This is a genomic window from Paenibacillus dauci (genome assembly GCF_000971985.1).
Classification (GTDB): domain Bacteria; phylum Bacillota; class Bacilli; order Paenibacillales; family Paenibacillaceae; genus Saccharibacillus; species Saccharibacillus dauci.
The window spans coordinates 519,045-576,715 of sequence record NZ_LAQQ01000002.1 but is presented as its reverse complement, the minus strand read 5'-3'; the positions used below and the strand labels follow the sequence as shown (position 1 = coordinate 576,715).

At 47.9% G+C, this 57,671-nt stretch carries 51 protein-coding genes (1 of these 51 only partly in view); 24 read left to right on the top strand and 27 right to left on the bottom strand.

Going from position 1 to position 57,671, the window contains the following annotated elements; all coding sequences use genetic code 11:
• From WH46_RS16860 to WH46_RS16825, 8 genes are all read right to left on the bottom strand, one after another.
• Positions 1-718, bottom strand: partial view of a cysteine protease StiP family protein gene (locus WH46_RS16860; protein ID WP_046227606.1) — the 5' portion only. It extends 431 nt beyond the left edge of the window; the window shows 718 of its 1,149 coding nt (coding positions 1-718); its start codon is at positions 716-718; the stop codon falls past the left edge of the window.
• Positions 715-2,133, bottom strand: coding sequence for a phosphoribosyltransferase family protein (locus tag WH46_RS16855; protein ID WP_046227605.1), 1,419 nt, complete (start codon positions 2,131-2,133; stop codon positions 715-717). The genes WH46_RS16860 and WH46_RS16855 overlap by 4 nt, the downstream gene beginning before the upstream one ends.
• A complete protein-coding gene (locus WH46_RS16850; protein ID WP_046227604.1) occupies positions 2,075-3,283 on the bottom strand; it encodes an HpcH/HpaI aldolase/citrate lyase family protein in 1,209 nt (402 codons plus the stop codon). The genes WH46_RS16855 and WH46_RS16850 overlap by 59 nt, the downstream gene beginning before the upstream one ends.
• 159 nt (positions 3,284-3,442) lie before the next feature.
• Positions 3,443-4,714, bottom strand: a complete 1,272-nt coding sequence (locus WH46_RS16845; protein WP_046227603.1) for a TerD family protein — start codon at positions 4,712-4,714, stop codon at positions 3,443-3,445.
• 114 nt (positions 4,715-4,828) lie between these two features.
• Positions 4,829-5,407 carry a TerD family protein gene (locus WH46_RS16840; protein ID WP_046227602.1) on the bottom strand — a complete coding sequence of 193 codons (579 nt, stop codon included), beginning with the start codon at positions 5,405-5,407 and terminating at the stop codon, positions 4,829-4,831.
• Between the two features lie 55 nt (positions 5,408-5,462).
• On the bottom strand, positions 5,463-6,041 hold the full coding sequence (locus tag WH46_RS16835; protein WP_046227601.1) for a TerD family protein: 579 nt from the start codon (positions 6,039-6,041) through the stop codon (positions 5,463-5,465).
• Between the two features lie 87 nt (positions 6,042-6,128).
• The gene (locus WH46_RS16830; RefSeq protein WP_017811072.1) at positions 6,129-6,728 is read right to left on the bottom strand and encodes a TerD family protein; all 600 of its coding nucleotides are present in this window, start codon (positions 6,726-6,728) and stop codon (positions 6,129-6,131) included.
• A gap of 252 nt (positions 6,729-6,980) precedes the next feature.
• Positions 6,981-7,868, bottom strand: a complete 888-nt coding sequence (locus WH46_RS16825; RefSeq protein WP_082208436.1) for a LysR family transcriptional regulator — start codon at positions 7,866-7,868, stop codon at positions 6,981-6,983.
• A gap of 210 nt (positions 7,869-8,078) precedes the next feature.
• Here WH46_RS16825 and WH46_RS16820 point away from each other — a divergent pair, with 210 nt between their 5' ends.
• The 3 genes from WH46_RS16820 (at position 8,079) to WH46_RS16810 (ending at position 10,536) form a co-directional block, all read left to right on the top strand.
• Entirely contained in the window at positions 8,079-8,672 is a 594-nt protein-coding gene (locus WH46_RS16820) for a non-oxidative hydroxyarylic acid decarboxylases subunit B (protein ID WP_026135961.1), read from the top strand.
• Positions 8,673-8,772: 100 nt separating this feature from the next.
• On the top strand, positions 8,773-10,209 hold the full coding sequence (locus tag WH46_RS16815; RefSeq protein ID WP_046227600.1) for a non-oxidative hydroxyarylic acid decarboxylases subunit C: 1,437 nt from the start codon (positions 8,773-8,775) through the stop codon (positions 10,207-10,209).
• A gap of 99 nt (positions 10,210-10,308) precedes the next feature.
• A complete protein-coding gene (locus WH46_RS16810) occupies positions 10,309-10,536 on the top strand; it encodes a non-oxidative hydroxyarylic acid decarboxylases subunit D (RefSeq protein WP_046227599.1) in 228 nt (75 codons plus the stop codon).
• Between the two features lie 164 nt (positions 10,537-10,700).
• On the opposite strand, the gene WH46_RS16805 is transcribed toward WH46_RS16810, so the two are convergent.
• The gene (locus tag WH46_RS16805; RefSeq protein WP_017811077.1) at positions 10,701-10,925 is read right to left on the bottom strand and encodes a hypothetical protein; all 225 of its coding nucleotides are present in this window, start codon (positions 10,923-10,925) and stop codon (positions 10,701-10,703) included.
• A 1,599-nt stretch (positions 10,926-12,524) separates the two neighbouring features.
• Between WH46_RS16805 and WH46_RS16800 the strand changes: the two genes are divergently transcribed.
• From WH46_RS16800 to WH46_RS16780, 5 genes are all read left to right on the top strand, one after another.
• On the top strand, positions 12,525-13,874 hold the full coding sequence (locus tag WH46_RS16800; RefSeq protein WP_046227598.1) for a hypothetical protein: 1,350 nt from the start codon (positions 12,525-12,527) through the stop codon (positions 13,872-13,874).
• A 64-nt stretch (positions 13,875-13,938) separates the two neighbouring features.
• Entirely contained in the window at positions 13,939-15,297 is a 1,359-nt protein-coding gene (locus WH46_RS16795; RefSeq protein ID WP_052714272.1) for a hypothetical protein, read from the top strand.
• Between the two features lie 157 nt (positions 15,298-15,454).
• Complete coding sequence (locus WH46_RS16790; protein WP_052714271.1) at positions 15,455-16,813, top strand: hypothetical protein; 1,359 nt, start codon at positions 15,455-15,457, stop codon at positions 16,811-16,813.
• A 62-nt stretch (positions 16,814-16,875) separates the two neighbouring features.
• Positions 16,876-18,228 carry a hypothetical protein gene (locus WH46_RS16785; RefSeq protein WP_052714270.1) on the top strand — a complete coding sequence of 451 codons (1,353 nt, stop codon included), beginning with the start codon at positions 16,876-16,878 and terminating at the stop codon, positions 18,226-18,228.
• 193 nt (positions 18,229-18,421) lie between these two features.
• Positions 18,422-19,831 carry a helix-turn-helix transcriptional regulator gene (locus WH46_RS16780; RefSeq protein WP_046227597.1) on the top strand — a complete coding sequence of 470 codons (1,410 nt, stop codon included), beginning with the start codon at positions 18,422-18,424 and terminating at the stop codon, positions 19,829-19,831.
• A gap of 124 nt (positions 19,832-19,955) precedes the next feature.
• Here WH46_RS16780 and abc-f read toward each other — a convergent pair whose 3' ends face one another.
• From abc-f to WH46_RS16770, 3 genes are all read right to left on the bottom strand, one after another.
• A complete protein-coding gene (abc-f, locus tag WH46_RS16775; RefSeq protein WP_046227596.1) occupies positions 19,956-21,578 on the bottom strand; it encodes a ribosomal protection-like ABC-F family protein in 1,623 nt (540 codons plus the stop codon).
• Between the two features lie 541 nt (positions 21,579-22,119).
• Complete coding sequence (locus WH46_RS24110) at positions 22,120-22,284, bottom strand: hypothetical protein (RefSeq protein ID WP_017811085.1); 165 nt, start codon at positions 22,282-22,284, stop codon at positions 22,120-22,122.
• Positions 22,285-22,367: 83 nt separating this feature from the next.
• Complete coding sequence (locus tag WH46_RS16770) at positions 22,368-22,955, bottom strand: VanZ family protein (protein ID WP_017811086.1); 588 nt, start codon at positions 22,953-22,955, stop codon at positions 22,368-22,370.
• A gap of 181 nt (positions 22,956-23,136) precedes the next feature.
• Here WH46_RS16770 and WH46_RS16765 point away from each other — a divergent pair, with 181 nt between their 5' ends.
• Both WH46_RS16765 and WH46_RS16760 read left to right on the top strand, forming a co-directional pair.
• Positions 23,137-23,598, top strand: a complete 462-nt coding sequence (locus tag WH46_RS16765; RefSeq protein ID WP_017811087.1) for a hypothetical protein — start codon at positions 23,137-23,139, stop codon at positions 23,596-23,598.
• 99 nt (positions 23,599-23,697) lie between these two features.
• The gene (locus WH46_RS16760; protein WP_017811088.1) at positions 23,698-25,266 is read left to right on the top strand and encodes an FAD-dependent oxidoreductase; all 1,569 of its coding nucleotides are present in this window, start codon (positions 23,698-23,700) and stop codon (positions 25,264-25,266) included.
• A gap of 132 nt (positions 25,267-25,398) precedes the next feature.
• Here WH46_RS16760 and WH46_RS16755 read toward each other — a convergent pair whose 3' ends face one another.
• Entirely contained in the window at positions 25,399-25,734 is a 336-nt protein-coding gene (locus WH46_RS16755) for a YrhK family protein (RefSeq protein ID WP_017811089.1), read from the bottom strand.
• A 197-nt stretch (positions 25,735-25,931) separates the two neighbouring features.
• Here WH46_RS16755 and WH46_RS16750 point away from each other — a divergent pair, with 197 nt between their 5' ends.
• The 3 genes from WH46_RS16750 to WH46_RS16740 all read left to right on the top strand — a co-directional run bounded on the left by WH46_RS16750 (position 25,932) and on the right by WH46_RS16740 (position 30,486).
• Positions 25,932-28,211, top strand: a complete 2,280-nt coding sequence (locus tag WH46_RS16750) for a hypothetical protein (protein ID WP_046227595.1) — start codon at positions 25,932-25,934, stop codon at positions 28,209-28,211.
• A 224-nt stretch (positions 28,212-28,435) separates the two neighbouring features.
• On the top strand, positions 28,436-29,728 hold the full coding sequence (locus WH46_RS16745; protein WP_017811091.1) for a homocysteine synthase: 1,293 nt from the start codon (positions 28,436-28,438) through the stop codon (positions 29,726-29,728).
• Positions 29,729-30,057: 329 nt separating this feature from the next.
• Complete coding sequence (locus WH46_RS16740; protein ID WP_152425764.1) at positions 30,058-30,486, top strand: hypothetical protein; 429 nt, start codon at positions 30,058-30,060, stop codon at positions 30,484-30,486.
• 10 nt (positions 30,487-30,496) lie between these two features.
• On the opposite strand, the gene WH46_RS16735 is transcribed toward WH46_RS16740, so the two are convergent.
• Both WH46_RS16735 and WH46_RS16730 read right to left on the bottom strand, forming a co-directional pair.
• On the bottom strand, positions 30,497-30,958 hold the full coding sequence (locus WH46_RS16735; RefSeq protein WP_017811093.1) for an NUDIX hydrolase: 462 nt from the start codon (positions 30,956-30,958) through the stop codon (positions 30,497-30,499).
• Between the two features lie 270 nt (positions 30,959-31,228).
• On the bottom strand, positions 31,229-31,714 hold the full coding sequence (locus WH46_RS16730; protein ID WP_017811094.1) for a hypothetical protein: 486 nt from the start codon (positions 31,712-31,714) through the stop codon (positions 31,229-31,231).
• Between the two features lie 192 nt (positions 31,715-31,906).
• On the opposite strand from WH46_RS16730, the gene WH46_RS16725 reads away from it, so the two are divergent.
• On the top strand, positions 31,907-32,626 hold the full coding sequence (locus WH46_RS16725) for a 3-ketoacyl-ACP reductase (protein WP_017811095.1): 720 nt from the start codon (positions 31,907-31,909) through the stop codon (positions 32,624-32,626).
• A 293-nt stretch (positions 32,627-32,919) separates the two neighbouring features.
• Positions 32,920-33,504 carry an LOG family protein gene (locus tag WH46_RS16720; protein WP_017811096.1) on the top strand — a complete coding sequence of 195 codons (585 nt, stop codon included), beginning with the start codon at positions 32,920-32,922 and terminating at the stop codon, positions 33,502-33,504.
• A gap of 227 nt (positions 33,505-33,731) precedes the next feature.
• On the opposite strand, the gene WH46_RS16715 is transcribed toward WH46_RS16720, so the two are convergent.
• The 4 genes from WH46_RS16715 to WH46_RS16700 form a co-directional block, all read right to left on the bottom strand.
• Positions 33,732-35,438 (bottom strand): methyl-accepting chemotaxis protein, encoded by a 1,707-nt coding sequence (locus tag WH46_RS16715; protein ID WP_017811098.1) that lies wholly within the window; start codon positions 35,436-35,438, stop codon positions 33,732-33,734.
• A gap of 428 nt (positions 35,439-35,866) precedes the next feature.
• Positions 35,867-36,271: a hypothetical protein gene (locus tag WH46_RS16710; RefSeq protein WP_017811099.1), complete on the bottom strand. Its 405-nt coding sequence runs from the start codon at positions 36,269-36,271 to the stop codon at positions 35,867-35,869.
• 21 nt (positions 36,272-36,292) lie between these two features.
• Positions 36,293-37,834, bottom strand: a complete 1,542-nt coding sequence (locus WH46_RS16705) for a PucR family transcriptional regulator (protein ID WP_017811100.1) — start codon at positions 37,832-37,834, stop codon at positions 36,293-36,295.
• 46 nt (positions 37,835-37,880) lie between these two features.
• The gene (locus WH46_RS16700; RefSeq protein ID WP_017811101.1) at positions 37,881-38,828 is read right to left on the bottom strand and encodes an aminopeptidase; all 948 of its coding nucleotides are present in this window, start codon (positions 38,826-38,828) and stop codon (positions 37,881-37,883) included.
• A gap of 216 nt (positions 38,829-39,044) precedes the next feature.
• On the opposite strand from WH46_RS16700, the gene WH46_RS16695 reads away from it, so the two are divergent.
• From WH46_RS16695 to WH46_RS16685, 3 genes are all read left to right on the top strand, one after another.
• Complete coding sequence (locus tag WH46_RS16695) at positions 39,045-39,578, top strand: cysteine hydrolase family protein (RefSeq protein WP_017811102.1); 534 nt, start codon at positions 39,045-39,047, stop codon at positions 39,576-39,578.
• 123 nt (positions 39,579-39,701) lie between these two features.
• Positions 39,702-40,547, top strand: a complete 846-nt coding sequence (locus WH46_RS16690; RefSeq protein WP_017811103.1) for a basic amino acid ABC transporter substrate-binding protein — start codon at positions 39,702-39,704, stop codon at positions 40,545-40,547.
• Positions 40,548-40,550: 3 nt separating this feature from the next.
• Complete coding sequence (locus WH46_RS16685) at positions 40,551-41,204, top strand: amino acid ABC transporter permease (RefSeq protein WP_017811104.1); 654 nt, start codon at positions 40,551-40,553, stop codon at positions 41,202-41,204.
• Between the two features lie 194 nt (positions 41,205-41,398).
• On the opposite strand, the gene WH46_RS16680 is transcribed toward WH46_RS16685, so the two are convergent.
• The 4 genes from WH46_RS16680 to WH46_RS16665 all read right to left on the bottom strand — a co-directional run bounded on the left by WH46_RS16680 (position 41,399) and on the right by WH46_RS16665 (position 45,695).
• The gene (locus WH46_RS16680) at positions 41,399-42,739 is read right to left on the bottom strand and encodes a TrkH family potassium uptake protein (RefSeq protein WP_026135966.1); all 1,341 of its coding nucleotides are present in this window, start codon (positions 42,737-42,739) and stop codon (positions 41,399-41,401) included.
• A gap of 55 nt (positions 42,740-42,794) precedes the next feature.
• A complete protein-coding gene (locus WH46_RS16675) occupies positions 42,795-43,931 on the bottom strand; it encodes a nitric oxide synthase oxygenase (protein ID WP_046227594.1) in 1,137 nt (378 codons plus the stop codon).
• 373 nt (positions 43,932-44,304) lie between these two features.
• A complete protein-coding gene (locus tag WH46_RS16670; protein ID WP_046227593.1) occupies positions 44,305-44,787 on the bottom strand; it encodes a Dps family protein in 483 nt (160 codons plus the stop codon).
• A gap of 140 nt (positions 44,788-44,927) precedes the next feature.
• A complete protein-coding gene (locus tag WH46_RS16665) occupies positions 44,928-45,695 on the bottom strand; it encodes an AIM24 family protein (RefSeq protein WP_017811108.1) in 768 nt (255 codons plus the stop codon).
• Between the two features lie 467 nt (positions 45,696-46,162).
• Between WH46_RS16665 and bacA the strand changes: the two genes are divergently transcribed.
• From bacA to WH46_RS16645, 3 genes are all read left to right on the top strand, one after another.
• On the top strand, positions 46,163-46,999 hold the full coding sequence (gene bacA / locus WH46_RS16655; RefSeq protein ID WP_017811110.1) for an undecaprenyl-diphosphate phosphatase: 837 nt from the start codon (positions 46,163-46,165) through the stop codon (positions 46,997-46,999).
• 208 nt (positions 47,000-47,207) lie between these two features.
• The gene (locus WH46_RS16650; RefSeq protein WP_156172295.1) at positions 47,208-47,579 is read left to right on the top strand and encodes a hypothetical protein; all 372 of its coding nucleotides are present in this window, start codon (positions 47,208-47,210) and stop codon (positions 47,577-47,579) included.
• Positions 47,580-47,675: 96 nt separating this feature from the next.
• The gene (locus WH46_RS16645; RefSeq protein WP_046227591.1) at positions 47,676-49,016 is read left to right on the top strand and encodes a hemolysin family protein; all 1,341 of its coding nucleotides are present in this window, start codon (positions 47,676-47,678) and stop codon (positions 49,014-49,016) included.
• Positions 49,017-49,243: 227 nt separating this feature from the next.
• Here WH46_RS16645 and WH46_RS16640 read toward each other — a convergent pair whose 3' ends face one another.
• Both WH46_RS16640 and WH46_RS16635 read right to left on the bottom strand, forming a co-directional pair.
• Positions 49,244-50,308, bottom strand: a complete 1,065-nt coding sequence (locus WH46_RS16640; protein ID WP_046227590.1) for an anthranilate phosphoribosyltransferase — start codon at positions 50,306-50,308, stop codon at positions 49,244-49,246.
• A gap of 20 nt (positions 50,309-50,328) precedes the next feature.
• Positions 50,329-50,928: an ANTAR domain-containing response regulator gene (locus tag WH46_RS16635; RefSeq protein ID WP_046227589.1), complete on the bottom strand. Its 600-nt coding sequence runs from the start codon at positions 50,926-50,928 to the stop codon at positions 50,329-50,331.
• Positions 50,929-51,359: 431 nt separating this feature from the next.
• Between WH46_RS16635 and nirB the strand changes: the two genes are divergently transcribed.
• The 3 genes from nirB (at position 51,360) to cobA (ending at position 55,061) form a co-directional block, all read left to right on the top strand.
• Positions 51,360-53,828 (top strand): nitrite reductase large subunit NirB, encoded by a 2,469-nt coding sequence (nirB, locus tag WH46_RS16630; RefSeq protein WP_046227588.1) that lies wholly within the window; start codon positions 51,360-51,362, stop codon positions 53,826-53,828.
• A 31-nt stretch (positions 53,829-53,859) separates the two neighbouring features.
• Positions 53,860-54,189, top strand: coding sequence for a nitrite reductase small subunit NirD (gene nirD / locus WH46_RS16625; RefSeq protein ID WP_017811116.1), 330 nt, complete (start codon positions 53,860-53,862; stop codon positions 54,187-54,189).
• A 65-nt stretch (positions 54,190-54,254) separates the two neighbouring features.
• On the top strand, positions 54,255-55,061 hold the full coding sequence (gene cobA, locus WH46_RS16620) for a uroporphyrinogen-III C-methyltransferase (RefSeq protein WP_046227587.1): 807 nt from the start codon (positions 54,255-54,257) through the stop codon (positions 55,059-55,061).
• 216 nt (positions 55,062-55,277) lie between these two features.
• Here cobA and WH46_RS16615 read toward each other — a convergent pair whose 3' ends face one another.
• Both WH46_RS16615 and WH46_RS16610 read right to left on the bottom strand, forming a co-directional pair.
• The gene (locus WH46_RS16615; RefSeq protein ID WP_046227586.1) at positions 55,278-56,231 is read right to left on the bottom strand and encodes a nucleoside hydrolase; all 954 of its coding nucleotides are present in this window, start codon (positions 56,229-56,231) and stop codon (positions 55,278-55,280) included.
• Between the two features lie 216 nt (positions 56,232-56,447).
• Positions 56,448-57,350: a diacylglycerol/lipid kinase family protein gene (locus tag WH46_RS16610; RefSeq protein WP_046227585.1), complete on the bottom strand. Its 903-nt coding sequence runs from the start codon at positions 57,348-57,350 to the stop codon at positions 56,448-56,450.
• Positions 57,351-57,671 lie beyond the last annotated feature (321 nt).

Below are 57,671 nucleotides of genomic sequence, written 5' to 3'. Positions count from 1 at the left end.
CCCGCAGTACAGTACGGCTCATCAGCCCCGATACCGTTGAATTCAGACAGGCACTTGGAATCAGAAAGTCTTCCCGGGTACCGTACGTATCCGAAGAACCTGCCGGATCGGCCAGTACTGCCAGATCATCGTGCAGATTAGTCTCGTATCGCTCGTTGAACTCGCGGCAGGACTGGATCAATACATTCCGAATAGCCCCTTTGCCAGTCCAGCCATCAATAAACTGAATCTGCTGCTCTACGCCATGCTTTTGCAAAATATATTTAAGGGCATTACTATCAATCCCTTTGCCCCGGATAATCGAAATGCTGTAATGCGGCAAATCCAGCTTGTATTTGTGCAGCAAATAGCGCTTGATCAGTACCCCAACCGGTGTACCGGCTCTGGCTAGAGACACCAGCACCGTCTGAGAGCCGCGCTTGCGCAGAATAAGTTCACTGACGACACCTGCAGCCAGCGCGACCTTTTCGGCGGAATCAGCCAGCGTACGCTGGAACAGATCGACATACTCGGCAGTCGGCTGGTATTCCTGCGGCAGCATTTCGGAATAATGGGTACCCGTCTGAATCGCTTCTTCCCGCTCTTCCGTTCCTCGCTCCAGCTCCACATCGCTCAGATCTTTCAGCAGAAAGACGGCATCGGCAGGAGCGTAGCTTCCGAGCGGCTTCGGATCAGCCAGCCTCGGCTGCTGCCAGGCCTGATGCATCTCGGTTGTCATAAGGATGTTCCTCCCTTTTCCGGACCACAGATCACGATATGAATCTGTCCAAACAACCCGCCCTGCAGACTGCGAATTAATGAATCCAGGTCTCCTGCCGGCACCTGACGCTCCAGAAATACAAATACTTCATCATAGGCACCCGGTACGAGATTGTATACATAATTAGTCACACTGCTGTCTTCCGGCGAATCAAAGGAATGCCCCGTACGAATCGGATAATTCGGTACATTGGACCGGTATACCGGGCTGCGCGTAGTGGAATGGTAAAAGACACCCTCGCCCAGCTCTGCACTGATCCTCATGGGGATATACATAAATTCTTCCGTTCCGAGACAGAGCGTACGTGTACCCTGCCGCTGTTCACGCAACAATGTTGCCGCCTGGTGGATACTGTGTGTGTTTCGAAGATTATCCTGCTCGTCTACACCGAATCGGCCGGTTCCTATAATAAATGGAGCGGTATGTAAGGTTCCCGATCCATCGACCGAATGACGATCTTCCAGCAGTTCGAACAAATGTCCCAGTTCGATCCGGTTCACCGGCGTCTCGGCTGTCAGACCAGAAGGAACGGCTGCGGGATGAGAGAGATCCGGCTTGCCTTCCACCTCAATCTGACCTTTTACCAGCGAGATCGGCGTGATGGTAATTCCCAGCTCCAGCTCCAGTTCCGCATATCGACGTACATTCTCCTCACTCCGCCAATCCAGCAGCGAAGCCACATAATAGACATGCCGTGGATGCTGTTCATGAATCGCGCGAATAATATTCAGCGCCGTTTTGCCTGTCGTAATCTCGTCATCTACGAGTACAATCGGATGCTCTCCGGCAATCATCCGCGCTTCTCTTGCATAGCAGCGGTGAGAGACAGCATGGGAGTGTTCCTCTTCAAACTGGATAAATGGTTCCTGTCCGACAATCTGGTGCCGGGTTGTATGTACATAGGTAGCTCCCCGGTTAAATGCTTCATACATGCTGTGTCCGAGTGCTGTTGCTGTCTCGGCAAATCCGATAAAAGCCAGTGGCACAGGGGTAGTCAGCTTTAGCTTCATCAGCTGTTGATAGGCTTGATCTACGTTCTCGCCCGAGGACAGTGCTACGATGATCTCCGGCAGCAGCTGCTCTACGGCAGGATCGGTCTCGGTCTGCATTTCGCGATACAGCAGCAGCGATAATGCTGCACCGCTCAGCAGCGACTGATATGGACGAACTGCCAGATGCTTGCCCAGCACTTTACTGACAAACAGAAAAGAGCGCTTGGGATTCACACGAGCAGCCATTTCAAACAGCTGCTCCATGGGAAGTCCGAACGGATTATGGTCCACTTGTACATGTACCGTCAATCCATCCAGAATGTTATACGTATACGTGCCGTTCTTGCTCTGAGAGTAAAGAGATGAAATGTTGTTGTTCATGCAGCACCCCGTATATTTGTGATCGGGCCATAATGCGACGGGCCCAGTTAAGATGTGGTTTGATCTCGTTCATTTTGTTGGCATATCCGCTTTTGAAGACGCCGAGCTCGCCCGTATTGTTGGCGATAATCCCCTGCGCATCTTCATACTCTTCCTGACGGACTGTATACAGCGACTGGACCAGGCCGATATGGGACGGATGGATAATGGTTTTGCCGATCATGCCGTTTTCCTTGTCCATGATGACTTCGCGGATCAGCCCGTCCACATGACGATTGATATATTCATTACGCAGCTTGCGGCCATCGGCTCCCAGCGCTTCCTCGAATGGAGACTGACGAATCTGCGGCTTCAATACACGTTCCCCGCTGGAAAAGTATTCCCAGACCGGACCCGAGATCACATACGGTGATTCCATCCGGCCAAATAGATTAATGATATCCGAGATACAATCCCGGATCGTCGTAATATCATAGATTGTCATATCCGAGCTGCGTCGCAATCCGAACAGACTGGAGAAGTCTGTCGCTCCGATACGAACATTCAGCACATAATCCTGATAGGCATCCAATACCCGCTTAATCGAGAGCAGTTCATCCAGACGGCTCTCCCGGTAAATGACCGCAGCAGTCTCCAGGATCGGCAGACCGTATAGTATGGGAGCACCTTCACGCCGGGCATGATTATACTTCGCAATCATGTCCAGATACTGTTCCCCGATAGCGGCACTGAACTTGGGCAGCATGATGCCGGTGATTTGCTCTATTCCATCCGCCATATAATGGATAATCCGCTGCAGCTGCTCCACACTTCTCACCCGTATAAATAGCAGTGGGATACGTAAACGGACAGAAGGATCCTTATCCATCACTTCCTGCAAATAGTGCACCTGCTCCACTAGCGAGTGTTCAGCGGCTTCCACCTGTTGATCTCCAATAGCATCCTCCAGATCGAATACCCAGGAGGTCAGACCACGGTGCCGCTGCGTCAGAATATCGCGGGCAATCGTCGGCCGGGTAGCTGGACAGTACAGCGCTGGGCCGATCGCATAAGCCAGCAGCTCCCGCTCGGAAGAATTATCATAGTGAACCGGGACGGAGTAGAACAATTCCTCTTCTTCCGCTTGTGATAAATAATTAAAGTAACGCATAACACCCCTCCTGAATAGGCCATGCCCCGGCTGCCTGATGTTGTCACCCGGCTAACCTTACAGATAAAATAAGCCCCTCCTGTATCGATCAGCAGGAGGGACGACAATGGTGCTCTAGAGCCGCACACAATAACAGAGGTGAATCACATGCTTTTCGGTTTACTTTCTTCCGGCGGTCCAGCGCATTCCCCAGCGGAACGCTTCATCCATCTGACGATGACCGGCAAAGTACTGCACGATTCGCTCAATGCTAAATGTCTCATTGCCTACATTTTGAATCATGGCAATCGCACACATTGGCTTGCCGTTATCATGTTCATCCAGACGCACGATAATATCCGGGCCATCCTTTTGATAAATGGTGACGACGCCATCCGCTTCTGTCCAGCGCGAAATGCCTTCATAGATAAAGGAAAAGACCAGAATACGCTGAATCTGTGCAATTTTGTTGCCATTGATCCGCATATTCTCACCGCCTGCGCGCGCGCCTGTACGGTCATCTGCGTCAAGCGCCACATACGGCTCGTAGTCCATATGTCCAAAGCTGTTACCCAGCGCTTGCACGACGCCCTTTGTACCATCCTTAAGCTCGTACAAACAGCCCAGATCCAGATCCGTGCCGCCGCTCCCCCGATTAAAGAAGCCTTTCTTTTGTACACGGTTCCAATTCAGATTGATCAGCAGCTCGCCCAGGGTACCGGCAGCCTTTTTCTGTAGGTTGATCACATCGCCTTTTTTCTTGAGCTCGATTTTGCGCAGATTCAGTGGTGCTGACTGCGGAGCTGGAGCAGGTGGTGCGGCTGGCGGTGGGACTTGTCGAACAGGGGCCTGCTGTACGGGCGATGGCGGTATCGGTGGTGGTGAAGGTGCAGCTGTAGGCGTATCTTCCACTTCTACGCCGTAACTGCGGCATAGCTCCTTAAGTCCGCCAAAATAACCTGCGCCGACCGCTGAGAATTTCCATTCGGATTGGTATCTATAGAACTCCCCAATAACAATAGCCGTCTCATTGGAGAAATGATTATCGAGATTATAGCGGAAAATCTCCGCCCCGGTATGCCCGTCTACAGCACGCAGGTACATCCCGCTTGCCTGACTGAACGTATACTTGCCGGTATCACTGTTATAAATGGTCAGGGTGACTGCAATTTTATGAACGCTCTGCGGCAGCGCGCTCATCGTAACCTGAAACTGACGCTGATCCTGACCGGCAGGGTTCTCCTGGTATGTAATAAATGAATTGCGGGGATTACCATAAAAGATCAGATCATCGTCACTGCTTACCCGTCCATCCTGCTGCAGCAGAAATGCAGAAGTATCCAGCTCCAGTGCTGCCGGCGCCTGCCAGCCCAACACAATATTCAGCTGACTTAATCCCGGATGTAGTTTGGTAACATCTGTTTTTTGCCCTTTGACTATGGATACACTCATCCTTGGACCTCTTCTCTGGAATCTGTCATGGAACTACCATAATATCGGCAGATTGTAAAATGGAATACAGGGCTGGTATGCACCCTGTATTCCATTACATCATTCTATTCAGTCTTAAACGTCCAATCCATAATTGCGGCACAACGCAGCCAGGCCGCCTGTAAATCCACTACCAATCGCCTGAAATTTCCAGTCACTGCCGTGCCGGTAAAATTCGCAAAATACAACAGCAGTCTCCGTCGAGAAATCTTCGCCCAGATCAAAGCGCAGCAGTTCCCTGCTGTCTGCTTCGTTGGCAACCCGAACGAACGCGGAGCTGACCTGACCAAAATTCTGGCCGCGGCTGTCTCCTTCATGAATAGTCACTGTAATGCCTACCCGTGAAATATTCGGTGGTACCAGACTGAAGTCAACGATGATCTGCTCGTCATCTCCATCGCCCTCGCCGGTACGGTTGTCACCCGTGTGCGCAACCGCTCCGCCATAAGCAATCAGATGATTGTAGAATACGAAGTCTTCTTCGGATTTGGCTTTGCCATCCTCATGCAGCAGGAAAGCACAGGCATCCAGATCAAAATCGGTGCCGCCGCTGTATTTGTTAATATCCCAGCCCAGACCGACGACGACTTTGGTCAGTCCGGGATTGGTTTTGGTTAGATCAATACGCTGTCCCTTGGCCAGGTTGATCGTCATGATAAGTTCGCCCCCTGCTCAGAAAAGTGATCGTCAAATGCGGTTTGGAGTTTGATTAGGCTTGCAGACCGTAATCGCGTACCAGACCTGCCAGACCATCTTTGTATCCATTACCGATTGCGCTGAATTTCCATTCACCAGCATGACGGTACAGTTCGCCGACAACTACGCCTGTCTCGATAGAGAAGTCTTCTCCCAGGTCAAAACGGATCAGCTCTTCGCCACTCAGCTCGCTCAGAATACGTACATAAGCGTTGGATACCTGACCAAAGTTCTGGTTTCTGGTATCAGCTTCATAGATAGTAATTGTAAAAGCAATTTTCTCTACTTCAGCAGGTACAGATGGCAGATCTACTTTTACTTGCTCATCATCGCCATCACCGGCGCCTGTACGGTTGTCACCACTATGCATAACAGAACCATTGGCGTTCTGTGGGTTATTGAAATAAATAAAGTCTTTGTCGCTTGCTACTTTACCTGCAGCATTGGCACAGAAAATGGATACGTCGAGGTCAAAGTCTCCGCCGCCATCGTATTTATTGGTGTCCCAGCCCAGACCGACGATTACTTTGGTCAGCCCCGGATTTGTTTTTGTCAGATCTACTTTTTGACCTTTGCTTAAGTTAATTGCCATTGTGAATTCCCTCTTTCGTTATAAGTATAGGTTAGAGTTATCTATTCGACTTCCAGAGATGACAGTGACTGTCTCCCGGATGCCGGCTTATACATATTGATTCGCGAGGATATCAACATGGGCTGCCTGTTTGCCTTGACCAATTGCATTGAATTTCCATTCGGAACCATTGCGGTAGATCTCACCGGTAATCAGTGCGGTCATGCCCGAATAATTATCTGTCAGATTGAAGCGTACCAGCTCTTCACCATTTTGTGCATTGGCTACCCGGATATAGGCGGACGCAATCATGCCGAAATCCTGCTTGCGCTGCTCTGCCTGATAAATGTTAACCACAACCAATACTTTATGAACATCTGCCGGGATTCTGGACAGATCAATAGCGATTTGTTCATCATCGCCATCTCCCTCACCTGTCCGGTTATCACCGCTGTGTTCTACCGATCCGCACTCGCTGCGCAGATTGTAGAAGCAGACCAGATTGCCTTTTTTGGTAAGTTTGTCATTTTCATTCAGCATCAGAGCAGAAGCATCACAGTCGATATCCGCCTTGGCTTTTTTCATGCCGAACAATCCGCGGGACTTCGTCTCTACCGGGTCCCAGCCCAGACCAACTGTCAGTTTGGTAAGACCACTTCTGCCTTTTGTCAGGTCGATCTTTTGTCCTTTGACCAGATTAATACTCATAAATGGATTAGAGCCTCCTCTTCGTGTTTCTATGTAATACTATGCTTGCGTGCGGAACGTTTCATCAATTTTGATTTTTCTACTTGTTATGATCCTTGCTGTACTCAAATGACCTTAATTAGGGTTCAGTTTATAGAGACCAACTTTATTTATTAGGTCATTAGTATTATAACGCGCAGCGGATTACCAAGTCCATTTTCACACACGTTAGTAAAAAGAAGATCATGGACTTTTGAGTATACATCATCTGGATTAACTGGTAATTATACGCTGGATCAACTGCCTGGCTGCCTTGCTCATATACCGGCTTTTAAGCCAGACCAGCGCGGGACGAGTACGGATGATCGCCTGCTGCAGGGGGATCACACACAGACGATCGGCATACACCTGCTGTATTTCCGATTCGGGTATCAGGGTCAGCCCCATTCCGGCAGCAGCAAAGGAAAATAATGCTGATATATCCGGACAATCCAGAACGACTCTCGGCTGCAGCTGACGCTGTTCAAATTCTCCGATAATGTTCTCGTAAGCACCCTCTCCCGACATCCTGCGAGCCAGCAGCAGTGGATATTCGGCAATCTGTTCCAGGGTCAGCGATTCAGTCTGGCATAATTCGGTCCACTCTCTCGGAACGACAGCCACAAAAGGGTCGTCGCTCAGCGGCATGATCTCATAATCCCGCTCGTCCTCTACCGGCAGCAGCAGCAGAGCAAAATCGATCTTGTGCTGATGCAGCAGCTCTTCAAGATGAGAAGTATCTCCATACAGAATTTTGTGATAGACCTCCGGGTAATCCCGATGAAATTCACTGATGTGCCGGGATACACGCGAGATACAGATTGAGGATGTACCGATCGTAATCGAACCGGTCAGCCCCTGATCCACATCACTGATCTCCTGCTGTATATTCTCCATCTCCCGCAGTAAGTGACGGGCACGCTCATATAGACGCTGTCCGGCCTGTGTCACTTCCCAGCGCTTGCCTTCCCGGTGAATCAATACTACGCCCAATTCCTCTTCCATCAGCCGCAGCTGCTGACTAAGCGGCGGCTGCGCCATATGAAGGGTTCGCGCAGCTCTGGTAATTTGCCCTTCTTCTATAATAATGCAGTAATAATGCAGCTGACGAATATCCATCATTCCGCCTACTTCCTTAAAATGTTTATTTACCCATCAATTAGTTATATATAACTGTAAACCTCTATCTACTTCCTAACTATTCTAAAGCCTACCTTAGGATGCTCTACAGTATACCTTTTGGATATGAACAGATTATTCATATGTAAAAGATATGCATTTTATACCTTATATATATTTTACATATATATCACTTCAACCTACACTATTAATATGACAACAATGACACAAGGAGATGCAAAAATGAAGATAATTGTCGGCATTACCGGTGCGACCGGTGCCATCTTCGGCGTACGCATCCTGCAAATGCTCAAGGAAGCCGGTGTGGAGACACATCTGGTAATGTCTTCCTGGGCTGCTGCCACTATTCAGCTGGAAACACCTTATTCGGTCAAAGACGTCGAACAGATGGCGGATCACCATTATTCCTATAAAGATCAGGCAGCCCTGATCTCCAGCGGTTCGTTTCGGACAGACGGGATGATCGTGGCTCCCTGCAGCATGAAGTCGCTCGCCTCGATCCGGATGGGGCTGGCAGACAATCTGCTAACCCGATCGGCTGATGTTGTACTCAAGGAACGCAAAAAGCTGCTCCTTCTGACACGGGAAACACCACTCAACAATATTCATCTGGAAAATATGCTGGAGCTGTCGCGCATGGGCACGATCATTATGCCACCGATGCCAGCCTTTTATAATCTGCCAGCCAGTATTGATGAGCTGGTCGATCATATCGCCTACCGCGCACTGGATCAATTCGGCATTCACCGGGACGAAGCCAAGCGCTGGAACGGGATTACCAAATAAAAAGGCCAATACGGATCATACAGGGATGGTACTCCATACCCCTGTTCTACTTACGGAATTCATCTTCATCCATATCATCTATACAAAGGAGCAATGCATAATGGCTTACCAGGACTTTCGTGATTTTCTAAATACACTGCAAAAAGAAGGACAACTGCTAAACGTCGATGAGCAGGTTAATCTGGAACCCGATATTTCCGCAGCAACAAGGGCACTGAACAATCTGGGAGATAAATCCCCTGCCCTGCTGTTCAACAATATCAACGGTTACGAGAAAAATAAAACACAGATCGCAATGAACGTGATCGGTTCCTGGCCGAATCATGCGCTTATGATGGGCATGCCCAAAAACACACCGCTCAAAGAGCAATTTTTCGAATTTGCCCGGCGGTATGATCAGTTCCCTGTACCGGTACAGCGTGAAGAAACGGCCCCATTTCATGAAGTGGAGCTGACCGAGAATATTAACCTGTTCGATATCCTTCCTCTGTTCCGTCTTAATCAGGGAGACGGCGGCTTCTATATCGACAAAGCCTGCGTAATCTCACGGGATCAGGAAGACCCCGAGCATTTTGGCAAGCAAAATGTAGGTATCTATCGACTGCAGGTCAAAGGCAAAGATCGTCTCGGTATCCAGCCGGTGCCGCAGCACGATATCGCGGTTCATCTGCGCCAGGCCGAAGAACGTGGTCAGAATCTACCTGTCGTTATCGCGCTGGGCTGCGAGCCTGTGATTACGACGGCAGCCGCTACCCCCCTCAAATATGATCAATCCGAATATGAAATGGCCGGTGCTATCCAGGGCGAACCATACCGGATCGTCAAAGCCAAAGATGCTGACCTCGATATTCCATGGGGTGCCGAAGTTGTACTGGAAGGCGAGATCCTGTGCGGCGAACGTGAATTTGAAGGGCCTTTTGGCGAATTCACCGGACACTATTCCGGTGGCCGTAGTATGCCGGTTATTCAGATCAATCGTGTCTATCATCGCCAGAACCCGATTTTTGAACATTTGTATATCGGTATGCCTTGGACCGAGACCGACTATATGATTGGTGTAAATACCAGTGTGCCGCTCTACCAGCAGCTCAAAGAAGCTTTCCCTAACGAAGTGGTAGCTGTCAATGCCATGTATACGCATGGTCTGGTCGCGATTATCTCGACCAAGCGCCGGTATGGTGGCTTTGCCAAGGCTGTCGGTATGCGCGCAATGACAACGCCGCACGGTCTCGGATACTGCAAAGTGGTTATCGTCGTCGACGAAGATGTCGATCCATTTAACCTGCCACAGGTCATGTGGGCGATCTCGACCAAGCTGCATCCAAAACATGATGCCGTGATTATTCCAGATCTATCCGTACTGCCGCTGGACCCTGGCTCCAACCCCGCCGGTATCACACACAAGATGATTCTCGACGCGACTACACCGCTCGCACCCGAGCAGCGTGGTCACTATTCCCAACCACTGGATTCTCCTCCAGGTGTTGAACAGTGGGAAAAGAAAATTATCGACCTGCTGAACCGTCAGCAGTCCTGATCACTGATGTTTACCACGGAGCACACTCGTACTCCTATTAATATCTATGTAATCCCTGATATCCATTCAACTACTTTTACGAACAAGGAGTGTATTCTCATGAATATTTGCCCACGATGCGGCTCGCGGCATACAGAACAGGTTGCTGCCTCTCCGGTAGCTGACGTATGGACTGTGCATATGTGCTCTACCTGTATTTTCACCTGGCGCTCAACCGAACCGGAACATATTACCAACCCGGACAAATATCTGCCTGCTTTTAAAGTGAACCAGGCAGACATTCCGCATGCTGCCCATGTTCCACCTATTCCAGCTCGCTTGGTCTAATCAGCAGCTATATCTATTTACGTATCTGCATGGCTATGCATCTATGCAGCTACAACAAAAAGCACCTGTCCATAAGAGGCAGGTGCTTTTTGTTGTATTCCTGTATGGTAATCAGCCCGTGTGACTGATGACATGTAATGATTCGGTATCGGGTAATCGGGTTGTTAACCTACATGCTTTTTGTGTTTGGCTGAATTTTCGAAAAAGTATAGGGACACCATATCTCCGATCGACAACAGGATAAAAGCAACAATCGCTGTACCAATCGAATCTTCCATACTGGCTTGCAGTCCGTAAAACCAGAATAAAAGGATAACTACCGCCGGAATGACATTGCCAATCAGACGCTTTTTCAAAAATGCAACAAAGGCTATGAACAGCCTATTCATGGTGAACCCTCCATAAGATGTAATGTGCTCCAGAATCTAATTTACCCCGGATAATGAATGTATAAACAGTAAAAAATGGTTTTTACAGGGAAATGTAAAATAAATATTAAATCAGCTGTTACGTACTTGTTTGACTCTTTACGCTTCTCTTGATCATCGCAGTACACCGGGCTTGCAATGGTATTCCATCGCCGTCTGCATATTTGTAGCAGAACCTCATTATTATGTATTTCAACCTGTAAAAACAGTGTATATTTTACCAAATCGCAACTGAATTTCTGTCGAAATTTAGCTATCTAAGCAGAAAAAAAGCGGGATACACCAAACAGGCCCTCTCCAGTGCTCCAGCAACTGGCGACAGCCTATTTTTGTAATATCTAATGATACTGTATGAAGGCACAGCAGTGCCTGGGAACGGACGTCACGACAAAAAACAAGCTTGGTTATTATCAACGAAAACAAGCATGCACAGTTAAACTGGGGCGCGTAACCGGGCAGAGCCTTATTCCGTGGAATTACTCTTGTAGAAGATTATGCCAGATGTTTTCAAAAAAACGGTTTTTTAAATTTTATCAACAGCTATTATTTTTATAGTGTGCTGTTGCTGTTGCTGTTGCTGTTGCTGTTGCTGTTGCTGTTGCTGTTGCTGTTGCTGTTGCTGTTGCTGTTGCTGAGCAAATGTTACCAGACAAGCAAAGTTGCATATATCAGTTGTACCTCATCTGCTATTTTTTATAAGTTTTATCATACGGCAGCGTTTATACAAAAAATAAAAACGTTTATTCCTGCCTGTTCGTCTATACAGTTAAGAAGGAAACCTCTTCCATATAAAAGAAAAGGCCCGATCGCAAGGATCAGGCTTCACTCGGTACTGCTCTATTATTCAGGAAATGTTATTGGTATTCTATGATATAAATTGCTGAACTACTTATGTGGTAAGTCTACTTGTACTGCTTAGTTGCTATACTTGCTATGGTCTTGCTGCTACTTGCTAAGTACTGCTCTACAATCTAATTTCACCGCTATGTCAAAAAGCTGCGTTCTTGTGTGGTTCATCCTCTGCCGCCCCCGCGGTATCGATCCAATGCGGTGAAATCATAGTGGCAGGTGAAACGTTACGGCAAACAGAGTGACAAGTCGAAAGTATCAGAATTCTATCTGTATGCTGCCTGATTACGATCGCCTGTATGTCTATTATTGCAGCAGTTTACAAAAAACCGACTTATTTTTTTTGTAATCACTCCCTTTTTTTTCATGTAATGATTCTATTCTGGAATTAATTCGCATGATATTTGCATGATTATGTAACGTTACCAAAAACGAACTCGGCAGCTTTTAAGTAACCTGTATAATAATAAAAATTATCTTTTTTTGGTAAAGTCAGGGGGAAATACCTCTGGATATCTCTGCTAATAACGCATCTGTGCTTCAATGCATGGTTGTACATAAAAGCATAATATATACAGATTACCCAATTCGGTAAATAATTTTTGGAACGTATTAGATCGGTCACTACGTAAAAGGTCATATAGGCCGTACAATAAATGGCAGCTCTTATATACAAACATCTACGTTAATTCAGGAGAAGAGGTGATCCGTATGGATAATCTGGTCACATTACGAACCGAACTGGAGCAGGAGATTGCCCGGCAGGGTTATTCTCTAAGCAGCTTCAGTAAAGCTTCGGGGATCAACCGAGGGATTCTGAGCGCTACCCTGAATGGTAATCCCCCCAAGCCGATGTCGATCAACCAGCTGGACAGGATGTCTATTACGCTTGGCAAGCCGGAAGGCTGGTTGTATGAACAGTTTATCGAAGAGAGCTTTAGCGAGCATGGCAAGGCCAACTGGCGCCGTATACGGCCACTGCTACTGCGATGTATGGAGATTCGTCGAAACGATTTGATTGAACGTACCCTGTATCTGCTGATGGAAGATCCCAATCATGTTGGACACGTCTTCGAGCTGGCTGAAGAACAGGTCCAAGCTGGCGCCACAGTGGAAACGGTTCCTTTTTATAAATGTGTAATTGAGAATGAGCGTAATTACCAGTCGGAGCGTCTGGCAGTTAGCCAGTACCGGGTTTTCCGTGCTTCGCTGGGACATAATATTGAAGAGAATCTGAAAGCCGCCCTGGCTTTTGAGCCGTTTCGACATCGGTTGCCGGATTATTTGAAGCTGGATGCATTATTAAAATTAACTATTGTAAACTATACGATTCGCAGTTGGGACAATGTTATTCAATTATCCCAAGAACTATATCAGGTTTCTAACCATATTCATAAGCAGAAATTGCACGCAAAAGCTAACAAAAAAGATTATAAACTCCCCTTTACGGAACGCCCTCTTATCGTATATTACGGTCAAAGTCAGCTTATGCAGTTTGTTGCGAATGAACATCTGGAGGAGTATGAACAAGCACGCGTACATTTAGCAAAATTCTCTGATCTTCATTGGTTTGAAGACGATCATCCGGAAAACGAAAAATATATTGAGCGATTTAATTTTTTTGCTATGTTCAACGCATTGAATTTAGAAATATTAACAGGTAATAAGAATAAATTGAATGAATATTTCGAATTATTAAAAAAGTATCCTGAGGAAGTCTTGCCTAGCCTTTTGATTATTATTAAAGCAGCTAATACTCATGGTTACGACATTGATCATTTTCTTACTTGTTATGATGATATTATCTATCCTGATGATATTAAAAATTATCTCATTAGCAATCTGGATAATGACAGACTTTATTATGAAGTTTCTGTAGGGATCACTCGTTATGTCAATATATATTATGAACTGGCTATCTATCACTGTGACCGCAACATGTACGATCAAAAATTGGAAAAGGTCTTGTACGCACTTGAAGCTAGCGTAGAAAAATATAACCGTGGACGGATTATGGACTGTTTGAACCTTTTTAAAAAACTTAGAGAACTCAAAAAATAAGCAGAATAATTCAGATGATATGCTTACTGCACTCTGCATACTGCGTTGAGTACGAGGTGACAACATGACAGAGTTAAAAACCCTCCGGCATGAATTAGAGAAAGAAATTCTCCAGCAGGGTTACAGTTTAAGCAGCTTTAGTCATACATCCGGCGTAAATCGCGGTGTCTTGAGTGCTACGCTAAACAGCAGTACGCCAAGACCGATCTCGATCAATCAATTAGATCGAATGAATATGGCTTTGGGTAAACCTGAAGGTTGGCTTTATGAATTATTTATTGAAGAATGCCTTTCTCTAGAGCAAAATCCCAACTGGCGGCGTGTTCGCCCATTGATTGTACGCTGTGTAGAGCTACAACGGAGTGATTTGATAGATCGTATTCTTTATTTGCTTTTGGAAGATCCCTCTTATATCGACGAGGTATTTTGTCTAGCCGAGAACTTGATTCAAAAAGAAGAAAAATTAGCAATTTTATTATACAGATACGTTATTGAGTATGAGCGTAATTCACATTCTAAACGGCTTGTTGTAAGTCATTACCGTATCTTTAAATCATTGATTGGAAATAATATCGAAACTAACCTGAAGGCAGCTTTAACTTTTGCTCCTTATCGCAATCTTCTACCCATTCAGATGCAGCTGGACGCCTTATTAAAACTCGCCAATATTTATTACTCATTGCAAGATTGGGAACAGACTGTAAATATGGCAGATGAAATCTATATACTTAGCTTTAAGGTCTATCAACTAAGAATGCAGGCCAGACAAGATCAACGAGTAATTCCTTTTCTTGATCTGGAACGACCTCTTGTTGTGTATTATGGGCAAGGTCTACTACTTAAATGTGCGGTGTATGAACAAGAAGAAATGTACGATAAGGCGCAGGTATATGTAGATTTATTTGCAGATTTGCAGTGGTTTGAGGATGAGCATGTTGACAATCAATACTATATTGATCGTTTTCAATTCTACTCCATAATTCATACTATGAATCTGGAACTGCTGACCGGCAAGGAACAGAGGCTCGACAGATACCTGCAGATTCTGGAACAACATCCACAGGAAGTTTTGCCTTCTACGCTAATCATTCTAGAAGCAGCTAACAAATATGGATACAATATTGATCAACTGCTTAGTCGCTACGAAGATATTATTTATCATGCCGATATTCTGGATTATCTCATAGCCGGAAGCAAAGCCAGATATAATTATCAGGATGTGACTATAGGTATTAATCGGTATATAAATCTCTATTATCAACTGGCTATTTATCACTGCGATCGTAATATATATGACGAACGTCTGGAAAAAATCCTTTATACGCTTGAATCTACAATTGAACGGTACAATCGCGGACGCATTATGGACTGCCTTCATCTTTTCAAAAAGCTACGTCAATTGACCGGATCTTTGGAAAAATAAATATAAGGTATGGCTCTATACCTATACTTTAGTGATTCAGCACAGGATTGAGGTAAAATCTTCAGGTACTAAGTTATTGAGTAATCAGCATATTGTTATATACTCCGAATTCTATGATTATATAAGCTTTTTTCTTCAAGAAAAGGAGTGATCATCAGTGAAACGTATCCTAACCGTTCGTGAAATACTGACAAAAGAAATGCGTTCACAACACTACACCATTAATTCTTTTAGCAAAGCATCTGGAATTAATAGAGGCGTGTTGAGCGCTACTCTAAATAGTAACCCACCTCGGCCCATCTCAGTGAATCAACTCGATCGTATGGGAGAAACACTGGGCAAACCTGAAGGGTGGCTTTACGAACAATTTATTGAAGAATCTTGTTTGCAGAATATCAAAGTGAATTGGAGAAGAGTGCGTCCCCTTCTCCTTCGTTGTATACAACTAAATCAGATCGAATTCATAGATCAAATCATGAATTGGATACTGGAGGATGCATCTTATCTTTCCCAGATTTTTGAATTAGCAGAGCAGTTAACAACTGATGGACAGCTTCAAGCTGCCCTTCCTCTCTATAGAAGCATTATTCAATATGAGCGTAATTATCAATCAGAGCAATTAGCAGTTAGCCAGTATCGTATCTTCCAGGCTGCTGCTGGAGAAATGATCGGTCAGAGTTTCAAAGCAGCGCTTGTATTCAAGCCTTATTGTGCGAACTTACCTGAGCATCTAATGCTGGATGCTCTCCTTAAGCTGGCCAATGTTTATTTTACAGTTAAAGACTGGGAAGCTGTGCACAATTGTGCCAACAAATTAATGGAACTTAGTCACTCTATATACGCTCGCGAGTATCAACATCAATCAGCAACCCACCAACTTACCAGAGTGAAAACAAGTCGACCTCTGGTTGTTTACTATGGTCAAAGTTATCTGATTAAGTTTGCGGTTGCCGAGCTTACCCAGAACTATCAGGAAGCAGATGATTACCTTCCCAAATTTTCGGATTTAAGTTGGTTTGAAGGGCTGGATGAGGAAGGCCGTAATGAAGTCGAAAAGTTTACAATGTATGCTGATATTAATTCTTTGAATATGAAGCTGCTACGAGGTGACCAAACCGTATTACCCAAATATAAAGAGCTTTTAGTCAAGTATCCTGGTGAAGTTTTGGCTAGTGTGAATGTGATCTTGCATGCAGCCAATATGCATGGATTTAACGTAGATGACATTCTGGAGACTTATCACGAACATATCTATTCATTCGATTCGATCAATTTAATAGCAAGGTTTGAATCTGTGGATCATAACTATAAAGATCTATCTATAGGGATCAGCCGCTATATCGATCTGTATTACGAACTTGCTTTATATCACTTTAATCAAAAATTGTATAACAAGAACCTGGAATCTATTCTGGATATATTAGAGTATGTCGTTCAAAACTATAGTTATGAGCATGTATTAAACAGCCACACTCTACTAAAAAAAAATGAGGGAAATGAATCACGATGGCTTTAAGTCTCAGGCATATTAATAAATATGATAACTATATATGAAACCGTGTTTTGGAGATGATCATCATGCAGAAGACTCAACATTTCATTCATATTATTGAGAAAGAAATACGACATCAGGGATTTTCCTCCATCAACCATTTCAGTAAAGTATCCGGTGTAAATAGAGGCGTGTTAAGTGCTACTCTGAATGAATATTCACCAAAGTCTATGTCGATTCAGCAGTTGGATCAAATGACTATCGCATTGAAAAAGCCTCCAGGTTGGCTATACGATGAATTTCTGGAAGAATACTTCTTAACCAAAGCTAAAATAAACTGGCGTAAATTAAAGCCTTTTCTGATTCGCTGTATACAGCTGAACAGAATCGATAATATTCATTGCATATTACAGCGTTTGGCTTCGATCCCAGGTCAGCTCAATCATATATTTGAGCTGGCTGAAGAAATGGCACATAAGGAGCCCGCTTATACAACTGTTCGTGACTTGTATGAGACCGTTATCCGCCATGAAAAAGATCATCATTCCGAGAAGTTGGCAATCAGCCATTACCGCATTTTCATTATGGAGATTGGACTCGATTTGGAAAAGAATTATCGAGCAGCTATTAATTTTGAACCTTTTTATCAAAAGCTGCCTATTCATCTCAAACTGGATGCATTGCTGAAGCTTGCTTTCCATTCGTATATATTGCAGGATTGGAATCGTGTCAAAAAACATGCGGTTGAATTACATCAGCTATCTTCGTCTGTATATGATCAACTATATTCCAGTAATCCTAATCCAACAAGCCCTCTTCTATCCTCCCTGCTCCGCCCTCTAGTTGTCTATTACGGACAGAGTTATTTACTTCGCTTTTGTGCTCTTGAACTCGAAGGGAAATACGAGGAAGCGAGAGAATACTTGGAGCCATTTAGAGATCTCAGCTGGTTCCAAGGCTTGGACGAATTAGGTAAAACAGAAGTTCGTAAATTCAATTTGTATGCCAAGTTTAACGAATATAATCTTGAACTATTACAAGGAAATCGAGACATTCTGCCTCATTATCTGGAACTTATGGAACAGCATCCTCTTGAGATTCTCCCCAGCCTATTCATCCTGTTAAAGGCGAGCAATATACATCATTGGGATATCGACTATATACTTGCCAGGTATACTCACATTATTTACCCTGTAGATATGCTTGAAAGCATTAATATCAGAAAGTCGTATACCGCACAGGCTGATCTGAATCGTCACGTTCATATTTACTACCAGCTGGCTCTGTATCATCTAAATCGCAATAAATCACTGGAGCAGTTGGATGTTATTTTATCAGCACTGGAAACAACTATTCAGAACTTTAACAACTCCAGAATCGTCGATTGTCTTGCACTACTTCACAAGCTACGTACGATTCCTAAAATGGAAACCAAATAGCCAATTTACTGCTAGCTGTCTATCCTCCGTGATAAGACAGCTTTTCATTTATGATACCTAAATTTGGATCAATCCATTAAAAGTAATTGACCGCAGTTCAAACCGTAATATATAATGTAATAAATTTGAAGATCATGGGTTTACTGGGGCGCAACAAACGGGAAACTTTCGGAATAAAGGGGTGTGTTCGGTTATGATTACCAACACCACAACCATACGACTTGAGATTGAAAAAGGTATTCGACAAAAGGGCCATTCACTCAGCAGTTTTGGTAAGCTGGCTGGAATTAACCGCGGGATTATCAGCGGTATTTTGAATGGTAATCCGCCCAAATCGATTTCCATCCGCCAACTGGATCTAATGGCCCAAGCACTGGGCCACCCTGAAGGCTGGATGTATGAGTATTATGTGGATGAATGCTTTATCAATGAAAAGGCTGACTGGCGACGGATTAAAGCATTTTTGTTAAGATGTACAGAGATTGGTAGATATGACTGTATTCAGGCGGTATTGGATCGCTTGATGGAAGATTTATCGAATACGGTTTCTGTATTTGGTTTGGCTGAAGAATTGTATGAAGAAGGAAAAGTGAAAGAGTCTCTGCCTTTTTATGAATGCGTTATCGAGAATGAGAAGCATCAGCATTCGGAGAGACTGGCGATTGCTCATTATCGTGTATTTAGAGCTTCTATTGGTGAAAATACTGAACAGAGCTTACGAGCTGTAATCAGATTCGAACCTTATCGTAATAGACTTCCTGAAAATATGATGCTAGATGCTTTATTGCAGCTAGGGAATATTTATTATAATTTTCAAGATTGGAATCTTCTACAAAATTGTGCCGATGAACTTCAATCTCTTGTAAAGACTGTTTACAAAAGCGAATCAGAAAAGTTCAAAAACACCGGGATTTTTCCTGTATTAAATACTGAACGTGAATTAGTTGTCTATTATGGTCAAGGCTATTTAATCAAAGCTACTGCGCTTGAACACTTAGGACGATATGAGGAAGCCAAAAATTTCATCCTAAAATATGCTGATTTGAGTGATTTTCAACTATTAAATGATAAAGGTTTACAAGAAGTCGATAAATTTAAATTATACGCAAATGCCAATTTAAATAATCTAGAATTACTAATGGGCAATACTAAAGGACTCGATGATTATGTGAATTTTATTCAAGAGAATCCTAAAGAAACTCTTCCTAGCATGCTGATAATTGTAAATTCAGCTAATAAACATCATTTTAATATTGATCACATAATTGATCAATTTCATGACATTATTTATCAAAAGGTCGCGATAGATAGAAATGTTTATCCTGTTATTACTAGTAGCAGATTAATGGTATTGTATCATCAACTTTCTATTTATTATTTTCACAATAATGAATACAATAAAGGTATAGCTGATATATTAAGAAGTTTAGCTCTTGCTGTAAAAGTAGTTAATAAAAATAGAATATTAGATTGTATTTCTTTATTTGAGCATTTCAAACCCTATGCTAGTTCCGGACAGAAAAAGATTTATGAGACTATTCTAAAGGAGGTTAATAACAATGAAAAAAGCTATGATATTTCTAGCCTTAATTTTTCTGATTAGCTCTTCATCTTTACTAGGAGGAATTGATCACATAAGCAACGTTGAAAACTCAAAAACTCTTGAAAACGGAATGAATGGTTAAATAAAACCCGTCTACTTAGTATTTAAGTAGACGGGTTTTATTTTATGTCCCATAATCCTCATAATTCCCTAAACTCACCTTCAACTCCCCATCCTCCAGACTCCAAATTTGGCCCGCAATCCGGTTAATAAAATACCGATCATGCGAAACTGTCAAAATCGTCCCTGGGAATTCCTCTAAAGCCTCTTCCAATGCTTCTCTTGAGGAAATATCCAAATGATTCGTCGGTTCATCCAGAATCAGCAGATTCGGACGCTGGTGCATCAGTATCGCCAGACGCAGGCGGCTCCATTCGCCACCAGACAATCCCGATACTTTCTTGAATACATCTGCTCCATAAAACAGGAACTTCGCCAGCTGCCCTCTTGCCTGGCCTTCTTCCATTCGAGCTTCCAGCTTAAACCATTCCAATACGGTCTCGCCGCGATCTGGCGGAGCCGCTTCCTGAGCCAGGTAACCGACATCGGTACGGGAGCCAAGCGTTAGGCTACCAGCATCCGGCTCTTCTTGTCCGAGCACCATGCGCAGCAGGGTTGTTTTGCCTGCTCCATTACCACCGATAATCGCAGCATGTTCGCCATAACGCAGTAGCGCAGAGGCTTCCTGCAGCAGGATCTTGTCACCGTAGGCTTTCCATACCTGATCCAGTACCAGCACCCGATCTCCCGAGCGGTCGCGCTGGCGCCAGTCCAGATCCATCTGGGCACGGTCCATTATCGGGCGTTTGACCTTTTGCATACGATCCAATGCTTTTTGCATGGAAGCGGCTCGGCGGTGGAATCCAGGGTTGGGCGGATTGGAGCGATTACCCCATTCAATCAGGCGCTTAATCGATTCCTGGATGCGTTTAATCTCTTTTTGCTGTTCCTGATAGTCTTCGAACTGGCGAACAAGTCGGCGCTGCTTTTCTTCCCTGTAGGCGGAATAATTCATTGGGTAGGTAACTGCTTCGCCATCTTCCAGTTCAATAATTTCCTGCACCACCCGATCGAGGAAATAGCGATCATGCGAGATGACGATGACGGTCGCAGGTGATCCGGTAATGAATTGCTCCAACCAGACCACGGCTTCCATATCCAGGTGGTTGGTCGGCTCATCCAGCAGCAAGATATCCGGGTCGGTGAGCAGAAGCGCAGCCAGGCAGACCTTGGTCTTCTCGCCGCCGGACAGGCCGTTGAACAGACGGTCGTAACGATCCGTTCCGATACCAAGACCATTGGCAACGGCATCGATCCGGGCAGACATGGCATAGCCACCTGCTTCTTCAAATTGATCCATCGCTTCGCCGTATTGACGAAGTACTTTTTCCATATCTTGTTCGGACAGATTGCTATCTGCCATCTGTACGGTTAGCTCTTCCATCCGCTGCTGTAGAGCGAGCAGTTCCCGGAAGCTGCCGCGCAGTACATCCAGAATCGTCGTATCTTCTTCGTAGGCAGGAACCTGAGCCAGATAGCCTACACGAGCGCCTTTCTGGATGTGCAGACTGCCCTGATATGGACGTTCCTGGCCGGACAGCATTCGGAACAGGGTGGTTTTGCCTGCACCATTGAGGCCGATCAGGCCGGTTTTGCGGCCGCTGTGAATTTCGAGGGTGACGCTGGACAGGACCTGCTGGGCCCCGTAATATTGCTCAACCTGCTGACAGGCAATCATAATAGACATATTGTATATTCTCCTCTATAGGCTGCAGAGAAGATCAAGATGAACGGTACGAACAGGAACTGCATCATTCGTTTGCAGAAACCAGATTATATTCATTGGCGTTTCCAGCGATCAGCGGAATTGTAATGATGGCTCTCCTCTATTGGAAGAGGTAAAATCCTGTTTCATACGCATATTTACGAATAATAGGCTGTTTGTTCGATATACCTGTTATTCTGTTCACCCATCTGTTCGCTTCTGCAGCTGTGTGTATTTTTGAAGGAGAAATGCGCTGCTGCCTGTCAGCCCGGCGGAATTGCCGGAAACCCCTATGTTCATGTATCCATCCGATATATGAACATAAGAAAAAACCGCAGGGAAACGTCCCTGCGGCTGTACGTTAAAAGATAATCCCGGATTAAAGGGAATCTCTGGATACAGACGCTTCATGCGCCGATACGGATCACAGAGATGTAGATCGCATGAAACAAGCATGCTGTAGAGAATTATCTGCAGAGAGCTTTATGCTCTATTACAGACACCCCTCACAGGCTGCTGATCATCATGCTACATGTCCGACCGAGGCTGAAGGCAGGAGCGGCATTTCGCCATTGTACGAGTATTCATTTTTGGACAGACTTCTCCCGTCTTCACGAAATGAATGTACAATACTACAGCTGCCCAGCGGTCTGCGCTCCAGCGTAATAAATAATGGGAAAGTTAACATCCTGCCTCACCTCCTTGGTTGTAACGGATCAGGAATGACCCATGCTCCTTCCCGGGAGCGGTGGATTCGCTGATTCGTTGTGATTATTTACTTTTTAACACATCGGGCAGCCAGATGGCAAGCTTTTTCTGCCCGATTGATGTATGCAGCAGCAGGCTCAGCAGTCCCCAGCCCAGCATCGCTCCGGTAAAATTAAAAATAATATCGTTGATATCTACAGTGCGATACGTGTAACCAAGCAGCAGATTCAGTATCCCCTGCAACGTCTCAATCACCAGTCCGATCCCCAATCCCAGCCAGACCATTCTCGCCCGGTTCTCCCGAACGGGAATCAGAAATGGCACCATCAGTCCATACGGAACCGTCATCAGAATATTGAGATAATTGGATTTGTCATCCAGAATGGAATCGTAAAACTGGGAATGAAAAGGAATCCAGTTGAACCGCACCATGCCCGGTTCGCTGCCAGCCATGCGCATCAGTGTCAGCAGCTGTGGGTCTACCGGAAAAGGGAAAAAGGTATAGCGGATCACATTCAGCATATATATCCCGAAAATGCCTGCAATCAGCAGATACATCCCGTCCTTGCGATATATACGGTGCAGAACAAAGAGCACCAAAGCAATCAGGATCAATCCACCGATCCAGAATCGAATATCAAATATCAGCATATCATTCCTCCTGCCTGTTCATCATCCATACGATACATCAGTGATATGATATATATGGGTATTATGATTTTAACTACTTCTCCTGCCTCTATGCAAAATGCCATATCGGCGGGATCACAGACAGACTATGCTATATATCTGTGCATATACGATCACAAGACTGGAAATGGAGTGAATAACAATGGAACATACTACACTTACACCCTCTTTGATGCAGCTGCTGAATGGACAGGAACTGCACAGCAAGCAGCATCTGGCAATGCCACTGTTAACTATCGGAGAAGACTTTTATCCCCATCAGGCGATGGTGAGTGCAGGCGAAGTACTAATGCTGGATGAACAGCATGTACGACTCGCGCTCTGGCAGGGAACAACGACGACAGGCAATCTACTGCGCAGCGGCAAGGGACTGCTTACTTTTGTGTGGGAAGGTGTATCCTATGCACTTCGACTCTCCTGCACTCCTCTGCCGGAGCTGACAGATGCTGTCTATCCACGGGCACGCTTCGAGGCTGTTGTGGAGCATGTACGGGAAGATACCGCCAAGTATGCGGAGCTGACATCGGGTATTACGATTCGTCTGCTTCAGCCGGATGATGTACTCTCCCGCTGGGAAGAGACACTAGCAGAGCTGCGCCGATAATTCCTCTATTTGATCTCTTCGATTAGCGCCCTGCTGCCAGTGGTAATGAAAGGGTATGTTTGGTTACCCTATAACTTACGATCTGACAGGAGGGACTTTATGAAAGACGATACGAACAAGGATATCACCCGCAAAGCTGCCGAAACGGAACTGCCGGATCAATCCCACTCTTTTTGGCGTGCCACCACAGAGCTGCCTTCTTTCCCCCCGCTGCGTGAAGAATTGGATGTAGAGATTGCTGTAGTAGGTGCCGGCATTACCGGGATCACTGCTGCCTACCTGCTGGCCAAGGAAGGCAAACAGGTTGCCCTGTTCGATGCCGGCAAAGTGCTGGACGGCACAACTGGTTACACCACCGCCAAAGTAACATCCCAGCACGGGCTGATCTACGATCATTTGCGCAAGCATACCGATGACCAGAGTGCAATTCTGTACTATGAAGCTGCCGAAGAAGCCAAGCGATTTATGCAGAAGCTTGTAGAAGATAACCAGATCGACTGTGATTGGCAGGAAGAGACTGCGTATGTCTATGTGGAATCGGATGATGACGAGTTCAAGAATCTGGAAAAGGAAATGGAAGCGTATCGTGAACTGGGAATTCCCGGCGAATGGGTAGAGTCCCTGCCAATCCCGTTGCGCGTCAAAGGCGCTATAGCCCTGCCCGGACAGGCTCGCTTCCATCCGGTGCAGTATCTGAAATTCCTGCTGATGGAATTCCGGGTGATGGGCGGACAGGTGTATGAGAATACGATGATCGAGGAAGTGGAAGACGGCGATCGTCCGCGGCTGCTGATCCAGGATCAGGAATTTGGCGTAACCTGTGACAAGGTCGTATCCGGTTCGCATTATCCGGTGACCGATCAGAACGGATTTTATTTTGCCCGCCTGCAGCCCGAGCGGTCGTATACACTGGCGATTCGTGCGGAGACACCGTTCGAGGGTGGCATGTATCTCAGTGCCGACGAGCCCAAGCACTCCCTGCGCTCGGCTACCTTTGATGGACAGCAGTACGTGATTGTCGGCGGCAAAGGACACCGTACCGGTCAGGAAGAAGAGACAACGATGCATTACGCCGATCTGGAGACCTTCTCCGGTATGCTGCTGGGGATCAAGGATATTCCGTATCGCTGGTCGGCGCAGGATCTGTATTCGCTGGATCGGATGCCCTGTATTGGCTATGTAACCAGCGACAAGCCCAATATTCTGGTTGGTACCGCTTATGCCAAATGGGGAATGACATCCGGTACACTGGCAGCGATCATGATGACCGATATGATCATGGGCCGGGAGAACCGGTATACCGATCTGTTCTCCCCTTCCCGCAAAATGCCGCTGCTGGAACGGATCAAAACTGCGGTCAGTCATAATGCGACGGTCGCCAAGGAACTGGTCACCGGCAAGCTTGATTTCAACCGGCGCAAAGCGGATGATCTGGAGCCGGATCAAGGTGCCGTTATCTGGCATCATGGCAAACGGACCGGAGCGTATCGGGACCCGGAAGGCAAGCTGCATGTAGTGGACACGACATGTACCCATATGGGCTGCGAAGTCGGCTGGAATGAAGCCGAACGTTCTTGGGATTGTCCTTGTCATGGCGGACGATTCAGCTACACTGGTGAAGTACTGGAAGGCCCGCCAACCGAGCCGCTGAAGCAGATTAAGTCCTGACTTCTCCTATCAACCAATGCAATCTGCACATAAAAAATGAACCCTGGCTGCTGCAGCCGGGGTTTTTATATATACATATTTTATATATATACATATTTATTGAAACATATATGCCGAAATGCGGTAAAGCTGCTATTTCTCGGCAGTCTGGCCCTGTTCAGTCATCCATTCCACATGAATTTTGCGTACCAGTGAGAGAATGGCTCTAAATAATGTGTTGGCATTACCGATAACAAACATGATTGTCCCTGTTTTGGTCTGACTCGTAAAGAAAAAATAACTGCCCACCAGAAAACAAATCGTCGTAATCATATCATTCAGCAGACTGATCAGCTCATAGCGGTTCTCGGCAACCAGACGGCGTTTTTTGAATTCCACAGCCAGCTTGTAAGAATCCGGCTTGTGTATCCGCATCCGGCGACTTTTGACCGGTGCTTTTATGGAACGGTGAATACGATGTTTGCGCATGATGTATCGCCTCCTCTGTTGCACTTACCCTCTATAATTGCAGTGACAACAGTTTGGCCTTAATTTGAATAAAATTGTCAGATTTACGGTCAATAAGACACACTTTTATGTAAGGTAATGGTTTTAATGATATATTATGGTTCCTTTGTGGTACTGTATGAATACAGGCAACTCATTATGAAGTAAAGGATGACAATATGCGATCCCGAAAAAAAACACATCAACGTCTAAAACGTCCATTGATCGTCACTGTTGTAGCGGCGGTTATCGTTATCGCCGCTTTCTCCTTCTGGCTGCTGCGCGGAAGTCCGGCAGGTGCTCCTGCTGCCAATAATACGCCCACCGACAAAGGCGGCTCCTATACTGTACCTGTTGTCGACAAGGATGGGATCAAGCGTACCTCCACCGTCGTCGGCGAGCAGCTGGCTGTCTATGATGGCAGTACATGGCAGCCTTCTTTCTGGGCAGGGATTAACCTGGGGGCAACTACACCGGGTCATTATCCCGGAGAGCTGAGTCCAACCAAGGAAGATTATTTACGCTGGTTCCCGCAAATGAAAGCGATGAATATCCGGGTACTGCGGATTTATACGATCCTGCCTCCTTTTTTCTATGAAGCGCTCAAGGAGTACAACGAGACGCAAAAAGAGCCGCTGTATCTGATGCAAGGGGTGTGGTCGCCGGAGGAAGAGCTGATCGGCAAAGATTCCAGAGGCCGCGATGCCTATACGCCGGAGATTACCCAATCCTTTACCAAGGAGATTCAGGAAGCCGTCGGAGCGATTCACGGACAGATCACGATTGACGAGACTCCCGGACATGCGCATGGACAGTATACAGCGGATGTATCTCCGTATTTGCTAGGCTGGGTGGTAGGAACCGAGTGGTTTCCTTATGCAGTGGATGTAACGGATAAGGCACATCCGAATCAGCCACCTTACAAAGGCAAATATTTCAGCGCGGATGCGGATGCGACGGCTTTTGAGAGCTGGGTCGCCAGCATGCTCGATGTAACTGCAGAAGCCGATATGAAATATGGATGGCAGCACCCGATGTCTTTTACCAACTGGGTGACTACCGATCCGCTCAAGCATCCGAATGAACCGCTGGAACAGGAAGATCTGGTATCGGTCGATCCGATGAATATCAAGCCTGTAGCCAACGTCTGGCAAGCCGGCTATTTCTCTTCCTATCATATCTATCCGTACTACCCGGATCTGCTGCGTCAGCAACCGGAATACAAAAAGTATAAAAAAGCAGACGGTACTATAAATCCGTACGCCGGTTATCTGCATGCTATGCGTGAACATCATAAGGGCATTCCGCTGGTAGTTGCCGAGTTCGGTATGCCAAGTTCACGCGGAATGGCTCACTACGGGCCCCTTGGACGCAATCAAGGGATGCATACCGAAGAGGAGCAGGGCAAGCTCGATGCCGGATTGGTCAAGGATATTTATGATGAAGGCCTTGATGGCGCCCTGCTGTTCGAATGGCAGGATGAATGGTTCAAGTTCACCTGGAATACGATTGATCTGGAGCCGGCAGACCGCCGAGCAATGTGGCGCAACCGGCTGACCAATGAAGAGCACTTTGGCGTGATCGCTGTCGAGCCGGAAGCCAGTGTGGACGATATGATTCATCTGGATGGCAAGACAGAAGACTGGGCCAAGAATCAGACTGCCATTACCCAGGACTATCCGGATATGATGATGCAGATGACACATGATGCCGCCAACCTGTACGTCAAACTGGAAAAGAAAAACGGAAACTGGGATTTCAGCCAAAACAATTTGTATATCGGCTTTGATACTAATGGTGAAGGCAGCCTCAAGTCGGACAAAGCGCCTGGTGTTACTTTTAACCAGCCGATTGAGTTTCTGGTCAGTATTCAGGGCAATACAGACAAAGACGGTCATATCTACATTAACAGCGGCTACGACCAGCATACGTATCTGTATGGCGCTTCCCGCAAAGAGATTCCGTATGATCCCAAATATGCGGATGGCTCGGCCGGTTACTTCCTCCCATGGAAGCTGGCATTGAACCGGGAACTGTATTTGCCGCAGACCAAGGTCACTATGCCATTTGAAGAGTTGGAAGTCGGCAAGCTGCATCATGGTATCAACGATCCAAGCAGTCCGGAGTTCAATAATCTGTCCGACTGGTATGCCAAGGATAATGTGATCGAGTTCGCGATTCCATGGATGCTGCTTGGATTTATGGACCCAAGTTCCCTGACAGTCTGGGAAAATCCATATCAAGCCAAAGGTGTAGCACCGCAAAAAACCGATGGTATCAAAGCTTCTCCTGTACTTGTACCGAAAAACAGCCAGGCAGCGGTCAATGCACCGGCGTTTGGCAGCTATACGTGGGAACCATGGAACGAACCGGTCTCCCACGAACGTCCGAAGAAAAGCTATCCTATTCTGCAGGAAGCCTACGCACAGTACGCCAAGCCTGCCAAAAAAGAACAATAGATTCTGCTTTACAGCCGCAGCCCTACATCGCTGCGGCTGTTTTGGTATTCATTTTTTCTATAGAGTATAGAATATTTACGAAATGTAGTTTGCTGCTTGAATATTGAACAGCCCCGTGCGAGAATAATACAAATCAATTTCTCACACACCATGGTATTACTTGTCTAACGATGGATTGAACGACCGCTATACCGCAATCTCATCTTGTTCAAAGGAGACTGACCATGACTGAACCTAACCCTTATCTATTGGAAACGCTTGCGATTCATGCCGGACAGGAGATTGATCCAACTACCTTCTCTCGTGCGGTACCGCTGTACCAGACCTCCTCGTATGGATTCCGCGATAGCGAACATGCCGCCAATCTGTTCGCACTCAAGGAATTCGGTAATATCTACACTCGCCTCATGAACCCGACCACCGATGTATTCGAAAAGCGCATTGCTACGCTGGAAGGTGGAGTCGGCGCACTGGCGACAGCATCGGGGCAGGCAGCGATTACCTTTTCTATTCTGAATATTGCCGGAGCGGGTGACCATATCGTCTCGGCAGCCAGTCTGTATGGCGGTACATATAATCTGTTTGCCAATACACTTCCCAAGCTGGGCATTGAAGTACAATTCGTGAATTCCGATGATCCGGAGAACTTCCGCGCTGCGATCAACGAGCGTACCAAAGCACTTTATGCCGAGACAGTCGGCAATCCACTCGGCAATGTGCTGGATATCGAAGCGGTCGCTGCGATTGCGCATGAGCACGGAATTCCGCTGATCGTGGATAACACATTCCCGAGTCCGTATTTGCTGCGTCCGATTGAACATGGTGCAGATGTAGTCGTACACTCCGCCACCAAATTTATCGGTGGTCATGGTACATCGATCGGTGGTGTAATCGTCGACGGCGGCAAGTTCGACTGGACAGCGAATGACAAGTTCCCTGGCCTGACCCAGCCGGACCCGAGCTATCATGGACTGGTATACAGCGATGCACTCGGTCCGCTTGCCTATATTACCAAAGCCCGTGTGCAGCTGATGCGCGATCTGGGCGCACCAATCTCCCCATTTAATGCGTGGCTGCTGCTGCAGGGGCTGGAGACGCTGCATCTGCGGATGGAACGTCACAGCGAGAATGCCCAGCAGGTCGCCGAATACCTGGAACAGCATCCTGATGTGGAATGGGTCAGTTATCCCGGTCTGAGCAGTCATGCGTCTTATAAGCTGGCAGACAAGTATCTCACCCGCGGCAAGGGCGCGATTCTTACCTTCGGTATCCGTGGTGGTGCAGCAGCCGGACAGAAGCTGATCGGTAATGTAAAGCTGTTCTCCCATCTGGCGAATGTGGGCGATTCCAAGTCGCTCATTATCCACCCGGCGAGTACCACCCATCAGCAGCTGAATGAAGAACAGCAGCTCGCCGCCGGTGTGAATCCGGAGTTGATCCGTCTCTCTGTCGGTACAGAGAATATCCGCGATCTGATTCAGGATCTGGAGCAGGCGATTTCAGCTAGTCAGGTCTGATGATCTACTCGGGGCAGACTCCGACCGATTCAGGTGCCATGCTACCTGCTTTGTCTGCTCTGTGAATACAGACATCGAATAGTCCCAACTATTGATCGAATCGCTGGAAAAATAACTAACAAGAAAAGGACATTTCGGCATACCGGAAATGTCCTTTTCTTGTTCATCATCTATCGTTATCGCTTTCTAACAGCCTGGAAATACTGCTTTCCATGTACATATTGCAAAAAATACCATCTATGCTACGCTAACCATATACCTGTGTTCTACCTGCCAGACCATCATTTATAATTCAGTGATTCGAAATATCCGGTTGGGAGGATTCCCTGTTGAATATAAAAGTAAAACTCGCCGCCATACTCCTCTGCGCCGGAGTCCTTTTGTCTATTCCGATTACCTATCTGTATCATCATACAAATGCACCTGCCTATGATCTGCAGGTTGGGCAAGAACGCAGCTTCGAGCATCCCGGCATTCTGGATCAACAATCCATTTATCCGAATAATAAACAGCTGTGGGCTGTTGTCATTTATCCGGATAACGACGATAAAATGCCTGCTGCCATGTCCAGAGTCTATGTTATTGCCAAAGCAACCAGCCGCATTATACAGGAGCAATCCTTGAAAGAAAGCAGTGATACCGCAGCCGAGGAGATTCCTCTTCACAACAGCAGCTGGCCATCAGGAGACTATGCCGTATGCTTTGAGAAAAATAATCATATTATCAAGCAGGTCGATTTCACTTTGCAGTCACTTTGACAAGAATCCGTTAACGATATACCCCTTTGCGGCCCTCGCGGAAATCGGCCAGCATATCCACGTTCTGCCGGTTAAACAGCGGCGGCGCCGACTCCGGTGCAAAAAAGCGCAGCTCCCGGGTCTCTTCATTCTCCTGCAGCCGCTCTCCGCCGGTAATCCGGCATACAAAAGCAACCAGCATCGTCTGCGACCGGTCTCCATTCGGATACGTATAATCGTACTTGGTGTATACTCCCTGAAGATAATGGATCTCGATCGTATGTCCGGTCTCCTCCATGACTTCGCGTTTTACCGTATCCTCTGCCGATTCGCCCAGCTCCATCGCTCCGCCGGGAAATCCCCATTGTCCGTTATCCCGGCGCTTTTGCAGTAGGATCTCACCTTTGTCATTGGTAATAATCGCTCCGGCAAAATTAGTAATGATGTGCTCCTGGCCTACTTGTGAACGAATCCAGCCGATATAGTTTGCCATAATGTCCATGCTCCTCTCGTCTGCTTGTATGGATCATATTATCTGTATAATTTTTACATCATTATTCGTACCTTTACCATACTCTATTCAGTACCGTTCACCAAGTGCGAATCCATGAGTCCTTTTACTTATATCGCCAAAACAAAAAACAGACTGCCTTATCGTCTCCGAGGCAATCTGTTTTCTAATGGATCATCTTCATGGTTCTGTACTCCGTATAAGGTAGGATAGTCCTGCCGGCTTCTGCAAAGAAATAGACTGGGTGATGCATCAGGCGATCACTTCAAGACCGGTACCCTGTGCCGCCGCACGGCTGATCGCATTATGATAGCCTTCCAGCGAACGGTCTACAATCTGTTCGAATACAAAGCTGCTCACTTCCGGAATAAGGGCGCGGGCGAATTCCCATGCATTTTCCTCAATTCGCAGCGCAATTCGTGCGCGCAGCAGCGAATCCGTACAGTCATCGAGATCGTCTGCCAGCTGTTCGAGCATTGGATCTTGGGCGTGACCCAGTTCGTGAGCCATAATAATCGCAAAATAGTCATTCACATGACTAAGGGAACCGAACATATTAAAGCACTGTTCTTCAATCTCATGAATATACAAGGTGATCATGCGGCTGTTCATTCCGAACTTGCCGCCAATGGAACGGGGACCCGGAAATTTTTTTCTGGTGCGAACCCGTACATCACTGTTAGCGCGATGAAGAAGAGTCTGAATGGTTGTTTTGATGTAACGCTGGTCCACAGGCATCCCTACACTTTCCTGAAATTTAGCTCTTATTTCAAAACGATGAAATTATTGAACTATTATACAAGAATATGTCGGAATATGTAACCAATTTGATTACCCTTTTGTGAATATCATGAAACATTTTTTTCGAAGGAGCATTAGTAGTATACTATTCCAGTAAAATATTATCGTGAAAATGGAGGTTAGATCATTATGGAATTACGTAACAAAACAGCTATTATTACTGGGGCGGGTAAAGGAATCGGCAAAGCCATCGCCGAGTCACTGGCACGCGAAGGTGTGAATCTGGGTCTGCTCGCGCGTACTGCTGCCGATCTGGACGAACTGAAAAACACACTGTCCGAGCAGTACGGTGTGCAGGTATTCACGGCATCCGCTGATGTATCCAACTCCCAGGAAGCCCGCGCCGCTGTATCCGGACTCGCAGCTTCACTCGGTCATGTAGACATTCTGATCAACAATGCGGGTACGGCTTCCTTTGGCAAACTGGCAGAAATGGATCCGGAACAGTGGGAACAGATTATCCGTGTTAACCTGATGGGCGCTTATTATGTGACTCACGAACTGCTGCCTGCCATGATCGAGCAGGGAAGCGGAGACATTATCAATATCGCTTCGACAGCCGGCGAGCGCGGCTTTGCGACAGGTTCGGCGTACTGCGCTTCCAAGTTCGCTCTGCTGGGTATGACCGAAGCCCTGATGCAGGAAGTACGCAAGTCCAATATCCGTGTAACAGCACTGAATCCAAGTACAGTCAATACACCGCTGGCAGTGAATGCCGGTCTGCCGATTGGCGACGAAGACCGTATGCTGCAGCCGGAAGATGTAGCCGAGCTGGTCCTCGCCGGTCTCAAGCTGCCTTCCCGTGTTGTACTGAAAACAGCCGGCATCTGGACGAACAATCCACAATAATACGGCTAACTCTATGTTCCGTTTTGCAGAAGCATACCTTTGTACATTTCTTTATCGGTACAGGTTATTCTTCGGGTAAAGGACATAAACTATCCCCCTGTCTGGCACTGATGCCGGCAGGGGATTTTTGTGATAGATGTCCCTTTTTACCCAGCAGGCTATGACGCCGTATATCCGGGATCAGCGGCTATAATTATTTTTGCACAAAACCTGATTTCATTATGAACTGTGTAAATAAAGGTTATATATACTATGGTATACTGTAAATTATTCCCTTGTGAGGAGTGAACAGCATGAAGTCGATCTGTGTATTTGCAGGATCAGCAACAGGACATCATCCCGATTATCTTCAGTCTGCTGCACAGCTGGGTACCCATATTGCCGGACTTGGATATCGTCTTATCTACGGCGGCTCGCGTCTGGGACTGATGGGTGCAGTTGCCGATGCGGCGCTGGCTTCCGGCGGGGAAGTAACCGGTATTATGCCGGGCGGACTGCTTCACGGTGAGCGGGTACATCAGGGATTAACAGAGATGATACAGGTAGGCAGCATGCATGAACGCAAAGCCATGATGCAGGAGCAGGCAGATGCCTTTATCGCCCTGCCTGGCGGACTCGGTACATTGGAGGAATTATTCGAAGTATTATGCTGGTCGCAGATCGGCATTCACAATAAACCGCTTGGTCTGTACAATATCCGCGGCTACTATGATCCCCTGCTGCAGATGATCCAGCACAGCATGAATGAAGGATTTACCGGTCAATCCTGCCTGAGCCGATTGTTCGTCTCGGCCAATCCCGAAGAGATTATTCAGGCGGTCAGCCACGAACTGCCCCTTACTTCGGATGTACGCTGGAATCCAACAGGCTGTCAGTGATGAAGATCTCCGGACGGCTGTTCAACGGCTGGAAGACCTTCAAACTACTGGCTGAAAAGCAGCATGAATTGAAAGAGTGCGTATCTTCTTAACTTCCTTTTCCAGATCATCCAAAATGACTGTTACATGCGAGAACTGGTACCTGTATGTATAGAGCAGACCGTTTCGTATAAAAAATGCCCGCTGACACGGTGAGAAGATCACCGGTTCAGCGGGCATTTTTATGATTAGGATAGTACTTTGGATACGGCAGACTGCAGCTGGGTGGACATGGCATCCAGCTCCTCCGAGCCGGCTGCCAGTGTCTCCAGTTCACTTGCTACCGTCTCGGAAATAGTCAATACCTGGCTGGAAGCAGACAGTGTATGTTCCACTGTATTTTCCAGCTTGCTCATCATGCCGGTTACCTGCTGGGCATGTTCAACTTTCTGGCGGGCAATAACAGATACTTCCTGTATACTGGCAGCTGTTGTACCGACAGCCTGCCAGATCGCTTCCAGTGCCTCTTCGGAAGAATGGGCTGCTTCGCGTCCGGTATCCAGATGCATTTTGCCATGCTGGAGCATATCAACGGCCTGCTGGAGCGATTCACCCATCTTGGCGGTAAATTCTTCTACCGAGCTGGCTCCTTCGCTGGCTTGTTCAGCCAGCTTGCGTACTTCAGAGGCAACTACTGCAAATCCGCGGCCTGCTTCTCCGGCACGTGCTGCTTCGATCGATGCGTTCAGTGCCAGCAGATTGGTAGAGCCGGCAATACCGGAAATGGTATGGGCAATCGATTTGATTTCTTTGGAGTACTCTTCCAGTTGACCGACGATACGGGCATTTTCCAAGGAGGATTCAGCAAAGCTGTCCAGCGCACGAATCGTCTGCGCCATCGTCTCCTTGCCCAGCTGGGCAGTTTCACGTGTATGCTGTGAATCCTGTACCGCACCGTCTACACGTACAGCAGCCCGATCAATGAGCTGTGTGAGTGTATTCATTGTCTTCATTGAATCATGCAGCACATGGCTGCCGGCTTCCGCATTCTCGTTCATTTCCTTGTTGCTGATTACCACTTGGCTGTAGGAGCTGCTCATCTCCTCCAGAGAGCGGGAGAACTGCTCAGACGAAGCGCTGATCTGACTGGCGGAAGAATACATATTCTGACGGATATCCTGCATCAGATGAGACAGATTATCCATCATCGTACGAATAGAAAGAGACAGTCTGCCAATCTCGTCTTTGCTGTGTACTTCCGGCAGCTGCACCTGCAGACTACCACCGGCAACCTGCTCGGCTGCACGTGTAATCATAACAAGTGGACGCAGCATACGCTTGGTCAACAGCCAGATCATAATAATGGCTGCAATTACTTCAAAGACGATAAACAGGATAATTCCCTGTTCAAATTCATCACTGGCCTGCTCGTATGGCGCATTCGGTACACCGACATACCAGATGCCGATAATATCGCCGGCTGCATTATGCAGCGGTATATAGGCAGCCTGATTGACCTGTCCGACAACTTCGGCTTCGCCGGTGTAAGACTGCCCTTGCTTGAGTACTACATTGCCTACTTTGTCAGAGATTTTCGTTCCGACTGCGCGGCTGCCATCGGGCTTGATAACATTGGTCGCTACACGTGTATCCTGCAAGAACAAGGTAGCGGTATCGCCGGTTTTTTTGCCGAAGTTATCCAGCCAGTCAAAATTATCGTTCATTACAGTCGTGCCTTTGTACAGCTTGCCGTCACGCTCGGACCACTCACCCGGATACATGGCATCAATCAGCAGCATTCCGGTATCCAGATCACTGAGCAGTTTTTTCTGCGCAGCTCCCACGATCTGATTATCCGCTTTTTTCACGGCATAATAGCCGAGCAATCCGCTGCCGATAATAATGACCAGACTGATAAAGATCACCATTTTCTCCCTGAATCCCAATCTTTTCATAAACCCCTGTTTCCCCCTTGGACATTACCATGTCCTTTTATAAAAACTATCGCTGGCTTTTCATAAATGTGAGTGTATTCTGCTTCTTGGAGATGCGCTAATGGATGCCTATGAACAAGCCACGTAGTTACTGGTAAATAACCAGCTTACCCATAACTTATCGGAGCTAAAGGTAAATTAGTTAATGTTTTTTTACTTAAAAATTGAAATTCAGCAATTTTTTCAGCAGTTTTCAGCATATTTGTAGCAGCGTCTGTACCTGACCACAGCAGAAGGACACTTGGTTTGGAGCTCTATATCTCTGGTTTGTTAAACAATTGTTATCCTCTCCTGCCCATACCAAAAAGCAATGCCTCAGCTTGGGAGCACAGGCATTGCTTTTTGGTATGGGCATACAGGAAGGAACAGTGCGAGATCGGAAGGTTCGATCAGGAAAACTGGATATCAAATGTCTCGTAACGAGCCTCGTCAAACAGATGCTGCATGCCTTTTAATGGCTTGCCGCAGTCTATGATGGTCAGTCTGCTCAGAGGCAGCTCGCCGGGTTGGAGCTGGGTCAGCATGGTTAGCGGTATCTGCAAGAAATCAAAACAGCTGCATGCTGCGAGTGATATAGGCAGACGAAATTTCGCTTTCTGCATTTGCCTGTATGTCGGCATCAGCCGAAGAGCGATGGTCTGCGGATCGATAGACAAATTCTGGGTCCACCGGGCTCCTGCCGCACCATCCTGGACAAACAGGTGGCAGTCATCCGCACTGCCGATACATCCATATCCTGTACGCTGTATATGAGTATAGGGAGCTGCCAAGCGATTGAACAAGCTGTCCAGCATAAGAAAGCCTCCTTGTATCTACTAATCTTCAGGATGTTCCATCAGATAATAATAAATCAGGCACATATGCATAATGAACTGCTCGTGCGGATCATTCAGGTCTATACCAGTCATTTCGCGTATGCGATCCAGCCGGTATTTGACCGAGTTGCGGTGAATAAACAGCTGACTCGCTGTATCCATCAGACTGCCGCGACTGTCCAGATAAAAGAACAGCGTGCGCAGCAGCTCACTATGATGCTCTTCATCGTACTGCTTGAGCCGTCCCAGCTTGCGATCGAACAGTTCACCAAATCCACGTTCATCGACCGAGCCGCGCAGCAGATGATAAATCTCTACATCCTGATAGGCTGTGAGCGAACCACCACCGCTCAGACGACGCGAGATGGTAAGCGCGCTGCGTGCCTCACTGTATCCATGGTGAATATCCCACAGCCATTTCGGCCGCCCAATACCAGCCCGGTAGCCGTGCAGACGTCCCTCACGATCATTCAGCCAGCCCGCGATAATCGTATCCCACGGAATCTCCTGTTCCCCGTTAACGTCAGCCTGTTCCTGCTCGGCAGGCGGAGTAGGCAGGAACAAAATCGCACGGTTACTGCGGAATTCGATATGAGGACGAACTCCATATTTCTCCGCCTCGATAGCCAGCAGATGGTTCATCCACTCCTCTTCGGGAGCAGTCTGGCCCTCGATCACGACAATCTCCCACTGCTGCGCCGGATTCATGCCTAGCTGACGGCCGCGCTGCTCTACTTCTGACCGCGGTGGAACCGGCGGCGTCATCAGTTCATCGATAAAGTTGCCGCGCAAACGACTCTCTGTATCCTCGATAATCCGGTTGCGCATTAGCTCCAGCGCCAGCACCAGTCGGGACTGCTCGACACCGACCTCTTCCATCGCGTCCAGCTTTTCTTTATCTACGATCAGACGGGCGACACTGCGCCGATCCACATTGATATTCCAGCTGAGTGGATAAGATGCCTGTCTGTAATCCCAACCTGCCGGAGAGGAGACGATAGTCACCCCGGTATTGTCAATAACCGCCACCGGTGCCTTGAGCAGCTCGGATACATGATCATTGACTGCCTGAATACCAATATTCTCCAGTACCATCATGGTGAGTTTGCGGTATACCTCGTCCGAACGCTGCAGGATAGAAGCCTGGCGATCCAGTACCCGTTCCATAACCGCCTGGGTAATCTCGGTATACGGAATATCGGAAGGCAGCTCAATCAGCGGCATGCCGTACTGTTCACTTAGCTGTATCGCCTCGTCTGGTATTTCCTTGAGAAAATGCGCTGGCTTGATCGCAAGCGCGGCTGCACCACCCTTTGACAGAGCTATAATCATGTCCGACAGTCGCTTCGGCTCATCGCGTATAAAATAGGCTGTTGTCATAAGCAGCACATCTTCTCGTATTCCTTCTTCCAAATCGGGCGTCTCCATAATATCGATAAATTGCACGGACCGCTCCAGTCCCCGCTCCCCACTAATCACGCGCGCACGCTGCAGCAGCGGAATCTGCAGCAGCTCGCGCAGTGTAACTCCTGTTGTCTTCATTTTATTTCACCGCCGTTATCGCAGATTCGTACGTTGTGCCTGCCATTTAACCAAGCAGTTCGCCGGCACGCATAATTAGCTGATCATCCAGATATACATCAGGCTGCTTCACCACGATATCAATATGTACGCCAGCCGCTACAGTACCGCCAAATGTATTATTGCTGCCAAAAGCAACATGAATCGTACCGTATACTTTCTCATCTTCCAGCACGATGCCGGTAATGCGTGCTTTGTCATTTGTACCGATACCGAACTCGCCCAGCATACGTCCCTGGTCATCTCCAAGCATACGCAGCAGTTCATCGCCTTTGTCGCCTTCGGCAGCGATCAATCTGCCATCTGCTACCGTCAGCAGCAGCGGACTGTTCAATGCTCCGAGGCCAGCTACCGAACCGTCTGCCAGAATTTGGCCTTCTGCTGTACCTTCCAGCGGTGCAATATACGCTTCACCCGAAGGCAGATTACCGGATTCGCCAGGATTCAGATACAGGCCTGTGCTCGGCACTCCCTCTCTGCTATCAATAGAGAAATTCAGACTGTAGCCATCTTTTTCAATACGTACGCTGGAAGCACGGGTTAGCATCTGTGTTACTTTTTCCGTCAATTCCTTGACCTTGGAATATTCGGCAGTTATTGCTCCGTGGGTGAACATATTCTCCGTAATGCCCGGCATGGTCGCTACGCGTGCACCGGCTGCGGCGGCCTGCTTGCGGGCCGAGGTATGGGTCAGGGAATAACGTGTCACACAGACAGCTACCGAAGCGTTCATCATGGCCATCGCGATAGAAGCCGGTGGTTCTTCACCCGATTTGCTGCGCTCCTGCATGACCATCAGCATGGATTCGGCGCCCAGACGCTTACCCGCTTCATAGAGGGATTCCGCCAGTTCTTTGCGGCTGTCATCGGTTACGACAACCAGGGATTCACCAGGCTGAAGACCCAGACAGTCGGTTAGTACATTTTTGCTGATTTCGATTCGTTGTTCGTTCATTTGTCTCCATCCTTTACGTTCATATTCTCTGCTCTTGTAGGCAGGTTATACATATATTGTTCCATAACTCTCTCCAAAACGCTAATCATTACAATCGTAGAGTCTGTACTTGTTATATTGCCAGTGAAGTTCTACCTCATATTGTAATTTGCTGCACCGGATGACCGGGTTTTCGGTATAATAATGGCTTATTACATATGGAGAGGATGAATTGGTATGAAGCAGGCATTGATCATTATCGATATGCAGGAAATCTTTTTTATGGGAGAAGAGAATGCGCTGTATAACAGGGAACAGCTGATCACCCATGTCAATGAATGGATTGCAGGAGCACGCCATGCCCAGGTACCGATTGTATTTATTCAGCATACCAGCTATACGCCAGGAGAAGAACTCTATGTAGATACGCCTGAATGGCAGATCTGCAGCCAGTTAGCCCGCCAGCCTGAAGATACAGTGATCCGCAAAACGAGCTGGGATTCTTTTTACCAGACCGAACTGCTGGAATGGCTGAAGCAGAATGGGATCGAGCAGCTCATTTTCGCCGGTGCACAGACAGAGTTCTGCCTGGATACGACCATTCGTGCAGCCTATAGCCTCGGCTATCAACGTAATCTGATTGCAATAGATAGCCATAGTACGCTGGATAATAGCATATTAAACGCTCAACAGATTATCCAGCATCATCAACAGGTATGGAATGGAAGATTTGCTAACTTGCAGTCTATAGATATAGCTTTCCATTCCTGATTCGAAATGAACATAATAACTTAATGTAAAATAAACTAACATATATCTTATAATTATATTGTTATCCCTTATATTTCTTGTTAGAATCTCTACAATACATTCTACATATTAGGGGGTCACATAATGAAAAAGGGGTATTTGTTAGTTTATTTAACATTGATATTGAGTTTGTTATCCGCCTGCGGACAGGCACCTGCCCAGGATCCTCCATCTGCAGCTAGCAGCGATTCCGTTGCACCTGCTACACCCAGCGGACCTATCCGATTCGCTACCGATGCTTCTTATGCACCAATGGAATTTATGGATCTGGATCAGGTCAAAGGATTCGATATCGACTTTATCGCAGCCGTTATGAAAGAAGCGGGACTGGAGCATGAAGTGACCAATGTCGGCTGGGATACCATGCTGGAGAGTGTGCGCCAGGGAACCGAATACCAGGCGGGCATTTCATCGGTCTCTATTACCGATGAACGCAAGGACAGCTACGAGTTTTCCCTGCCTTATTTTGAATCGACCAATATTATCATGGTCAAACAGGGTAGTTCCGTAAAATCCGCGCTGGATCTCAAGGATAAAAAAGTCGCAGTACAGAATGGCACTACTGCGGATATTCTGATGTCCGGTATTATGGGTGCGAATAATCCGGGCCTCAGCAAATTCGAAAGCAATGCACTCGCACTGATGGAACTGGACAGCGGCGGAGCAGACGCTGTTGTCGCGGATATCGCGGTGGTACGTGAGTATATCAAAAATAACCCGGACAAAAATCTGGTGAGTATCGCAGACTCCCAGAACTTTGATTCCGAGTATTATGGCATTATCTATCCCAAAGGCAGCGAACTGAAAGCCAAGCTGGACCCGGCTATTCAGAAGGTTATCGACAACGGCACCTATGCCCAGATCTACAAAACATGGTTTGGCGAAGAACCAGATCTGACCAATCTCAAAGCAGCTATGGCCAAAGGCTAAGTTATGCAGGAATTCCGTTTTGATATCATTCTGTATTACCTGCCCATGCTGCTACGGGGAACTCTGCTTACGATCGGGATCTCCATCCTTTCTATTATCCTTGGTTCACTGCTTGGATTGATTGTCGGTTTTGGCAGGATGTCCACCCATGCCTACTTCCGTCTGCCAGCGGCTTGTTATATCAACTTTTTCCGTGGGACACCGCTGCTCGTGCAGATTCTGATTGTACATTTTGGTGTGGTACCGGCGCTGGTCGGTCATACCGATGTGATGATTGCCGCCGTACTATCGATGACACTTAATTCGGCAGCGTACACGGCCGAGATCTTCAGGGCCGGTATCCAGTCTGTCGAGAAAGGGCAGACCGAGGCTTCGCTATCGCTGGGTATGACGCATCGCCAGACGATGAGGTATATCATTCTGCCCCAGGCCATCAAGCGAATGGTGCCGGCTTTTGGCAATGAATTTATCGTGCTGATCAAGGACTCTTCCCTGCTCACCGTGATTGCTGCCAAAGAGCTGATGTATTATGCCAATGTGATGCGCGGACAGTATATGCGCATCTGGGAACCGTATCTGACCGCAGCAATCATTTACCTGATCCTTACCTATTCACTGAGCAAGCTGCTGAACTGGTGGGAGCGACGCATGAACTGAATCAGCCGGACATTTTCCATTCGGGAATTTTCATTAACATGCATGCAAAGGAAGATTCCAGCTGCAGAGTATACAAATGGCCTGTAGAGCTCCATCCAAAAAGCCTGCTTATCCACCAGAGGTTCAGACACCTTTGGCAGACAAGCAGGCTTTTTGAGCATTCCAATTCATTCACTTTATTTATTATCGAGACATTAACCGATCAGAACCTTCTCTTCCGGATAACTGTATTTCGGCGGGCGTCTTGTCTGTGCCAGGGCAAATGCCAATGCCAGAGGACCGAGACGTCCGATATACATAGTTACAATGACGATCAGTTTGCCGGCAGGAGAAAGATGAGGAGTGATTCCCATCGAAGATCCCACCGTTCCAAATGCAGAGACGGATTCATAAAAGATCGCAAGGAAAGTGGCGCTGGATCCATGCTCGGTAATCGTCAGCAGAATCGTCAACACACACACAATACCAAATGAAATCATAATAACAGCCAGCGCCCGAAAAGCCATTTCAAAACTGATCTTCCGCTGAAAAGCATGAATCTCTGTCCGTCCGCGCACAACGCTGTATAGACACAGAATCAGAATCGCAAACGTATTGATCTTGATTCCGCCGCCTGTCGATCCACTCGCTGCTCCGATAAACATGAGGATAATAAATACAAACTGGGTCGCTGCCATCAGTCCGGCGATATTAACCGTGTTATAACCCGAAGACCTTGGCATCACGCCCTGGAACAAAGCAGCCCAGATCTTCTCGCTCAGACTGAGCGGACCCAGTGTAGCCGGATTGCTCCACTCTGCTATCAGTACAAAAGCAACACCGAATGCAGTGGCAATCAACGAAGCCGTCAGTACCAGCTTGGTATTAAGCGAGAACCGGCGCCAGCTCCGCTTTTGCAAAATATCAGTTAGTACAATAAATCCCAGTCCACCAATCACAAACAGGGTAATTACGACCGTATTGACTACGGGATCGCCTACATGGGTAGACAGACTGTTCGGATCCAGTGCAAATCCCGCATTGTTAAATGAAGATATCGCATAAAAAGCCCCGTAATACCAGGCGCGCTTCCATCCAAGCTCAGGGGTCCAGTGCAGCGCCAGCGTAATCATGGCTACCGATTCCAGTACAAAGGCAATCAGGAAAATGTTCAGCGACAGCTTGACCAATCCCTGTGTCGAAAAGGCATTGGTCGCCTGCTGAATCATCAATCGCTGCTTGAGTCCGATCTGCTTGCCCAGCAGAACAGCAAACAGCACCCCGAATGTCATAAAGCCCAGACCACCAATCTGGATCATGACCATAATCACGACCTGTCCAAACAAGGAGAATGCCGTGCCTGTATCAATCACCGCAAGCCCGGTCACACATACCGCCGACGTTGCGGTAAAAAGGGCATTCAACCAGCCTACGGAATGCCCATGTGCACCTGATATGGGCAGACGAAGCAGCAGCGTCCCGATCAGGATCAGCCCTGCAAATCCGAGCGGAATCAGCCGTGCCGGATTGACAAAGCTGTGCATCTGCTGATTCATCCGATAAGGGCCCTTGTTCCTTCCGAATCCTAGCATGTTTTAGTTATTCATCCTCTCAATGAAACGGGCAGCCGCCTCCATCCTGCGATCCGGTCTCGCTCCGCTCATATTTTTTATCCTGATAAAAGAAGTTCGGCGTCACTGTCCGGTTGGGATATGGACGATGGAAAATATGCGTGGTTGCCGGAGACATGGGTGGAATCAGCCATACCCAGTTCCCGGTCACTTCACGTCCGGCCGCCGCTTCGCGTTCTTCGAATTTCTGAAATTGGGAAGCAGCCGTATGATGATCGACAATACTCACTCCCGCCTGCTTGTAGGAATGTAGTACTGCAGCATTCAATTCCACGAGTGCACGATCCTGCCACAGCGTTGATTTGCTGATGGTATCCAGCCCCATAAGACGAGCCATCACTGGCAGCAGATTATACCGATGTTCATCGGCAAAATTACGGGCACCGATCTCCGTACCCATATACCATCCGTTAAACGGCGCAGCCGTGTATTGAATCCCGCCGATATCAAGCCGCATCTCGGACACAATGGGAACAGCATACCATTTCAGCCCAAGCTCTGTAAATTCCGGATAATCCGGATGGATCATGGGCACTTCCAGCACATCCTGCAGCGGAATCTCATACCACCGGGGAGCACCGTTATTCTCACTTATAACCAGCGGCAGCACATCAAAATCAGTTCCTGCTCCCTGCCAGCCCAGATGCTGACAGAACCTTGTAAAGGAAAGGGATGAAGAATCCCCCTTGACACCTTCTTCGGTCTCATAACCTGCATATCGGATCAATTGATGATTCCAGATACGTGTCTCTCGTCCTTCGGCATCACGCGGACGGAAAATCGTGATCGTCGGACGGATCTTGCCGCCATTGGTCGCATATCGGATATGTTCCAGTAGTTCGGCTGCGATCTGGTCGATACCTTCCGCCTGCCGGGCATCCCTTACATCCAGATGATCCCAAAACAACCGGCCAATACAGCGATTGCTGTTGCGCCAGGCCATTTTGGCACCATGACTGAGTTCTTCCAGCGTATGGGTATAGATTCCCTGACGCTCAATTTCTTCATATATTTCTTCCATCCGGGCTGCGATCCGTTCTTCACTGTGACCCAGCTCCTGATAACATACACGGATAAAGGATTCTGCTTCCTGAACAAGCGGATAGGTTACCGCCATATTGTCCACCTCATTATTTTATGAATTTCACATATCGGGTTATGCCGCCCTGCTTCTATTATTCACATACGGATAAATAACTCTTACAGATGTGAGCCACCGGACATTCAATTTCGGCTTTTATACGAACTTACTTAATACTAGCGTCTACCCATTATACGTGAACCGAAAGTGATCTGGCAGTAACCGGGACAAACTGTCACAAAATCAGCATATAAAAAGCCTGCCGGGTAGGATAGCTTCTACTCGGCAGGCTGGTATGGGGAATGTATAGGAGCAGTACGTTCAAGATGGGGTATGAACCGTACTGCTATCACAATTGCAATTGTTTTTTAATAAAAGGTTCTGATCAATCCAGTAAATCCTCGCGGGATTAGCGGCCCAGGTAAGCGTTAAGCATCCAAGCGGCTTTTTCTACTTCACCGCGAATACCTGTCAGCAGGTCAGCTGTTGGGTGATCCGCCAGCTCTTCAGCCAGTATAATGGCTTCGCTCATCTCACCGGACAGTGTAGCAAAGTCTTCTACCACTGAAGTTACCATCTGGTTAGCAGATTCGCTACCTGTTGCTTCCAGCAGTGTGGACAGCTCCAGCTGTTCCTTGATTGTAGCGACCGGACGTCCACCGATAGCCAGTAGGCGCTCTGCCACATCATCCATATACACGGTTACCTGAGTGTACAGTTCTTCGAATTTGGCATGCAGGGTGTAGAAGTTCTCGCCTTTTACATACCAGTGGAAGTTGTGCAGTTTGGTATACAGTACAGACCAGTTGGCGATTTGAATATTCAGTGCATTGTAGAGGGAATCGATCTGTGTGTTCTCGGATGTATGAGTTTGGTTATTTACAGTTGTCATGGTTAATTCCTCTTTTCTTTATTTTAAATTTAGACTTATTCTAATTCCTGATTTAATAATAACAGATCATTTTGGATTTGGCTAGTGCTTTTTTATATTTTCATTTTTATTTCTGAAAAGAGGATCTGTCCGCTTACAAATCAGCTGTAAGCTGCCAGCGGTGCGAGCCAAACCATGCCGGTCCCGCGATACACGTTAACCAGTCCTTCACCGGACGCAGCTGAACCAAGCCGGGTCTTGCCGGAGCGCTCTACCGTAAAGTTCAGCGAATTTGACCACATCATCGCAAAGTTGCCATCTACCTTGAGTTCATCATTTTGCAGCTCGACGACAACGGCCTCTTCGGATGGAATCGGCGCTTCGAGTGCGATAACCCCTTTACCGCTCGCGCTCATATTGAACAGCCCTTCTCCGCCGAGTACGGCCGAGGACAGATTACTGCGCGCTGTCACGCCGATTCGCAGGGATGTCTCACAGGCCAGGAACAGCCCATCTTCAATAACAACTTCATCATTATCTACATCGATCAGCCAGATATACTTGTATGTAGGCTCCAGCAGAATCGTCCCTGTTCCTTTATAGAGAGGCTTGATCGCTCCTGTACCACTCGCTGCCCCGCCAAAAAAGCTTCGTACCGCTCCGCCGGCATCCTTGATCCCTGTGGTCATCTCCATCCGGCCGACCGTGTACTGCATGGCGCCTGCTTTCATCATAATCTCGCTGTTGTTCAGTTCGATCATCAGCTGCTTGCGATGCATATTGCTATGGGACATATAATATTGCGCCGTAGCGTCCATCACCGAGGTTGTACTCAGATCCTTTATGTATTCCAGAACGGTAAAGCTACCGAGCTTTTCCTTGATTACCGTATTGCTGTTATCCGTCAGATTATTAATTACAAATGCCATATCCAATCACTCCTTTGAGATAATAAGATATCCACAACAGATATCCGTAAACACGACTGCAACAAAATGATCAAAACACCTATTTCTAATATTAACGGAAGTATATTCATAAGCAATGCCGGGAATTTTGAAATTTATTCCTTTTTGTCACAAATAAATTAATCGACAGCTTTCGACCCCATTCCTATTATAAAGTAACCTCCAGATTCAATGTAAGCGATTCCTTTTGCTGAATAACTTACCTGTCCTAGTGCTTTCAGTTCATCACCCGGTCCGGCAGACCAAAATTCCGGTCTGTCAACGGACAGATGGCAAATTGACTGCCACCTACTTTTTCTCATACTATGGTAGAAGCGTGGTTTGCTCTTCGCAAACCGAACATCATGTTGGCCATAAAATCCATCTTGTTGTAAACCAAGCCAGGTATTTGCCATCCATGCAAATACACATCCAAAGGAGGTCCATTCGTGGATATTATTTCAGCCATTATTATGGGTATTATTGAAGGACTCACCGAGTTCCTTCCCGTGTCCAGTACAGGTCATATGATCCTGACCGCTTTTCTGCTGGGACTGGACGAGAACTCCGAGCAGGTCAAATCATTTGAAATTGTCGTACAACTTGGTGCCGTACTCGCCGTTGTCGTTCTGTACTGGCGCAAATTTATCGATATTCTGATGACGATTCCCGATCTGTTCCGCGGCCGTCTCAAACAGGACAATCGCCCGGGTGCTCCCCATCGTCTCAATATCTTACATATCGCACTAGCCATGCTGCCGGCTGTTGTAGTAGGACTGCTGCTGCATGATATGATCAAAAAGTATCTATTCGGCCCGCAGACGGTTGTCTACAGCCTCGTGGTCGGCGGCCTGCTGATGATCTATGCCGAGTGGCGCAAAGGCCGCAGTGCCGGCAATATGACGGTCGATGATATTACGTACAAGCAGGCTTTTGGTATCGGTCTGTTCCAGTGTCTGGCACTGTGGCCGGGCTTCTCCCGTTCGGGATCGACGATCTCCGGTGGTATCCTGCTCGGCGTATCCCACGTCGCTGCAGCTGAATTTACCTTCCTTGTCTCCGTACCGGTCATGTTCGGTGCTACAGGCTATGACCTGTACAAGAGTGCCGAATTCCTGAGCATGGATGACTTTGGATTCTTCGCTGCCGGATTTATCACTGCATTTATCGTAGCGATGATCGCAATCAAAACGTTCCTGAGCCTGCTCAAACGCCTTTCTCTGACTGTATTTGCCGTCTATCGTTTTGTACTGGCAATTATATTCTTTATCCTGCTGGCAAGATAATTTGCCGGACTGCTAAAAATGGCATCTGCTGCTCTTGCGGCGATGCCATTTTTCATTTTACCGTCTATTGGATTAAAAAGAACATTGGTTTTTGAAACGATATCCTGTAGAATACGTATAACTTTAATTAATGTCATTTTTGTGCCTGAGCGGCATAGAGATTACGATAATGGACGGTCTAACCGTCCCGACAAATGGGAGATGCTACTTGGATAATTTACCTTCACGAAGGCGGCAGATGAGTGCACTGCTCTTTAGCCTGGTCATGCTCCTGTTCTGTCTGCCGTTTCAATCGACAGACGAGACAGACTATGACTTTGCCGTAACAAACGGTATCAATCCGTGCAATATGTCATTCGGAACGGCACGTTATGCCTGTAATACAGATGACGGCAATCCTTTGCCCAATCTGCCGGCGCTAATGTCGTTAACTGCCCTTTTTGCGGGTATGACACGGATTGTAGCAATAGACCGCACTCATCTGCTTTCCTCTATACCCCTTCTGCTTAAGCGTCTGCTTCTGGCTGCGCTCAAGTACCGGTCCAATTATATGGATGATGTGCCCGTGCGCTATTTATAGCGAATCATACGGTCATAACGAAGCCGTCCTATGGCGGCAGCTTATCCTAACTCAAATTGTATCGGTGCGCACAGCGCACGAAGGGAGAGAATTTTTTTGTCAGACGGTGGTATAAATATAGGTCTTAATCTGACCTTGTTCGTTATTTTGATTATTTTCACGGCGTTTTTCGTTGTAGTGGAATTTGCTATTGTAAAGGTACGTCCGAGCCGGATCGATCAGCTCATGGCCGAGGGTAACAAAAAAGCCCGCTCGGCCAGAGAAGTAATCTCCAATCTGGATGCCTATCTGTCTACATGTCAGCTGGGGATTACGATCACTGCACTCGGTCTCGGTATGCTCGGGGAGCCAACGGTTGAAGCTGTACTGGAACCGGTCTTCCATGATCTGAATGTACCTGCGGCATTGTCACATATCCTGTCGTATGCGATTGCATTGATTCTGGTTACCTATTTCCACGTGGTTGTCGGTGAATTGACGCCGAAAACCGTTGCCCTGCGCAAAGCCGAACTCGTCACCTTGTATACAGCGCGCCCAATTATTATTTTCAACCGTATCATGTACCCGTTCATCTGGCTGCTGAACGGATCCGCGAATGCTCTATGTCGCGTGATTGGTCTGAAACCTGCCAGCGAGAATGAAGAAGCCCACTCGGAAGAGGAACTTCAGATCATTCTGAACGAGAGTTATGAGAGCGGCAAGATCAACCAGAGCGAATTTGGCTATGTCAGCCGTATCTTTGCTTTTGACGAGATGATTGCCAAGGAACTGATGGTACCGCGTACCGATATGGTCTGTCTGTTCACCGACAAATCGCCTGCAGAGAATCGCGAGATTATCCGCAGAGAACAGTACACCCGTTTCCCGGTTGCCGAAGGCAGCAAGGATAATATTGTCGGTATGATCAACACCAAGCAGTTCTTCCTCGCTGCCGAAGAGCAGGCGAATCTGCATGTAGCTTCCCTGATCCATCCGGTGATGTCGGTATCTGAGACCATTCCGGTCAAGGATCTGCTGAAACGGATGCAGCTGGAAGGTACGCATATTGCCATTCTGGTCGATGAGTACGGCGGAACATCGGGTATGATCACAATCGAGGATATTCTGGAAGAAATCGTCGGCGAGATCCGCGACGAATTCGATGCAGACGAAGAAGACGAGATTCAGCGCATTGACGAGAATCATCTGATTGTGGATGGTAAAGTATTTATCAACCGGGTCAATGATATTCTGAATATCGAGCTGGACGATGAAGAACTCGATACGATCGGCGGCTGGTTATACGGACAGCGTCCGGATCTTCCGGCTGGTGCCGTGTACGAATTCGAGAACCTGAGTATTCGTGTTCTGCGTCGTGGTGTACGTCGTTACCGCAAATTGGAGATCACTCGTCATCCGGTGACTTCCGAAAACGAGATCAACGAAGAGAATGAATAACAACCATGGTACCAGCTGGTAACTGATCGCAGGATCGGTAGCCTGTTGGTATGGATGGTATCGAATAGAATACAACAAAACAGCCGCTTCCCGGTTTTCGGTGAAGCGGCTGTTTTGTTTTTATCGTGTGAAAATATTAGAAGGCGCCTACTTGTCGAGATTCCCATGTACTGACCCTGCATCGCATCAGGCTGTGTATAACTGCGTGTCCATACATGTATCATTTCTTAATGGATACTGCCGGTCGGCAGCATATTCGGCTGTTCGCCGCGCATCAGACTTCCCCACTGCACATACAGCTGACGGGCCTGCCCGCTCTCTAGCAGGGCTTTGGCATCATACACACCCTGCTCGATCGAATCGGCCCGGCTAGCCAGATAGAGGCGGTAAGCGCTGTTCAGCAGCACCTGGTGAATAAAGGCCCGATCGGCCGTGCCGGTCAGCACCTGCTCGGTCACCCTGATCTGCTCCGCTGCCGTCCAGTTCATCTCCGGTACCGACATATCGAGAAAGTAAGCTTCCGGATCAATAATCTCTAGTTGGGCTTCCCCATTCTCCACCCGGTACGTACGAGTTGGACGATCAATAAACAGATCCTCCGATCCTTCCGGACCCTGGACGATAAAAGCCCGTTCATAATCCAGGCGTAGCAGCAGCTTGGACATCCGCTCAAAAAAAGTATTATGAAAAACGCCATAAACCAGATAAGGCGCTTGACTGTAATTCATCAATTTCTCTGCCGTATTGAGCACGGTACGCACGCCGATCTCTTCGCGCAGCACCCGCAGATCGCCAAGCGGCGGACACCACTGCTCCGCTGCAACAAATAACAACCCGGTCTCACAAGCCGCATGCAGCGCCTGATCACGGGTAAGTTGATCGGTATCGACGCCCATCTCGCGCAGCAGTACCGGCAGAGTGACTCCCCATTTGGGCGGCAGCGGCTCACTGCCATGCAGCGTAACCGGCACCCCTGCCGCTGCCAATACAAATGACGTAGCAAATCCGGCAATAAAGGATTTGAGTCGTCCATCATATGGTCCTGCGCAATCCAGACCGCCTCTGCGAAGAGGGGTGCGTCTGGACAGCTGACGGCATACATCCACAAAAGCCTGCAATTCGTCGACATTTTCCATTTTCATGCGTTCTGCCATAAAGAAGGCACCGATCTGTACATCGGAGGCCTGTCTGTTCATTATCATACTGGCAACATGCAGCGACTCTTCGTAATTCAGATCACGGGAACCGCGCTTGCCGCGCCCGACTTCCTTGAGTATCTCGGTCATGTTCATGTCAGATTCCTCCTCTTGCTTTACGATTGCAGCAGCTGATGGGCTTTGACAATCGCTGTTGCCACGTCGACCATACGTTTGCGTTCGTTCATTGCTTTTTTGCGTAGCAGATCATAGGCTTCTGCTTCGGAAATGTTTTTCATGTCTGCGAGGATACCTTTGGCCATATCAATCCACTTGCGTTCTTCCAGCCGGGATTGGAGCTGCTTGCGCTCACTTGCCCACTGCTGACGCTCCATGCACTGCTTGGCTGCAAAATGCAGGGCCCAATGCAACTCACGGTCACGCATCGAGGGAGTCAGAATGCCATCAATCGCAATCTCGGTCTCGCAGGCTTCTGCAGATGATGAAGCGGTCTGCTGACTGCACCACCACAATAATGGGATCGGCCGGGATTGCGACAGCAGCTTTTCCCATTCGGGGATCTCCTCAATCGGAAGATCCAGTACCGCCGCATCGGCTTCACCGAGCAGTCGGAGTACACGGACAGAGCTGTCTCCATCTGCGACCTGTACCTGATAACCGTTCTCTTCCAGCATCATCTCGGGAAATAGGCCCGATGCCGCCTGATTCGGATCACTTATGATATTTTCCATTCGAATAACGAGTAAGGAACGCATTATACAGATACTCCCTCCTGTCCAGTCTATCTATACAGCAGAAAAGGTTACATGTTATTGAAGAATAAGCTTTTATATGGATAAATTATCGTTTGAAACGAAATGAAATAAATCATTTTCTATTTTTCATGTAAACATAATTAACTTCTAATTTCAAATAAAATTTTTATGTTATTTATATTGACACATAGTTATACATGTCTTATAGTTAGCGCATAAGTAAACGAGAGGATACAACGATGTATCTGATAGGACGGCAATGAAGCCTGTTCCGTTATACTGCATGCTGCGCCATATCTGCGCCTGCCTGCCGTATAACCGAACAGGCTTTTTATTTTTACCGATTTTATGATCTGTCGTCCGTTCAGTCAGCACGCAGTCGCTTAGCCACAGAAAAGAGATGAATGGAATACCTGGAGGGAGAGATTCGCATGAGAGAGACGAACCAACCGATCAAAAAACTGGTACTGGCAGGCAATGGAATGGCCGGTGTACGCATGCTGGAACATCTGCTCAAACTGGCTCCGCAAACTTATGAAATTACCATTTTCGGTGCAGAACCGCATCCTAACTATAATCGTATTCTACTGTCCTCCGTGCTTGCAGGCGGAGCGGATATGAACGATATCATCATTAATCAGCTGGACTGGTATACCGACAATGCGATTACGCTGCATACCGGTGACCCGATTGTACGAATCGATCCGGCAGCCCGCCGGGTAGTATCCTCCCAAGGCATTACAGCCGAATATGATGAACTGATTCTGGCTACAGGCTCCAGCGCCTTTATCCCGCCGCTGCCGGGTTCGGACAAAGACGGCGTAATCGGCTTCCGGGATATTAGAGATTGCGAGACGATGATGGAGACAGCCCGTACCCACCAAAAGGCTGCCGTCATTGGCGGCGGTCTGCTCGGGTTGGAAGCAGCTCGCGGTCTGCTCAATCTGGGTATGGATGTCACAGTTATTCATATCAATGAACATCTGATGGATCGGCAGCTCGATCGTCCGGCTGGACTGATGCTGCAGCAGGAGCTGGAAGCGCAGGGTATGAAGTTCCTGCTGCAAAAGCGTACCGTCGAACTCACCGGCAAACGCCGGGTACAGGGACTGCGATTCACCGATGGCACATCACTGGAAGCCGATCTGGTCGTTATGGCTGTGGGTATACGTCCCAATATTCAGCTGGCGCAATCTGCCGGACTGAAGATCGGACGCGGTATTATTGTAGATGATTATATGCGTACCAGCGTACCGGGAATCTCCGCCGTCGGCGAATGCGCCGAACACCGCGGCATCGGCTATGGACTGGTGGCCCCGCTGTATGAACAGGGAACCGTACTCGCCAAGCGGCTTGCCGGCGTAGAGACTCTTCCTTATGAAGGCTCGGTGACTTCCACCAAGCTCAAGGTATCCGGTGTAGATGTATTCTCTGCCGGCGAATTCCAGGATACACCCGAGACACGCTCCCTGCGAATACAGGATGATATCGATGGCATTTACAAAAAGCTCGTGATGCGGGATGGCCGATTGATCGGCGCCGTACTGTTCGGAGACACTTCCGACGGTGCCTCTCTCTTCTCTCTGATCAAAAGCGGTGAATCTGTCAGCGGCAGGGAAAAGGAACTGCTGACCGGGCAACCTGCCGCTGGCGCATCAGCAGTATCGCCACTGCAACGCCTCGAAGCAATGCCGGATGATGAGATCATCTGCGGCTGTAACGGCGTCAGCAAAGCCACAGTAGCCGATGCGGTACAGAACAAAGGATGTACCAGTATGAAGTCGCTCAAAGCCTGTACCAAAGCTTCGGCTTCCTGCGGCGGCTGTGCCCCGCTCGTTGAGGGACTGCTGCAGCTGTACGCCGGAGAAAATGCCGGTGCTGCTGTCAAAGAGGGCATCTGCGGCTGTACCTCACTCGATCGGGACGAAATTGTCTCCGAAATTCAGCGCATGGGACTCAAAACAGTCAAGGAAGTCATGAATGTGCTGGACTGGTCCGAGCCGGAAGGCTGTTCCAAATGCCGCCCGGCCCTCAACTACTATCTGGGAATGCTGTGGCCGGGTGAATATGAGGATGAAAAAGAATCCCGCTTCACCAACGAACGCTATCATGCCAATATCCAGAAAGACGGAACCTACTCGGTCGTGCCCCGCATCTATGGCGGCGTGACTTCACCTGCCGATCTGATGAAAATCGCTGCTGTCGCAGAAAAATACAATGTGCCGCTGGTCAAATTCACCGGTGGACAACGGCTCGATCTGCTGGGTATTCAAAAAGAAGACCTGCCGAAGATCTGGGAAGAGCTGGATATGCCATCCGGTCATGCCTACGGTAAAACACTGCGTACGGTCAAAACCTGCGTCGGAGATACCTTCTGCCGGTTCGGTACCAAGGATGCAATGGGTATGGGCATCAAGCTGGAAAAAGCATTCGAGCGCATGGATGCACCGGCCAAGGTCAAGCTGGCAGTCTCCGGCTGTCCACGCAACTGTGCCGAATCCGGTATCAAGGATGTGGGGATCGTCGCTCTGGATGGCGCATGGGAGCTGTATGTAGGCGGTAACGGCGGCGTGAAGATTCGTGCCGGCGAGCTGCTCTGCACCGTGAAGACGGAAGATGAAGTTATGGAATGGAGCTCTGCCTTTCTCCAGTATTATCGCGAAAGTGCCCGCTGGAATGAGCGTACGGCAGCCTGGGTCGAGCGGGTCGGTCTGGAGCCGATCAAGGAGAAGCTCGCGGATGAAGCGGTTCGCCAGGAACTGGTCAGCCGCCTGGAAGAGACACTGAGCTATACAACCGATCCATGGAAAAAAATTATCGATAACGACAGCCTGCGTAAAAACTTTGAAGACCTGAATGGAGCGGCAGCGCTGAGCGGATCGTCACCGGCAGGCCACTAATTCAGGACATAACTCCAAGGAGGGATCAGCGATGAACAGAATGCAAATCGCCCATATTTCGGATATTGATGTCAAAGGATCACGTACCTTCACCCTGGGAGATACAGAGGTCGCGCTGTTCCGTCTCAGTGACGGCAGTATTCATGCTGTCGAGAATCGCTGCCCCCACAAAGGCGGCAGGCTGTCAGAAGGTATGGTCTGCGGTACAACGGTCCACTGTCCTCTGCATGACTGGAAAATCGAGCTGCGCAGCGGTAGAGTACAGGACCCGGATGAGGGCTGTGTGAATACCTTTCCCACCGAGATTGACGAAAGCAGCGGCTCGATCTATATCACCCTTCCTACGCTGGCAGCCCGCTAGACTACAGCAGTCAGATTGCTTAGATCCACTGCAATGCAGTTCTATATTCAAAAGGAGGCCTGGCGATGAATCGAACTCTGGGAAAAGTAAGTATTGTCGGCGCAGGACCGGGAGATCCGGAGCTGATCACTGTCAAAGCGCTGCGGCGAATCGAGCAGGCTGATGTTATCCTGTACGACCGGCTCGTCAGCGAGGAACTGCTGCAGTACGCTCGTCCGGATGCACGGCGCATCTACTGCGGCAAATCTCCCGGCCTGCATCATATGAGCCAGCAGGCGATTCATCGCACACTGCTGCAGTATGCTTCGGCTGGTCAGCATGTCGTACGGCTCAAAGGTGGCGACCCGCTTGTATTCGGACGCGGCGGTGAAGAAGCACTTTTTTTGCAGGAGCGGGGAATCGATTATGAGTTTATTCCCGGTGTTACTGCAGCGATCGGTGCAGCCGCTGGTGCGGATATTCCGCTGACCCACCGTGGTATTGCGACTTCCTTTGCCTGTGTGACAGCCAGTCGGGCGCAGCCGGAGAGCGGCAGCGACACAGGCATGATCGATGCAGCAGGAAATGCAGTACGCTGGGATCTGCTCGCCCAGAGTGTAGATACGCTGGCTATTTATATGGGAGTTAGTCAGCTGCAGCAGATCTGCAGCGAATTGGTTCGTTATGGTCTTCCTCCGGCTACACCGGTTGCCGTTATCGAGAATGGAACGACTTCAGTGCAGCGAGTGCTGACCGGTACACTGGAGGATATAGCTCGGATTGCCGGAGCAGCGCAGCTGGGCAATCCAGCGCTGATTATTGTCGGCGAGGTGGTTCGGATACGGGAACAGCTGCAGCAGATTCAGCAGCAAGCCCGGACGATGATTGGCTGAATACCGAGGATGACTGCTGGGCGAGATAATGCCGGTCTGATTCCAATATGTCATAAAACAGAATGCGAACTTTGCTTCTCAGTACATGCTTACAAAAGAGGATGCCAACTAACTGCCATAAAAAAAGCTGTTCCTTGTGTATCCTGATCGATACGTGTGGAACAGCTTTTTTCAATATTTCTGTATACATAGGAGTTCGACTATTTGCTGCAGCAATCAGTACCGCGCAGGTGCTGCCTTTTGAGCCAGTGCAATCATATAGTCGGAGAAAGCCTGCGGATCGGTATCATAGACCAGATTCACCGGGCGTCCATCTGCCTGTTCTACCGTTCTGCCCTGGGAAGGACCGTCCGGGATCACAATACAGTTGATTGTCTTTTTGCTCACCAGTTCCGGTTTGCCGATCGACAGCGTTGTCAGCACATCCCAGAAATAATAGGTGGAGTTATTCTCCATATGCACGAGCGGTGGACAGCAGGCATAGCAGTTGCCGAGGAAATCGACACCTTCATACCGGCGCTCGGAAGCCCAGCGCTTGCGGATCTTCAGATCCAGCGGTACCTTGATGGTACTCTCCAGAGCAACCAGATCAATCTCGATCCCACTCTGCCAGACGCGATACGCCGCTTCCGGGTCCCAGAATACATTCCATTCGGCTGTTCCATCATGCTCGGGTTCATCCACATTACCGCGTTCGAATCCGCCACCCATCCAGACCAATTTTTCGATTTTCTCTTCGATCTCGGGTGCTTCATCCAGCGCACGCGCCAGATCGGTAAGCGGTCCGGTAAATAGAAGCGTCGTCTTGCCTTCAGTCGCCAGCAGCTGACGAATCATATGACGATGAGCCGGCAGGTCGGACAGCGGCGCTTCCATCGTACCGGATTCGTTCAGAATCGGCAGTGCATCTACATAGAAAGTATGCATACGCCAGGCCGGCGGGAATGGATTTTTGCCACGGGAGTTGGACTTGGCCGTCTCCGGTGCATATTGACCAAAACGGTCGATAATTTTGCGGCTGGCATCAGCTCCCGGTTCCAGATAACCATCAGCCGGAATAACCGAGACACCGGTCAGGCGCACATTATCCATTTGCAGCAGCATAAACAGCGATACCAGATCATCCACACCGGCATCATGATTAAAGTATACGGATTGAATCTGTGACATATTGTTCTATTCCCCCAGTTTTCATACTGATTGACGAAACGATTCTGCATCATACCGGACCAAGGAGCGCTTTTATCCATATAAGCGCTCTCTTTTATCCATCTTTTTATGTCTGGTACAGGATCGCTTCGTCTCTGCCTTGCTTTCTCCTATTATGGGGGATAGTATACAGAATCGCCAGAGTCAGTTCCCTGATTCGCTGCTGTAGATACTGGTTTACCAGGTTGAAACCGGCTGTTCTCCAACCAGAAAAGTCAGCTTGCCCGGCAATACCCCCAGCTCTGCAGGCGTCTCCAGATAAATCTCTCCATCGGTATCCGCAGGCATCGGCTGCAATGTGCGGATCGTGAGGCGGCTCGTCTGGATATATTCGATCGTACTGCTCTCCGGACTCCATTCTCCCGGCGTTTTGCGGCTGAGCAGTTCGCGTAGCAGCGGCAGTCCTGCTTCACGGATAATGAGTACATCCAGCAGCCCATCCTCCAGCGATTCCTCATGAAACGGCAGCGGATTGGTACCCAGATAACGTCCGTTGGCTGCATAGATCATAACCGCTTCACCGGCGATTTCTCCTCCGTCATGGCTCATTTCAAACTGAAACGGCTCTGCGGTACGGACCGTCTGCAGGGTGCTCAGGAAATAGCCCAATTTGCCAAAAGTACCTTTGATATCCGAATTGATATTTTGTGACGTCTCGGAGATCAGACCAATCCCGTAGAAGTTGGTAAAATAATGTCCGTTCGCCGTGCCGATATCCAGCGTACGGGTACGCCGTTCGTTCAGCACCTCTGCTGCCCGTGGCAGCTGCTGCGGCATCCAGAGCGTTCTGGAAAAGTCATTGCATGTTCCGCCTGGCAGTACCCCGATTACCGGTGGTGATTCCAGCACAGCCAATCCGTTTACACATTCATGTACCGTACCATCTCCGCCCAGAATATAGAGTACATCATACTGCTCACCCTCTTCGCGGCAGATTCGCTCGGCTTCGCCTGGCTCGCTCGTGCGCCGTACACTTAGTTCCGGCAATTCTGCCGACAGAATACCCAGTACATCTCCGACCTGGGTGCTGTCTACCGAACCTGCATTACCGTTATAGATAAATAAGCCTCTTGTATACATCGTATATTCCTCCTGTCTCTCCTATTAAATAGCAAAGTTGTAAAACCATTTTTATAAATCGTAAACGATTTCAAGACATTTCTGTATATTTTCATTGATTGGGTGAGATATAATGGGAATTAGTCATGAAATTCGCCTTTTTTGCGAAAAATTGATTGAATTTTGCTTTTTATTGGGCTTGCAGCTTTTTTTATGATATAATTTATATAGGTAGCTTATCATTCTTAATTTGAGATAAGTAAATATTGTTGAATAGTTCGATACAGCCGCTATCGGGTCTACAGTATATTTACGTATATTACAGGGGTGTTCAAACATCTG

Coding starts and splice junctions, on each gene's coding strand:
- WH46_RS16840 (WP_046227602.1), bottom strand. CDS start 5,407: ATGACGATCAACCTGGCCAAGGGACAGCGTATTGATCTAACCAAAACC.
- WH46_RS24110 (WP_017811085.1), bottom strand. CDS start 22,284: ATGTTAACTTTCCCATTATTTATTACGCTGGAGCGCAGACCGCTGGGC.
- WH46_RS16670 (WP_046227593.1), bottom strand. CDS start 44,787: ATGACAACTGTAAATAACCAAACTCATACATCCGAGAACACACAGATC.
- WH46_RS16685 (WP_017811104.1), top strand. CDS start 40,551: ATGCAGGAATTCCGTTTTGATATCATTCTGTATTACCTGCCCATGCTG.
- WH46_RS16835 (WP_046227601.1), bottom strand. CDS start 6,041: ATGGCAATTAACTTAAGCAAAGGTCAAAAAGTAGATCTGACAAAAACA.
- WH46_RS16755 (WP_017811089.1), bottom strand. CDS start 25,734: ATGCGCAAACATCGTATTCACCGTTCCATAAAAGCACCGGTCAAAAGT.
- WH46_RS16770 (WP_017811086.1), bottom strand. CDS start 22,955: ATGCTGATATTTGATATTCGATTCTGGATCGGTGGATTGATCCTGATT.
- WH46_RS16745 (WP_017811091.1), top strand. CDS start 28,436: ATGACTGAACCTAACCCTTATCTATTGGAAACGCTTGCGATTCATGCC.
- WH46_RS16675 (WP_046227594.1), bottom strand. CDS start 43,931: ATGGCGGTAACCTATCCGCTTGTTCAGGAAGCAGAATCCTTTATCCGT.
- WH46_RS16855 (WP_046227605.1), bottom strand. CDS start 2,133: ATGAACAACAACATTTCATCTCTTTACTCTCAGAGCAAGAACGGCACG.
- WH46_RS16815 (WP_046227600.1), top strand. CDS start 8,773: ATGGCTTACCAGGACTTTCGTGATTTTCTAAATACACTGCAAAAAGAA.
- abc-f (WP_046227596.1), bottom strand. CDS start 21,578: ATGTCTATTATGATTGCCTGTCAGCAGGTTGAGCAATATTACGGGGCC.
- WH46_RS16795 (WP_052714272.1), top strand. CDS start 13,939: ATGACAGAGTTAAAAACCCTCCGGCATGAATTAGAGAAAGAAATTCTC.
- WH46_RS16700 (WP_017811101.1), bottom strand. CDS start 38,828: ATGAACGAACAACGAATCGAAATCAGCAAAAATGTACTAACCGACTGT.
- nirB (WP_046227588.1), top strand. CDS start 51,360: ATGAGAGAGACGAACCAACCGATCAAAAAACTGGTACTGGCAGGCAAT.
- WH46_RS16695 (WP_017811102.1), top strand. CDS start 39,045: ATGAAGCAGGCATTGATCATTATCGATATGCAGGAAATCTTTTTTATG.
- WH46_RS16850 (WP_046227604.1), bottom strand. CDS start 3,283: ATGCGTTACTTTAATTATTTATCACAAGCGGAAGAAGAGGAATTGTTC.
- WH46_RS16615 (WP_046227586.1), bottom strand. CDS start 56,231: ATGTCACAGATTCAATCCGTATACTTTAATCATGATGCCGGTGTGGAT.
- WH46_RS16730 (WP_017811094.1), bottom strand. CDS start 31,714: ATGCCTGTGGACCAGCGTTACATCAAAACAACCATTCAGACTCTTCTT.
- WH46_RS16690 (WP_017811103.1), top strand. CDS start 39,702: ATGAAAAAGGGGTATTTGTTAGTTTATTTAACATTGATATTGAGTTTG.
- cobA (WP_046227587.1), top strand. CDS start 54,255: ATGAATCGAACTCTGGGAAAAGTAAGTATTGTCGGCGCAGGACCGGGA.
- WH46_RS16735 (WP_017811093.1), bottom strand. CDS start 30,958: ATGGCAAACTATATCGGCTGGATTCGTTCACAAGTAGGCCAGGAGCAC.
- WH46_RS16680 (WP_026135966.1), bottom strand. CDS start 42,739: ATGAATCAGCAGATGCACAGCTTTGTCAATCCGGCACGGCTGATTCCG.
- WH46_RS16750 (WP_046227595.1), top strand. CDS start 25,932: ATGCGATCCCGAAAAAAAACACATCAACGTCTAAAACGTCCATTGATC.
- WH46_RS16845 (WP_046227603.1), bottom strand. CDS start 4,714: ATGAGTGTATCCATAGTCAAAGGGCAAAAAACAGATGTTACCAAACTA.
- WH46_RS16820 (WP_026135961.1), top strand. CDS start 8,079: ATGACAACAATGACACAAGGAGATGCAAAAATGAAGATAATTGTCGGC.
- WH46_RS16665 (WP_017811108.1), bottom strand. CDS start 45,695: ATGGCATTTGTAATTAATAATCTGACGGATAACAGCAATACGGTAATC.
- WH46_RS16640 (WP_046227590.1), bottom strand. CDS start 50,308: ATGAACATGACCGAGATACTCAAGGAAGTCGGGCGCGGCAAGCGCGGT.
- WH46_RS16725 (WP_017811095.1), top strand. CDS start 31,907: ATGGAATTACGTAACAAAACAGCTATTATTACTGGGGCGGGTAAAGGA.
- WH46_RS16715 (WP_017811098.1), bottom strand. CDS start 35,438: ATGAAAAGATTGGGATTCAGGGAGAAAATGGTGATCTTTATCAGTCTG.
- WH46_RS16780 (WP_046227597.1), top strand. CDS start 18,422: ATGATTACCAACACCACAACCATACGACTTGAGATTGAAAAAGGTATT.
- WH46_RS16610 (WP_046227585.1), bottom strand. CDS start 57,350: ATGTATACAAGAGGCTTATTTATCTATAACGGTAATGCAGGTTCGGTA.
- WH46_RS16765 (WP_017811087.1), top strand. CDS start 23,137: ATGGAACATACTACACTTACACCCTCTTTGATGCAGCTGCTGAATGGA.
- WH46_RS16635 (WP_046227589.1), bottom strand. CDS start 50,928: ATGCGTTCCTTACTCGTTATTCGAATGGAAAATATCATAAGTGATCCG.
- WH46_RS16810 (WP_046227599.1), top strand. CDS start 10,309: ATGAATATTTGCCCACGATGCGGCTCGCGGCATACAGAACAGGTTGCT.
- WH46_RS16805 (WP_017811077.1), bottom strand. CDS start 10,925: ATGAATAGGCTGTTCATAGCCTTTGTTGCATTTTTGAAAAAGCGTCTG.
- WH46_RS16705 (WP_017811100.1), bottom strand. CDS start 37,834: ATGAAGACAACAGGAGTTACACTGCGCGAGCTGCTGCAGATTCCGCTG.
- WH46_RS16830 (WP_017811072.1), bottom strand. CDS start 6,728: ATGAGTATTAATCTGGTCAAAGGACAAAAGATCGACCTGACAAAAGGC.
- WH46_RS16800 (WP_046227598.1), top strand. CDS start 12,525: ATGGATAATCTGGTCACATTACGAACCGAACTGGAGCAGGAGATTGCC.
- WH46_RS16720 (WP_017811096.1), top strand. CDS start 32,920: ATGAAGTCGATCTGTGTATTTGCAGGATCAGCAACAGGACATCATCCC.
- WH46_RS16825 (WP_082208436.1), bottom strand. CDS start 7,868: ATGATGGATATTCGTCAGCTGCATTATTACTGCATTATTATAGAAGAA.
- WH46_RS16785 (WP_052714270.1), top strand. CDS start 16,876: ATGCAGAAGACTCAACATTTCATTCATATTATTGAGAAAGAAATACGA.
- WH46_RS16710 (WP_017811099.1), bottom strand. CDS start 36,271: ATGCTGGACAGCTTGTTCAATCGCTTGGCAGCTCCCTATACTCATATA.
- WH46_RS16760 (WP_017811088.1), top strand. CDS start 23,698: ATGAAAGACGATACGAACAAGGATATCACCCGCAAAGCTGCCGAAACG.
- nirD (WP_017811116.1), top strand. CDS start 53,860: ATGAACAGAATGCAAATCGCCCATATTTCGGATATTGATGTCAAAGGA.